The 57,164-nt window shown below is 67.5% G+C and carries 50 protein-coding genes and 1 pseudogene (2 of these 51 only partly in view); 18 read left to right on the top strand and 33 right to left on the bottom strand.

The window, feature by feature from the left end; genetic code table 11:
* Positions 1–593, top strand: the 3' portion of a protein-coding gene (locus ACVWZ7_RS15490; protein ID WP_456508391.1) for a DUF2461 domain-containing protein. It extends 43 nt beyond the left edge of the window; 593 of the gene's 636 nt are visible here — the last part of the coding sequence; its start codon lies beyond the left edge, outside the window; it ends in the stop codon at positions 591–593.
* Positions 594–614: 21 nt separating this feature from the next.
* On the opposite strand, the gene ACVWZ7_RS15485 is transcribed toward ACVWZ7_RS15490, so the two are convergent.
* From ACVWZ7_RS15485 to ACVWZ7_RS15445, 9 genes are all read right to left on the bottom strand, one after another.
* Positions 615–1,220, bottom strand: coding sequence for a TetR/AcrR family transcriptional regulator (locus tag ACVWZ7_RS15485; protein ID WP_091251315.1), 606 nt, complete (start codon positions 1,218–1,220; stop codon positions 615–617).
* A gap of 164 nt (positions 1,221–1,384) precedes the next feature.
* Complete coding sequence (locus ACVWZ7_RS15480; RefSeq protein WP_456508390.1) at positions 1,385–2,947, bottom strand: amino acid permease; 1,563 nt, start codon at positions 2,945–2,947, stop codon at positions 1,385–1,387.
* Between the two features lie 172 nt (positions 2,948–3,119).
* On the bottom strand, positions 3,120–3,530 hold the full coding sequence (locus ACVWZ7_RS15475) for a DUF779 domain-containing protein (RefSeq protein WP_091251311.1): 411 nt from the start codon (positions 3,528–3,530) through the stop codon (positions 3,120–3,122).
* 16 nt (positions 3,531–3,546) lie between these two features.
* Positions 3,547–4,569: an alcohol dehydrogenase AdhP gene (adhP, locus tag ACVWZ7_RS15470; RefSeq protein ID WP_175460442.1), complete on the bottom strand. Its 1,023-nt coding sequence runs from the start codon at positions 4,567–4,569 to the stop codon at positions 3,547–3,549.
* 173 nt (positions 4,570–4,742) lie between these two features.
* Positions 4,743–6,266, bottom strand: coding sequence for an acetaldehyde dehydrogenase ExaC (gene exaC / locus ACVWZ7_RS15465; protein ID WP_116765187.1), 1,524 nt, complete (start codon positions 6,264–6,266; stop codon positions 4,743–4,745).
* A gap of 142 nt (positions 6,267–6,408) precedes the next feature.
* Positions 6,409–7,791 carry a GAF domain-containing protein gene (locus tag ACVWZ7_RS15460; protein WP_456508389.1) on the bottom strand — a complete coding sequence of 461 codons (1,383 nt, stop codon included), beginning with the start codon at positions 7,789–7,791 and terminating at the stop codon, positions 6,409–6,411.
* 119 nt (positions 7,792–7,910) lie between these two features.
* On the bottom strand, positions 7,911–8,213 hold the full coding sequence (locus ACVWZ7_RS15455) for a hypothetical protein (protein WP_116765189.1): 303 nt from the start codon (positions 8,211–8,213) through the stop codon (positions 7,911–7,913).
* Positions 8,214–8,225: 12 nt separating this feature from the next.
* Positions 8,226–9,674: an amidase gene (locus ACVWZ7_RS15450; RefSeq protein WP_456508388.1), complete on the bottom strand. Its 1,449-nt coding sequence runs from the start codon at positions 9,672–9,674 to the stop codon at positions 8,226–8,228.
* 172 nt (positions 9,675–9,846) lie between these two features.
* Complete coding sequence (locus ACVWZ7_RS15445) at positions 9,847–11,283, bottom strand: FAD-dependent oxidoreductase (protein WP_456508387.1); 1,437 nt, start codon at positions 11,281–11,283, stop codon at positions 9,847–9,849.
* Between the two features lie 130 nt (positions 11,284–11,413).
* Between ACVWZ7_RS15445 and rarD the strand changes: the two genes are divergently transcribed.
* The 4 genes from rarD (at position 11,414) to ACVWZ7_RS15425 (ending at position 15,331) form a co-directional block, all read left to right on the top strand.
* Positions 11,414–12,439: an EamA family transporter RarD gene (gene rarD, locus ACVWZ7_RS15440; RefSeq protein ID WP_425547116.1), complete on the top strand. Its 1,026-nt coding sequence runs from the start codon at positions 11,414–11,416 to the stop codon at positions 12,437–12,439.
* Between the two features lie 90 nt (positions 12,440–12,529).
* The gene (locus tag ACVWZ7_RS15435) at positions 12,530–12,934 is read left to right on the top strand and encodes a DUF7793 family protein (RefSeq protein ID WP_425547115.1); all 405 of its coding nucleotides are present in this window, start codon (positions 12,530–12,532) and stop codon (positions 12,932–12,934) included.
* Positions 12,921–14,453 (top strand): putative bifunctional diguanylate cyclase/phosphodiesterase, encoded by a 1,533-nt coding sequence (locus tag ACVWZ7_RS15430; protein ID WP_344361917.1) that lies wholly within the window; start codon positions 12,921–12,923, stop codon positions 14,451–14,453. The genes ACVWZ7_RS15435 and ACVWZ7_RS15430 overlap by 14 nt, the downstream gene beginning before the upstream one ends.
* A gap of 92 nt (positions 14,454–14,545) precedes the next feature.
* Entirely contained in the window at positions 14,546–15,331 is a 786-nt protein-coding gene (locus ACVWZ7_RS15425; RefSeq protein ID WP_456508386.1) for a methyltransferase, read from the top strand.
* Here the strand turns inward: ACVWZ7_RS15425 and ACVWZ7_RS15420 are convergent.
* Positions 15,328–16,200 (bottom strand): universal stress protein, encoded by an 873-nt coding sequence (locus tag ACVWZ7_RS15420; RefSeq protein WP_344361911.1) that lies wholly within the window; start codon positions 16,198–16,200, stop codon positions 15,328–15,330. The genes ACVWZ7_RS15425 and ACVWZ7_RS15420 overlap by 4 nt on opposite strands.
* A gap of 190 nt (positions 16,201–16,390) precedes the next feature.
* On the opposite strand from ACVWZ7_RS15420, the gene ACVWZ7_RS15415 reads away from it, so the two are divergent.
* The gene (locus ACVWZ7_RS15415; protein ID WP_456508385.1) at positions 16,391–17,155 is read left to right on the top strand and encodes an AMIN-like domain-containing (lipo)protein; all 765 of its coding nucleotides are present in this window, start codon (positions 16,391–16,393) and stop codon (positions 17,153–17,155) included.
* 126 nt (positions 17,156–17,281) lie between these two features.
* Here the strand turns inward: ACVWZ7_RS15415 and gabT are convergent, their stop codons facing one another.
* Positions 17,282–18,637 carry a 4-aminobutyrate--2-oxoglutarate transaminase gene (gene gabT, locus ACVWZ7_RS15410; RefSeq protein WP_091251295.1) on the bottom strand — a complete coding sequence of 452 codons (1,356 nt, stop codon included), beginning with the start codon at positions 18,635–18,637 and terminating at the stop codon, positions 17,282–17,284.
* 119 nt (positions 18,638–18,756) lie between these two features.
* Positions 18,757–20,187, bottom strand: a complete 1,431-nt coding sequence (locus tag ACVWZ7_RS15405; RefSeq protein ID WP_456508384.1) for a gamma-aminobutyraldehyde dehydrogenase — start codon at positions 20,185–20,187, stop codon at positions 18,757–18,759.
* A gap of 146 nt (positions 20,188–20,333) precedes the next feature.
* Here ACVWZ7_RS15405 and ACVWZ7_RS15400 point away from each other — a divergent pair, with 146 nt between their 5' ends.
* The 5 genes from ACVWZ7_RS15400 to ACVWZ7_RS15380 all read left to right on the top strand — a co-directional run bounded on the left by ACVWZ7_RS15400 (position 20,334) and on the right by ACVWZ7_RS15380 (position 27,876).
* Entirely contained in the window at positions 20,334–21,776 is a 1,443-nt protein-coding gene (locus ACVWZ7_RS15400; RefSeq protein WP_456508383.1) for a PucR family transcriptional regulator, read from the top strand.
* 111 nt (positions 21,777–21,887) lie between these two features.
* Positions 21,888–23,177: an MFS transporter gene (locus tag ACVWZ7_RS15395; RefSeq protein ID WP_116765198.1), complete on the top strand. Its 1,290-nt coding sequence runs from the start codon at positions 21,888–21,890 to the stop codon at positions 23,175–23,177.
* Positions 23,174–23,854: a FadR/GntR family transcriptional regulator gene (locus ACVWZ7_RS15390; protein WP_456508382.1), complete on the top strand. Its 681-nt coding sequence runs from the start codon at positions 23,174–23,176 to the stop codon at positions 23,852–23,854. Before ACVWZ7_RS15395 ends, ACVWZ7_RS15390 begins: the two co-directional genes overlap by 4 nt.
* A gap of 385 nt (positions 23,855–24,239) precedes the next feature.
* A complete protein-coding gene (gene ppk2 / locus ACVWZ7_RS15385; RefSeq protein WP_456508381.1) occupies positions 24,240–25,079 on the top strand; it encodes a polyphosphate kinase 2 in 840 nt (279 codons plus the stop codon).
* A 28-nt stretch (positions 25,080–25,107) separates the two neighbouring features.
* Positions 25,108–27,876, top strand: a complete 2,769-nt coding sequence (locus tag ACVWZ7_RS15380; RefSeq protein ID WP_456508380.1) for a cation-translocating P-type ATPase — start codon at positions 25,108–25,110, stop codon at positions 27,874–27,876.
* Between the two features lie 114 nt (positions 27,877–27,990).
* Here the strand turns inward: ACVWZ7_RS15380 and ACVWZ7_RS15375 are convergent, their stop codons facing one another.
* Positions 27,991–28,527, bottom strand: a complete 537-nt coding sequence (locus ACVWZ7_RS15375; protein WP_344361896.1) for a hypothetical protein — start codon at positions 28,525–28,527, stop codon at positions 27,991–27,993.
* A gap of 231 nt (positions 28,528–28,758) precedes the next feature.
* Between ACVWZ7_RS15375 and ACVWZ7_RS15370 the strand changes: the two genes are divergently transcribed.
* Entirely contained in the window at positions 28,759–29,340 is a 582-nt protein-coding gene (locus ACVWZ7_RS15370) for a hypothetical protein (RefSeq protein ID WP_456508379.1), read from the top strand.
* A gap of 6 nt (positions 29,341–29,346) precedes the next feature.
* Here the strand turns inward: ACVWZ7_RS15370 and ACVWZ7_RS15365 are convergent, their stop codons facing one another.
* The 12 genes from ACVWZ7_RS15365 to ACVWZ7_RS15310 all read right to left on the bottom strand — a co-directional run bounded on the left by ACVWZ7_RS15365 (position 29,347) and on the right by ACVWZ7_RS15310 (position 43,104).
* Positions 29,347–30,348, bottom strand: coding sequence for a DNA topoisomerase IB (locus ACVWZ7_RS15365; protein ID WP_456508378.1), 1,002 nt, complete (start codon positions 30,346–30,348; stop codon positions 29,347–29,349).
* Positions 30,349–30,519: 171 nt separating this feature from the next.
* On the bottom strand, positions 30,520–31,983 hold the full coding sequence (locus ACVWZ7_RS15360) for an FAD-dependent oxidoreductase (protein WP_456508377.1): 1,464 nt from the start codon (positions 31,981–31,983) through the stop codon (positions 30,520–30,522).
* Between the two features lie 88 nt (positions 31,984–32,071).
* The gene (cobA, locus tag ACVWZ7_RS15355) at positions 32,072–33,364 is read right to left on the bottom strand and encodes a uroporphyrinogen-III C-methyltransferase (RefSeq protein ID WP_344361886.1); all 1,293 of its coding nucleotides are present in this window, start codon (positions 33,362–33,364) and stop codon (positions 32,072–32,074) included.
* A gap of 122 nt (positions 33,365–33,486) precedes the next feature.
* Positions 33,487–33,783, bottom strand: coding sequence for a putative quinol monooxygenase (locus ACVWZ7_RS15350; RefSeq protein WP_116765206.1), 297 nt, complete (start codon positions 33,781–33,783; stop codon positions 33,487–33,489).
* A 233-nt stretch (positions 33,784–34,016) separates the two neighbouring features.
* Positions 34,017–34,967, bottom strand: coding sequence for an ABC transporter permease (locus ACVWZ7_RS15345; RefSeq protein WP_456508376.1), 951 nt, complete (start codon positions 34,965–34,967; stop codon positions 34,017–34,019).
* The gene (locus tag ACVWZ7_RS15340) at positions 34,957–35,682 is read right to left on the bottom strand and encodes an ABC transporter ATP-binding protein (protein WP_091251276.1); all 726 of its coding nucleotides are present in this window, start codon (positions 35,680–35,682) and stop codon (positions 34,957–34,959) included. Before ACVWZ7_RS15340 ends, ACVWZ7_RS15345 begins: the two co-directional genes overlap by 11 nt.
* 44 nt (positions 35,683–35,726) lie before the next feature.
* Positions 35,727–36,884, bottom strand: coding sequence for an ABC transporter substrate-binding protein (locus tag ACVWZ7_RS15335; protein WP_456508375.1), 1,158 nt, complete (start codon positions 36,882–36,884; stop codon positions 35,727–35,729).
* 284 nt (positions 36,885–37,168) lie between these two features.
* The gene (locus ACVWZ7_RS15330) at positions 37,169–38,581 is read right to left on the bottom strand and encodes a sulfate adenylyltransferase subunit 1 (protein WP_344361877.1); all 1,413 of its coding nucleotides are present in this window, start codon (positions 38,579–38,581) and stop codon (positions 37,169–37,171) included.
* A complete protein-coding gene (cysD, locus tag ACVWZ7_RS15325) occupies positions 38,581–39,648 on the bottom strand; it encodes a sulfate adenylyltransferase subunit CysD (RefSeq protein ID WP_456508374.1) in 1,068 nt (355 codons plus the stop codon). The genes ACVWZ7_RS15330 and cysD overlap by 1 nt, the downstream gene beginning before the upstream one ends.
* A complete protein-coding gene (locus tag ACVWZ7_RS15320) occupies positions 39,645–40,484 on the bottom strand; it encodes a phosphoadenylyl-sulfate reductase (protein WP_456508373.1) in 840 nt (279 codons plus the stop codon). Before ACVWZ7_RS15320 ends, cysD begins: the two co-directional genes overlap by 4 nt.
* Positions 40,481–42,226, bottom strand: a complete 1,746-nt coding sequence (locus tag ACVWZ7_RS15315) for a nitrite/sulfite reductase (protein ID WP_116765210.1) — start codon at positions 42,224–42,226, stop codon at positions 40,481–40,483. The genes ACVWZ7_RS15320 and ACVWZ7_RS15315 overlap by 4 nt, the downstream gene beginning before the upstream one ends.
* 131 nt (positions 42,227–42,357) lie before the next feature.
* Complete coding sequence (locus ACVWZ7_RS15310) at positions 42,358–43,104, bottom strand: sirohydrochlorin chelatase (protein ID WP_456508372.1); 747 nt, start codon at positions 43,102–43,104, stop codon at positions 42,358–42,360.
* A gap of 61 nt (positions 43,105–43,165) precedes the next feature.
* Here ACVWZ7_RS15310 and ACVWZ7_RS15305 point away from each other — a divergent pair, with 61 nt between their 5' ends.
* Together ACVWZ7_RS15305 and ACVWZ7_RS15300 are read left to right on the top strand one after the other, a co-directional pair.
* On the top strand, positions 43,166–43,831 hold the full coding sequence (locus tag ACVWZ7_RS15305; RefSeq protein WP_456508371.1) for a trimeric intracellular cation channel family protein: 666 nt from the start codon (positions 43,166–43,168) through the stop codon (positions 43,829–43,831).
* 20 nt (positions 43,832–43,851) lie between these two features.
* Entirely contained in the window at positions 43,852–44,280 is a 429-nt protein-coding gene (locus tag ACVWZ7_RS15300; RefSeq protein ID WP_116765213.1) for a hypothetical protein, read from the top strand.
* A gap of 155 nt (positions 44,281–44,435) precedes the next feature.
* Here ACVWZ7_RS15300 and ACVWZ7_RS15295 read toward each other — a convergent pair whose 3' ends face one another.
* The 5 genes and pseudogenes from ACVWZ7_RS15295 to ACVWZ7_RS15275 all read right to left on the bottom strand — a co-directional run bounded on the left by ACVWZ7_RS15295 (position 44,436) and on the right by ACVWZ7_RS15275 (position 49,070).
* Complete coding sequence (locus tag ACVWZ7_RS15295; RefSeq protein ID WP_456509121.1) at positions 44,436–44,867, bottom strand: endonuclease domain-containing protein; 432 nt, start codon at positions 44,865–44,867, stop codon at positions 44,436–44,438.
* Positions 44,868–45,137: 270 nt separating this feature from the next.
* Positions 45,138–45,272, bottom strand: a pseudogene (locus ACVWZ7_RS15290) (type IV toxin-antitoxin system AbiEi family antitoxin domain-containing protein); the annotation flags it as partial.
* 520 nt (positions 45,273–45,792) lie between these two features.
* Positions 45,793–46,893, bottom strand: a complete 1,101-nt coding sequence (locus tag ACVWZ7_RS15285) for a polyprenyl synthetase family protein (RefSeq protein ID WP_091251256.1) — start codon at positions 46,891–46,893, stop codon at positions 45,793–45,795.
* Positions 46,890–48,266 (bottom strand): geranylgeranyl reductase family protein, encoded by a 1,377-nt coding sequence (locus ACVWZ7_RS15280; RefSeq protein WP_116765216.1) that lies wholly within the window; start codon positions 48,264–48,266, stop codon positions 46,890–46,892. The genes ACVWZ7_RS15285 and ACVWZ7_RS15280 overlap by 4 nt, the downstream gene beginning before the upstream one ends.
* 12 nt (positions 48,267–48,278) lie before the next feature.
* A complete protein-coding gene (locus tag ACVWZ7_RS15275) occupies positions 48,279–49,070 on the bottom strand; it encodes a demethylmenaquinone methyltransferase (protein WP_456509120.1) in 792 nt (263 codons plus the stop codon).
* Positions 49,071–49,223: 153 nt separating this feature from the next.
* On the opposite strand from ACVWZ7_RS15275, the gene ACVWZ7_RS15270 reads away from it, so the two are divergent.
* The 4 genes from ACVWZ7_RS15270 to ACVWZ7_RS15255 all read left to right on the top strand — a co-directional run bounded on the left by ACVWZ7_RS15270 (position 49,224) and on the right by ACVWZ7_RS15255 (position 53,562).
* On the top strand, positions 49,224–50,621 hold the full coding sequence (locus ACVWZ7_RS15270; protein ID WP_456508370.1) for an isochorismate synthase: 1,398 nt from the start codon (positions 49,224–49,226) through the stop codon (positions 50,619–50,621).
* A 207-nt stretch (positions 50,622–50,828) separates the two neighbouring features.
* Positions 50,829–51,779: an ABC transporter substrate-binding protein gene (locus tag ACVWZ7_RS15265; RefSeq protein WP_344361858.1), complete on the top strand. Its 951-nt coding sequence runs from the start codon at positions 50,829–50,831 to the stop codon at positions 51,777–51,779.
* Between the two features lie 38 nt (positions 51,780–51,817).
* On the top strand, positions 51,818–52,789 hold the full coding sequence (locus ACVWZ7_RS15260) for an amino acid ABC transporter permease (RefSeq protein WP_344361856.1): 972 nt from the start codon (positions 51,818–51,820) through the stop codon (positions 52,787–52,789).
* Entirely contained in the window at positions 52,786–53,562 is a 777-nt protein-coding gene (locus ACVWZ7_RS15255) for an amino acid ABC transporter ATP-binding protein (protein WP_344361854.1), read from the top strand. Before ACVWZ7_RS15260 ends, ACVWZ7_RS15255 begins: the two co-directional genes overlap by 4 nt.
* Positions 53,563–53,659: 97 nt before the next feature.
* Here the strand turns inward: ACVWZ7_RS15255 and ACVWZ7_RS15250 are convergent, their stop codons facing one another.
* The 3 genes from ACVWZ7_RS15250 to argS form a co-directional block, all read right to left on the bottom strand.
* Positions 53,660–54,619 (bottom strand): hypothetical protein, encoded by a 960-nt coding sequence (locus tag ACVWZ7_RS15250; protein WP_456508369.1) that lies wholly within the window; start codon positions 54,617–54,619, stop codon positions 53,660–53,662.
* 150 nt (positions 54,620–54,769) lie between these two features.
* Entirely contained in the window at positions 54,770–56,491 is a 1,722-nt protein-coding gene (gene menD / locus ACVWZ7_RS15245; RefSeq protein WP_456508368.1) for a 2-succinyl-5-enolpyruvyl-6-hydroxy-3-cyclohexene-1-carboxylic-acid synthase, read from the bottom strand.
* On the bottom strand, positions 56,488–57,164 hold the final stretch of the coding sequence (gene argS, locus ACVWZ7_RS15240; protein WP_456508367.1) for an arginine--tRNA ligase. It continues 1,144 nt past the right edge of the window; the window shows 677 of its 1,821 coding nt (coding positions 1,145–1,821); the start codon falls outside the window, past its right edge — the gene reads right to left on this strand; it ends in the stop codon at positions 56,488–56,490. Before argS ends, menD begins: the two co-directional genes overlap by 4 nt.

Raw genomic sequence — 57,164 nt, 5'->3', positions numbered from 1 at the left:
ATTCCGAGCTTGAACAGAACAACAACCGGGACTGGTGGCTGGAGCACAAGCCGGTCTACGATGCCGCGGTGAAGGGGCCGTTGACCGAGCTGCTCGCCGAGCTGGAACCCCGGTTCGGCCCGGCGAAACTCTTCCGACCCAACCGGGATGTCCGCTTCTCGCCGGACAAGTCGCCCTACAAGACGGCGCAGGGAGCGTTCGCAGCGCTGGCGGAAGGCGTGGGTTTCTACGTCCAGCTCAGTGCCGACGGCCTCCTCATCGGCGGCGGCTGCCACACCCACACCCCGGCCCAGCTGGCACGCTATCGCGGTGCCGTGGACGACCCCGCCAGCGGAGAGACTCTGCAGGAAATCGTGCGCCACGTCGAGGCCGCAGGGTTCGCCGTGGAAGGCGAAAGCCTGAAGACCGTGCCGCGGGGCTTCGACAAGGACCACCCCAGGGCCGAGCTGCTCAAACACAAGTCCCTCACGGCCGGCGAGAACGTGGGGCAGCCCGCTTGGCTTGCCGGGCCCGGGGCCGCGGCGGAAGTGGCCCGGCGCTGGGAGGAGCTCCGTCCCCTGGTGGAGTGGGTCGGCCGTTACGCGGCTCCCTGACCTGGACCCCGGTCTTCAGCGTCAGATGTGCTGGCCGTCGGTGGCGAGCCGCCGGTCGAGGTTGTTGAAGAAGACCAGCATCATCAGCTCGAAGGCCTCGGTGGCTTCCTCGGGCTGGTTGTTGACGACAAAGTCGAACTGCAGCCCATAGAACGCGGCGGTGAAGAGACGTGCGTCGGTGTCGGCGAACTCTGGCCGGATCCCCTGGATGACGAGCCAGTCCCGGGACTTCTCGTGCAGCATGCGGAAGTGCTCCTGGGCTGTGCCGCGCGGCACAGCCGCCACCACGTCCTGCGCCGTCGCCTCAAATTCCAGCCGGGCCAGGTGCCGGTTGCGCTGCGCCATGGTCCACTGCCAGGACTCCAGGAGGAAGGCCCGCCAGGCATCCCTGTCGATGTCCCGGACGTCGGTGGCACGGATGCTGTCCAGCCGGGATTCGATGCCGCGGATGATCTCGTTGATCAGCTGTTCACGGTGGCCGAAGTGGTACACCAGAACGTAGCTGCTGACACCCAGCCCGTCGGCGAGGCTTCGAAACGTCAGCTCCGCCAGCGTCTTGTCCATGAGGTAGTCGAGAATCGCCGACAACAGTTCTGATTTGCGTTCCGGTCTTGCTGGGCGGGCCATGTCTCCATCTTAGGGAGGCGGGGTCCTCCGCGCCCGCCGGCTGTACCCTCCCGAACCGGACGGTCCAACGCCGAAGTCGCCGGAGCCTTGCCAATTCGCCGGAAGTTGTCGGCGAATTCGCAGGTCTCCGGCGACTTCGATTTGTCGGGACCGGCATTTCCCGATCAGGAGCGGGTGAGCGCGTCTTCCTCGTTTGCCGGGGCGGCGGTGACGGCGTCGTCCTTGGCAGGGCCATTCACGGAGGCCCGGGCCGCCGCGAACTTTTCGTTTAGGCGGGAGTGGCGCTGGCCGTAGGCGAAGTAGATCGCGATGCCAATCACGAGCCAGATCGCGAAGAAGATCCAGGTTTCCACGGCGAGGTTCGTCATGAGGTAGAGGCACAGCACGGCCGAGACAACCGGGAGCACCTTACCGAACGGGACGCGGAAGCTCGGCTTCAGGTCCGGGCGCTTCTTGCGCAGGACCAGGATGCCCAGGCTCACCATCACGAAGGCGGAGAGCGTGCCGATGTTGATCATTTCCTCGAGCAGGTCCACGTTGGTCAAGCCGGCGACGATAGCCACGGCGGCGCCGCAGATGATCTGGAGGCGGGCCGGCGTCGCCCGGATGGTGCTGGTTTTGGACAGGGATCGCGGCAGCAGGCCGTCGCGGCTCATGGCCAGGACCACGCGGGACAGGCCCATGAGGAGCACCATGATGACGGTGGTGAGGCCCACGAGGGAGCCGAAGGCGATGACTTTGGCGGCGTCGGTGTTGCCGACGGCCTCGAAAGCGGTGGTAAGGGTCGGGTTCTTGGCCTCGGCGAGCTTGGTGTAGGACACCATGCCGGTCAGGGCCAGGGACACCAGGATGTAGAGCACTGTGACGATCGCAAGGCCGCCGAAGATGCCGCGCGGCAGCGTTTTCTGCGGGTTCTTGACCTCTTCGGCGGAGGTGGCGACGACGTCGAAGCCGATGAAGGCGAAGAAGACCAGGGCGGCGCCGGCGAAGATGCCGAGTGTGCCGTACTGGGCAGGGGCCGCACCGGTGAGGAAGCCGAAGAAGGACTGTTTGAGGACGTCGGCGGTTCCGGTGCCGCCGGTCGGCTCGGAGGCCGGCACGAACGGAGCGTAGTTCTCGAACTTCACGTAGGTGAAGCCGACCACGATCACGAAGAGCACCACCGCGATCTTGATGAGCGTGAAGATGTTGCCGACGCGGGCGGAGAGCTTGGTCCCGAGGACCAGCAGCACAGTGAAGATGGCAACGATCAGGAAGGCACCCCAGTAGAGGTCAACGCCGCCCAGGGAGATCGACGGCGGAACGTCGACTCCCATGAGCGCAAAGACCTTGCTGAGGTAGATGCCCCAGTACTTCGCGATCACGGCACCGGCTGTGAAGAGTTCCAGGATCAGGTTCCAGCCGATAATCCACGCGAGGATTTCCCCCATGGTCGCGTAGGTGAAGACGTAGGCGGAGCCCGCCACCGGGATGGCCGTGGCAAACTCGGCGTAGCACATGATGGCGAGCGCGCACGTGACCGCGGCGATCGCGAAGGAAATAGTCACGGCCGGGCCGGCGAAATTCGCGGCAGCCTTGGCGCCAACCGAGAAGATCCCGGCGCCGACGGCGACCGCGACCCCCATGATCATGAGGTCCCACGTGCTGAGCGAGCGCTTCAACTTGCGTCCGGGCTCATCGGCGTCGGACATGGACTGCTCGATGGATTTGGTCCGGAAAAGGTTCATAGGAAAGTCCGCAATCTCGATAACTGGTTTGGAAACAGACCTATCTAGTGTAGTGTCCATCCACTGGACGGCCCGATTTGTCCCATATAGTGAGACGCAGATGTGGGCCGTGCCGGTGTTGCCGGCACGGCCCACATCTCTCGCGGTGAGCTCTACGCTCCGCCGTTCCGGCTCAGACCGGCCAGTTTTCCATCAGCGCCGAGCGGATCAGGAACCGTTTGCCTTCCGGGGCCTCCACCGAGAAACCGCTCCCCCGGCCGGGGACGACGTCGACCGTCAGGTGCGTGTGGCTCCAGTAGTTGAACTGCTCCCGCGACATCCAGAATTCCACCGGCTGGGGCTGGATTCCGTCCGAAATATCGAACAGGCCAAGCAACACGTCCGAGTCCCCTGTGATGAATTCCCCGGCCGGGTAGCACATGGGCGAGGAACCGTCGCAGCAGCCGCCGGACTGATGGAACATCAGCGGGCCGTGCTGCACCCACAGCTTGCGCAACAGGCCCACAGCCTCCGGGGTGAGCGCCACGCGGGAGAAGTCCTCCCCCGGGCGGGTCACGGCGGCGTCGAGCTTGGTCTCCGGCATCAGCGTCCTTCTTTCATCAGAACCTCAGCACCACACGGCCGTCGATCTTGGCGTGCTTCATCTCATCAAGAACGGCGTTCACTTCGGAAAGCGCCCTCGTGGACACCGTGGGGTGGATCTTGCCCTGGGCGTAGAAGTCGAGGGCCTCCTCAAGGTCCTGCCGCGTGCCCACGATGGAGCCCCGGACCGTCAGCCCCTTGAGCACAATCTCAAAGATCGGCGCCGGGAAGTCGCCCGGCGGCAGCCCGTTGAACACGATCGTTCCGCCGCGCCGGGCCATCCCAATGGCCTGCCCGAAGGCTGACGGGTGCACTGCCGTGACCAGGACTCCATGGCATCCTCCGGTTTCGCGCTGGATAACTTCGGCGGGATCCTCGTGCAGGGCATTGACCGTCAGCTCTGCACCGTGCTTCTTGGCCAGGGCGAGCTTGTCGTCGGCGATGTCCACCGCCGCGACCCGCAGCCCCATGGCCACAGCGTATTGGACAGCGATGTGGCCGAGTCCGCCGATCCCGGAGATGGTGACCCACTGGCCGGGCTTGGCCTCGGTCATCTTCAGGCCCTTGTAGACGGTGACGCCCGCGCAGAGCACCGGAGCCACTTCCACCGGATCTGAGCCGGCGGGGATTCGGGCAGCGAAGCGGCTGTCCACCAGCATGTACTCGCCGAAGGAGCCGTCCACGCTGTAGCCGGCGTTCTTCTGGGCCTCGCAGAGCGTTTCCCAGCCCGTCCGGCAGAACTGGCAGTCGCCGCAGGCGGACCAGAGCCATGCGTTGCCCACCAGGTCTCCGACGGCCAGGTCAGTGACGCCTTCGCCGAGGGCCACGACTTCGCCCACGCCTTCGTGGCCGGGAATGAACGGCGGGGTCGGCTTCACCGGCCAGTCGCCTTCGGCCGCATGAAGGTCCGTGTGGCAGACGCCGGTGGTGATGACCTTGACCAGCGCCTCACCGCGGCCCGGGGAGGGAATAGGGAGGTCCTGGATCTGGAGGTCTTTGCCGAATTCAGTTACTACAGCTGCTTGCATTGTCGTCGTCATTGGCGAAATCCTTGCGTAGTTTTGGGGCCTAGATATGGGGCGTAGCTTTAGGGCGTATTCAGGGTTTGGTGTACTCCGGGGGGTGGTGGGTGGTATGTCCCGTCCGGGGGTGGCCAGACATGGTGCGGGCGGGGCGGATCACGTCCGATCCGCCCCGCCCGGGTCAGTGCGGCTTAGAAGAAGCCGAGCTTGTTCTCGTTGTAGCTGACCAGGAGGTTCTTGGTCTGCTGGTAGTGGTCCAGCATCATGGAGTGGTTCTCGCGTCCGATGCCGGAGGACTTGTACCCGCCGAACGCGGCACCGGCCGGGTAGGCGTGGTAGTTGTTGACCCACACGCGGCCGGCCTGGATCTCGCGGCCTGCACGGTAGGCAACGTTGCCGTTGCGGGACCAGACGCCGGCACCGAGGCCGTAGAGGGTGTCGTTGGCGATCCCCATGGCGTCGTTGTAATCGCTGAAGCGCGTCACGGACACCACCGGGCCGAAGATCTCCTCCTGGAAGATCCGCATCTTGTTGTGGCCCTCGAAGATGGTCGGCTGGACGTAGTAGCCGCCGGCCAGGTCCCCGGTGAGCTCGGCGCGGGCGCCGCCGGTGAGGGCCTTGGCGCCTTCCTGCTTTCCGATGTCGATGTAGGACAGGATTTTCTCGAGCTGGTCATTGGAGGCCTGGGCGCCGAGCTGCGTCTCGGTATCCAGCGGGTTGCCCTGGATGATCTTCTGCGTGCGGGCCAGCGCGTCGGCCATGAACGAATCGTAGATGCCTTCCTGGACCAGTGCGCGGGACGGGCAGGTGCAGACCTCGCCCTGGTTGAAGGCGAAGAGCGTGAAGCCTTCAAGGGCCTTGTCGTAGAAGGCGTCGTTGGTGTCGGCGACGTCGTTGAAGAAGATGTTGGGGCTCTTGCCGCCGAGTTCCAGCGTGACCGGGATCAGGTTCTGGGAGGCGTACTGGCTGATCAGCCGGCCGGTGGTGGTTTCGCCGGTGAAGGCGATCTTGCGGATCCGCGGGCTGGAGGCCAGGGGCTTGCCGGCTTCGACGCCGAAGCCGTTGACCACGTTGATGACGCCGGCCGGCAGGAGGTCGCTGATCAGTTCCATCAGCACCAGGATGGAGGACGGGGTCTGCTCGGCCGGCTTCAGGACGACGGCGTTGCCGGCGGCGAGGGCCGGGGCGAGCTTCCAGACGGCCATGAGGATCGGGAAGTTCCAGGGAATGATCTGGCCGACGACGCCGAGGGGCTCGTGATAGTGGTAGGCGGTGGTGTCGTCGTCGAGCTGGGACAGCCGGCCCTCCTGGGCGCGGACGGCCGAGGCGAAGTAGCGGAAGTGGTCGGCGGCGAGCGGAATGTCCGCGTTGAGGGTTTCGCGGATCGGCTTGCCGTTGTCCCAGGATTCGGCGACGGCGAGCATCTCGGTGTTCGCGTCGATCCGGTCCGCGATCTTGTTCAGGATCGCGGCGCGCTCGGCCACGGAGGTCTTGCCCCAGGACGGCGCAACCTTGTGCGCGGCGTCCAGCGCCAGCTCAATGTCCTCGGCGGTGCCGCGGGCCACCTCACAGAAAGCCTTGCCTGTCACGGGGGTAATGTTCTCGAAGTACTGGCCCTTGACCGGGGCAACCCACTCGCCGCCGATCCAGTTCTCGTAGCGGTCCTTGAAGGTGACCTTCGAGCCCTCGGTACCGGGCTGGGCGTAAACAGTCATTGCTAGCTCCTTTGCTGTGCAAGAGAGGGGGCAGCAAGGCGCTGCCGGCCCCCGTTGACCTCAGCCTAGGGGCTCGAAGGTTGCAGTCAGGTTGCAACGATGTGAGCCCGGTCACGGTCCGGATGCCCCGCGCCGTGGCGGTTCAGGCGCTCAGTTCCCGGTCCAGCCGTTCCAGATCGGCGACGACGGCGGCACGCTTGGGCGAGCGCGGTGCCAGCAGCTTCAGCGCGGCGGTCCGGACGTCGACGTCGTCCTTTGCCTCGGGCAGTTCGGCGTACTTCAGCAGTGACTCGGCACTGCCGTCCGTCAGCAGGGCCTCGCGCATCAGCGCGGAAACCCTGGCCCGCAGCTCCACGATGCCGGGCGCCTCCGAGCGCGGCAGTACGGCGCCGCGGTAGATTTCCAGCGCTATCCGGTGAGCACCGCGTTGCAGGCAGCTCAGCACCTGTCCGGAGTCCGGCACGAGGTCGACCGGCAAGCGGTACGGGCGTGACGCCGGGACGGCCTCGGGATTGAGCTGCTGCAAGACTTTGCGCAGCCGTACCATCTCCGCGCGCAGCGTCATGGTGGAGGCCTCCCCGGGGTACAGGAGGGCGCACAGCTCCTCGGCGTTCAGCCCTTCGGGGTGGGTGCTGAGCAGGGCCAGGATCTCACTGTGCCGGGCGGACAGGGACACGGTGCGGCCGTCAATGCTGAGCAGGGCCTGATCGCGGCCAAGCAGCTGGAGGCTGTTCCGGTACAGGCTGCCGGCGGCCGATGCCCCGGCCGTTTTCGGCGCGCCCGGGCTTCTCCGCCGGGAGGGCGAGGACTGGCGTGCGGCGGCCAGCTGGAGCCGTTCCACCCGCAGATGCGCCTGGGCAGCGGCGACCGTCGCCTCGACGAGGGACAGGGTATGCGGGGCCACGGCCGACTCCGTGCCGGTGATGTCCACAACCCCCAGCAGTGCGCCGGAATCCGGGTCGTGGAACGGCACGGCCGTGCAGCTCCAGGGATGCACCGAACGCTTATAGTGCTCCGCGCCGGAGATCTGGATGCCCCGGCCCAGGGCCAGCGCGGTGCCCGGGGCGCTGGTGCCCACCGTCGCCTCGGACCAGTCAGCCCCGGGGACGAACATCATGCCTTCGGCCCGGCGCTGCAGGGCGGCGTCGCCTTCGACCCACAGCAGCCGGCCGACCTCGTCCCCCACGGCCACCAGCATCCCGCTGTCGTGGCTTGGCAGGACCAAAAGCTTATGGATCACAGGCATGATGGCGGCCAAGGGGTGCTGGCGGCGGTATTCCTCAAGTTCTTCGCGGTCCATGGCCAGAGGGGCCTCGGGGTTGTCCGGGTTGGCGTGCAGTTCCGCCGAACGCCGCCACGACTCCTGGATCAGGCTACTGAGCCCGGGCAGGTGCAGGTCCTCCGGAAAGACGAGACCCCGGGAATCCAGTTCCTCGTGCCCGGCACTGGCATGCTTCTGCCGCAGCGCTGCGGTGACCCCGCCTGCTGGCGGTAGCAGCGCTGCCGGATGGACCAGATTCCTCATTGAACTCCCACCGGACGGGCTCGACGGCGTGCCGGAGGCCGCCTCGTCCGCCCCAGTCTAGTTCCGTGCGGGGAGTTTGGAAATGCACCGTTTTGTTCCACCGGTGGGCCCGGGCGGGCTCAGGCGCCGGCTCCCGGCGGCAGGACGTAGCTCTTGATCTCGCCCACGTGCTGGATCTCGGGGCGTGGCAGCCCGGCGGCCGCTATCAGCTCCTGGAATTCCCTGCCGCCGCTGAAACGGTCAAAGACCTCCCGGCTCGGGCACGTGTCCAGAACGGCGATACCGTCCTCCGTCTGCACGCACAGATGCAGCTCCAACTGGCCGGCGGGCAGGAGGGCCAGCAAGCGGTCGTGGCCTGCGAGAAGCTCCGCCGGGTCGCCGCGGAAGCTGTACATTCCCAGATACATGGTGCCCAGATACATGGCGGGTCTCCTTCACGTGGATTGCTTGAGTGCAGGCCGTCGCCCGGCCCAGGGGCTGGCCTGCTCCAGCTGGGCGGCCAGCCGGAAGAGGGTCGCTTCGGCGCCGAAGCCGGCGAGGAAGGACATCCCGACGGGAAGCCCGGCGGAATCGGTGCCCAGCGGCACGGACATGGCCGGGTTGCCTGTGATGTTGGCGTATTCGCCGTCGAACATCAGGAAGCGGCCGGCCTCCCGTTCCCCGCGGACGGGGTCCTCCGCCGTCGCCGTCAGCGTGCCGAGCGGCAGCGGCGGCCAGCCGACTGTCGGCGTCAGCCACAGATCGTAGGTCTGGAAGAAGCCTGCAACCCGGCGGCTGAAGCGTTGCAACTCCTCAACGCCCTGCAGGTAATCCCCGGCGCTGACCTTCCGGCCGCGCCCGAACAGGACCTCGGTATACGGTTCCACCTCCCCCGGTTCGGGCCCCCGGCCCAGCCGCCGAGTCCAGTAGCCCTCGATCCAGGCGGCTGCGGCGGCGTATACGGCCCGGATGGCGTGGTGCCCCGCCCGGTCCAGGGGTTCGGGGTGCGCTTCCTGGACGTCGTGGCCCAGGTCGCTCAGCAAGCGCACGGCGGCGTCGAAGGCCCGCAGGTAGTCAGGATGGACAGTCTGGCCGCGATTGGGAGTGGCCGTGGCCGCGATCCTGAGCTGTCCCGGCGGTGTCACGGCCTCGGCTGCATAGGGGCGTGGCCGTGGCGGCGCCAGGTAGGGGTCCCCGGGCGCCGGACCGGCCACGGCGTCCAGCAGCGCTGCGGCGTCGCGGACTGTGCGGGTCAGGGCGAATTCGGCGGCGAGGCCGCCGACGACATCACCGTATTCCGGGCCCAGCGGCACCCGTCCCCGGGTCGGTTTCAGGCCGACCAGCCCGCACCACGCCGCGGGATACCGGAGCGACCCGCCGAGGTCGTTGCCATGGGCCATCGGGACGATCCCGGCGGCAACGGCGGCCGCCGACCCGCCGCTGGATCCGCTCGTGGAGCGGGACAGGTCCCAGGGGTTGCGGGTTGCCCCGTACAGGACCGGTTCGCAGTGCGGACTCAGTCCGAACTCGCACGTATTGGTCTTGCCGATGATGGCCAGTCCCGCGTGGCGGAAGCGCCGCGCGAGTTCCTGGCTGTGGCCGGAGACGTTTCCGGCGAGCCAGCGTGAGCCTTCGGAGAACGGCGTACCGGCGATTTCCAGCGCGAGGTCCTTGACCAGGAACGGCACCCCGGCAAACGGAACGTCGTCCGTGGGGGTGCTGCCGTTTGCCGGGGTGGCGTCGGGGGTGTCGGTGTCCAGCCCGGCGATCACGGCATTCACCACCGGATTGAGTTCCCTGATGCGGTCCCGGGCCTCGGCGAGGAGTTCGGCGGCACTGACCTGGCCGGAGCGGACCAGGTCGGCCTGCTCCGTGGCATCCATCCACCGGAGTTGTTCGTCCACGGCACCTCCCGAAGGGGAATCGCAGCAGGGAAACACAGCACGGGGGTCACGTCACACGTCACACGTCACACCACGACGGTTACAGCACGGGGTTTGCAGCACGGCGGTACAGCGTCCGCCGCGCAGTCCTTGTGCGTGAAATTCTACGTCCGGGCGCCGCTGACGGGACAGGCTAGTCGCGGGAAATCTCAATCATCTCCTCGCGCGGGACTACCTTGATGCGCTCCCGCTCAATCCCGTTGGCGTTCTCCGCAGCCGACCACTCCGCACCGAGGGCGAGCTCGTGGGCATCGAGCTTGATCCACCCTTCCCAGGTCGTGTACTGGATGCCGCGTTCCTGCAGCAGATCGATGATGGCCTGCGGGTCCGGGTTCTGCGCCGGCGGCAAGGTGAGCCGGTCCTCCAGCAGGTAGCCGATGGTCTCCAGCGCGTCACCCTTGGTGTGGCCGATCAGCCCGACGGGTCCGCGCTTGATCCAGCCGGTGGCGTAGATCCCGGGGACCGGCTTCCCCTCGGCGTCGAGGACACGGCCGCCCTCGTTGGGGACAACGCCGCGGCGGGCATCGTACTCCAGCTCATCCAGCGGCGAACCGTGGTAGCCGATTGCCCGGTAGACGGCCTGGACCGGGTAGTCGAGGAATTCTCCGGTGCCCTTGACGTTCCCGGTGCCGTCGAGCTGCATGCGTTCGAACTTGATGCCGGCGACTTTGCCGGGATTCGCGGCGTCGTCATGGATCTCGACCGGGCTGTGCAGGAAGTGCAGGTGCAGCCGTCGCGAGGACGGTTCCTCGGCTTCGGCGTGGTCCTCGACGAGCCAGTTGGTCAGGGTGTTGACCATGGTCCGGATCTGGTTGTTGTTGCGGATGGCCTCATCCGAGGCTTCGTCGAACTCGAAGTCCTCCGGATACAGCACAATGTCCACGTCCTTGGCGTGGCTGAGTTCGCGCAGCTCCAGCGGGGTGAACTTCACTTGGGCCGGCCCGCGGCGGCCGAAGACATGGACGTCGGTGACCGGCGAGTCCTTGAGGGCCCGGTAGACGTTGTCCGGGATTTCGGTGACCAGGAGTTCATCGGCGTGCTTGACCAGCATGCGGGCCACGTCCAGGGCCACGTTGCCGTTGCCGATCACGGCGATCTCCTTCGCCTCCAGCGGCCAGTCCCGCGGCACGTCCGGGTGGCCGTCGTACCAGGAGACGAAGTCGGCCCCGCCAAAGGAACCCTCGAGCCCGATCCCGGGAATGTCCAGCTCGGCGTCTTTGATGGCTCCCGTGGAGAAGATGACGGCATCGTAGAAGGCGCGGAAGTCATGCAGCGTCAGGTCCCGGCCGTAGGTGACGTTGCCAAGGAACCGGATGTCGCCGCGGTCCAGGACTTTGTGCAGGGCGTTGACGATGCCTTTGATCCGGGGATGGTCAGGAGCCACCCCGTAGCGGATCAGGCCGTACGGCGCCGGGTATGCCTCGAAGAGATCGATGCTGACCTCGACGCCGCCGTCTTTGACCTCATTGGACTTCGTCAGGATGTCCGCGGCGTAGACGCCGGCCGGACCCGCGCCGACAATGGCGACGCGGAGGGGACGAGTGGATGTGGATTCGGCCGAGTTGGACACCGGGAGCCCTTCTGAGTCTTAGGGACAGCGCCAGTACATGCAGCGCACAGGCCCCTATTCTAAATGTCGCCGGGCGGCCTGTGGCCCGGTTGGTAGGAATAGGCGCCGTGCAGGTGGTGTTATTGGTCTTGTGCCTAAGCCCGAACGATCCTTCTCCCCCGCCCCGCCGACCGACCCGCGCGTCCCAGCCCCTGCAGGGCGCCCGGCGCCGCTGCCGCCGGCCGGACTCGCGCCGGTAGATAAGGAAACGACGCCGGGGATCCTGTTCGGGATCGGCGCGTACGGGCTGTGGGGACTGCTGCCCCTGTACTTCTATGCGCTCCAGCCTGCCGGCGCGATCGAAATCGTCGCCAACCGGGTGGTCTGGTCCCTCGTGTTCTGCGTCCTGCTGATCACCGTCACGCGCTCCTGGCGGGTGCTGGCTGCTGCGTTCCGGAACCGCGCGGTGATCGGCCCGCTGTCCATCGCCGCGGCTCTGATCGCGGTGAACTGGCTGACCTACACCTACGGCGTGACCACCGGCCAGGCCGTAGAGGCCTCCCTGGGCTACTTCATCAACCCGCTGGTCTCGGTGCTGCTGGGGGTCTTTGTACTGAAGGAAAAGCTGAGGCCGCTGCAGTGGGCCGCCGTCGGCATCGGTTTTATCGCGGTGGGCGTGCTGACAGTCTCCTACGGCAAGCTCCCCTGGATCGCCCTGACGCTCGCGCTGAGCTTTGGCCTGTACGGCTTCGTCAAGAAGCGTGTCGGCCCGCGGGCGGACGCGATCACCAGTCTCACCGTGGAGACGATCGTGCTGGCCCCGCCGGCTGCGGCCACCATGATTGTGCTCGCGGTCAGCGGTGCGGCCACGCTGGCGTCCAACGGCGCCGGGCACTTCTGGCTGCTGGTCGCATCGGGTGTCATCACCGCCGTGCCGCTGCTGTTCTTCGGGGCCTCTGCCCGCCGGCTGCCCATGACCACCATCGGCTTGTTGCAGTACTTCGCACCCGTGCTGCAGTTCATTGTGGCGCTTGTGGTGTTCAAGGAACCCATGACTTTGGACCGCTGGATTGGCTTCGGCGTCGTGTGGCTGGCACTGCTCGTGCTGACGGTGGACATGCTGCTGGCGGCCGGGAAGAACTCCATGATCCGGAAACGGGCCCGCGCCGCCGCCTAGCAGGACTGCTCCGGCGGGTTAGCCGTCTGCGAACCAGGGCCGCCGTGCGTTAGTGTCATCATGAAGGACACGTTGGGGCGGAATTAAGGATTGCTGGTGCCAGAAAACGATCTTGAGACTCCGGGCGGCCGGGATATCTCGTCCCTGGGCTTCGACAGCAGCGGTATCCTGCGCCTCGAGTGGGCCCGGGGCATCGTCATTGACGCCCCGAATGCCCAACTCGCCATGGATCGGGTCAATGCCATGTGCGACGGCCGGCCCACGCCGCTGCTGATCGACATGGCCACCACGGAATCCGTCAGCCGGGCCGCGCGGGCCGTGTTCGCCAAACGCTGTGACGCGTCGGCCATCGCGCTGCTGGGCGCGTCCGCCGTTGACCGGGTTCTCGCCAACTTCTTCCTGGGCGTCAATTCGGCACCGGTCCCCACGCGCTTTTTCACCGACCGCGATGAGGCGGTCCGCTGGCTGATATCGCAGGGCCATGACGGGGCGTGATGACGACCGCCGCCTCGAGGAACTCGTAGACGGCATCGTCGTGCTGTCCTCGGGCGATCTTTCAAACCGTCTGGAGGTCTCACCGGCACGGGACGGCATCGACGCTGTCACGACCGGCATCAACCTGCTCGCTGAAGAGCTTCAAAGCATGTACGAAGACATGGAAGTCCGGGTCGCCGAGCGGACCGCGCTCCTGGAAGCGGCCAAAGCCGAACTCCGGCGCGTGATCAACACTGACGAGTTGACGGGGCTGGCCAGCCGCTCGCTGCTGCAGGAAAAAGTGGCCGAGGCCGTCACCGGAGCCGGCCGGGGCCCCCAGCCCGCGCTCATCCTGCTGGACCTCGACTCCTTCCGGCTCATCAATGACAGCCTTGGCCACGCGGCCGGGGACGCCGTCCTGCGGGAGGCAGCCCTGCGGCTGGGCGCCGCGGCCGGGGCCCGTCACTTGATCGCACGCCTCAGCGGCGATGAGTTCGCCGTGCTCGTGGTGGACCAGGAACCGGACGCCGTGCTGGAGATCGCGTCCCGCCTTAGCGAATCGCTGAAGGACAGAATCGTTGCCGGCGGCGTCGCGGTCGCCCTGACGGCCGGAACCGGGGTGCGGCTGGGCGAACCCGGGCTGAGCAGCGAGGAGCTCATCCGCGATGCCAACATCGCCATGCATGAGGCCAAGAAGCGCGGCCGGGACACCCTCCTGGTGTTTTCCGCGGCCATGCACGAGGCCGCCAAGCAGCGGGTTCACCTGGTGGCCGAGCTCCGGACGGCGCTGGCAACGGACGAGCTCGAGCTGGAATACCAGCCCATCATGGATCTGCGCACGGGGACGATTGCCGGGACGGAGGCCCTGATCCGGTGGCGCCACCCGGACCTGGGGCTGCTGGCGCCGGATACGTTCCTCGACGCCGCTGACGAGGCCGGGCTCACGGTGGAAATCGGCCACTGGGTGCTCCGGAACGCCATCGCGCAAACCGGGCGCTGGAAGTCCGATCCGGGGCTTCCGGCGGACTTCAGCACCCATATCAATCTCTCACCGGCGGACCTGCACCATGTCGATCTGGCGCCGTATGTCGAAGACCTGCTGGTCCGGCACGGCGTCGAACCGCGCCATATCTCGATTGAAATCACCGAGACCGCGATCATGCGCGGCGGTCCGGAAGTGGCAGCCACCATGCAGTCGCTCAATGACCTTGGCGTCCGGATCGAGATCGACGACTTCGGTACGGGCTATTCCTCCATCAGCTACCTGCGCACCCTCCCTGCCTCGCAGGCGAAGATCGACAAGTCCCTCCTGGACGGGCTGACCACGGACCGGCAGCAGGAGACCTTCGTCGCGGCCATCTTGCAGCTGATCCATTCCGCCGGCCTGGGTGCCGTGGCCGAGGGTATCGAGGACCGGGAGCAGGCGGACCGGCTGCGGCACCTGGACTGTGAATTCGGCCAGGGATATTTCTTCAGCCGGCCCCTGCCCGTTGCGGACATGACGGACCTGCTGGCGCACAGGGACGGTGCAGCCGCATGAGCGGAGCCGGTACGGGGGGCACGAGAAACACAAGTACGCCGAAGACAGCCACGAAAAACACAGGCACGCACAAGGCGGCGGATACGCTCTGGATGGTGGCCCGGGTGGTGGCCCTGTCCCTGCACCGGCCCCGGCGCCCGGACCGGCGCTGGGATGAGTTCTGGCGCGGAGTGTCGCAGGGAGTGCTTACGGAACCGATCATCTGGGATACTTCGACCGCCGGCGACGACGAAGTGAGGCAGCATCTGCGGGCCATGGCGGCCCTGATGGACACCAGCCTTCCGGTGGTCGATCTGGGCTGCGGGAACGGAGCCCTCTCGTGCCGGCTCGTCGAGGTCTTCCCCTCGGTGCTGGGCGTCGATGTCTCGCCTGCGGCCGTGGCCGCGGCGCAGTCCGCCCATGCGCACGTCCCGGGCCTCAGCTTCCGGAGCCTGGATGCCACCCGGCCGGCTGCCGCGGCCGCGCTCGCGCACGAACTCGGCGACGTCAATGTCTTTGTCCGCGGCGTCTTCCACGTCCTTAGCCGGCGGCGCAAGGCACGCCTTGCGGACTCCATCAAAGCGCTCCTCGGAGCCCAGGGACGGATTTACCTGGTGGAGACAAATGTCCCGGGCGGGGCGCTGAGCTATCTTCGGGGCCTGGGCGCCACGGGCGAGCGGATCCCGGGACCGCTCCGCCAGGCAATTTCTGCCTTGCCGAAACCGGGCCATTTCGGCCCCAGGCAACGCTCGCGGGCGTTCCCCGAACGGCACTGGACCCTCATCGCGGAAGGTCCCGGTGTCCTGGCAACGGTGCCGATGGAGACCGGCGGACCGCCCGGCAGCATTCCGGCCTACTGGGCGGTCCTGGCCCCGCGGCCCCAAACCTCCGGAACTTAGACCTCCGGGAAGGTATCCACCCGCTGGTAGTCGCGCGGCACAACCACCATCGGCACCGGGAGGGCGCGCAGCACCTTGTTGGCGGTACTGCCGATGAAGAGTTTGTATTTCTCCGCCAGACGGGAGGATCCCACGATCATGACCTCGCCGTCGTCCCATTCCAGGTCGTCGATCGCTTCCTCGATCGTGCGCCCGTGGGCGACCTCCACACTGACGTGGTGGCCCTCAGGCAGGCGGTGCGCGGCGGCGGCGAGCACGGTATTGGCATGGATGTGGGCCGCGTTGACGTTTTCCCCGCCCTCCTCGTCGACGTCCAGTTCCACAAGGGAGACCAGCCGGAGCGGGACGCCGCGGCGCTCGGCGGATTCTATTGCAACGTCGATCGCCGCTTCTGCCCCGGGGCGCTGGCCCACGGCGAGGGTCAGGCGCGTGATGGGTTCGGTCCGGCGGTAACCGCGCGGCGCAAGTGCCACCGGAACCGGGGCGGCGTGCAGGAGCGCGTTGGCCACGCTGCCTATGGTGTGCCGCTTGAAGAGGCCGTTGCTGGCGGCGCCGACCACGATCAGGCCGGCCCGGTACTCGAGAGCCGCGTCAATGAGGCCGGCCGCGAACGAGTCCGCCTGGCGGACGTGAAAGTGCGCCTCCAGCCCTTCCGGAACCAGGGCCATACCCTCTCGTTCCGCCGAGTGGATATGCTGTTCCGCGGTCTGGGCGCGGCTTCCTTCCGGTTTCACGGCCGGATAGGGCGTGTGCCGGTCCACCACATAGACAAGGTCAAGATGCGCTCCCTGGGCCCGGGCCATGGCCGCAGCCAGGGCAACGGCGTCCGCGCCGCGTTCAGTGGGCGTATAACCGACTACGTATCGCATGTATGAACCCCTTATGGGTCTGTGGCAGACACCAGCAGCGCCCCGGGGGTTCCGGGCGTCGTCGGCCGGTCTGCGTTCCTGCAGTGGTAGGAATGACTCTAGTCCAGGGACCGCAGAAACGGTGGTGACTTATGGCCCTGAGCTGCACAATCTTCTGTGTCTACGCTGGGATGGTCGAGGGGAGACCATCATGAACGCCATCAGCAACCGCAGGTGCCGGCCGCGGACTGCCGGGCTGGGAGCTTTGACGCTCCTGCTGGTCCTCACCGCCTGCACCCCGCCCGCGCCGCAGCCGTCGGCCAGCAGCCAGCCGCCGTCGCCTTCGCCGACCGCGACGGCGAGCCCTTCGGCGACCGGTGATGCTGATGAAACGGCACCCCCGCAACCCGGCGACAAGGTGATCTCGTCCACGATCACCCACGACTGGTCGGTGCCAAAGTCCGGCACCCCGTTCCACACGGACCACGAGAACCCCGTGCCAATCGCGCCTCCGCCGGCGGCCCCGCTGCCCACGCTGTACGCCATCGGCGCGGGCCAGCACCCCGCCGACACCCCGCCCTATGACCAGCTGAGCTTCCGGTTCAACGGCGGCTTCCCCAGCTACGACGTCGAGGTGGTCCCCGAGCTCGTCGCCGACGGCAGCGGTCAGCCGATCGACATGCCGGGAACGGGAACCATCCTTGAGGTGACGTTCCACGGCGCCCAGGCGCACACCGCGGACGGCAAGGCCAGCACGGTGACGAGCGCCCCGGCGCCGTCGATCGGTTACAGGGCACTCACGAGCTACGCGCCGGCAGGGGACTTCGAGGGCGTGCTGACATACGGGATCGGCGTCGGCCGGCCCATGTCCACGGTCCCGGAGACGAAGGTGCGCGTTTACGAGGTGGAGAAAATCGAGCAGGGCCAGCACCTGTATGTCGTGGCGATCCAGCTGGACGCGACCGCCTGGAAGTAGCGAACGGGAAGTCAGGGCTAAAACAGCGGAAGAGCCGCGGATGATGTGTCCGCGGCTCTTCCGTTTTTCCGGCTAGACCGGTCTCCGGGAAGGGATTGCCTTCCCGGCAGTTTGTTGGCTAGTGGCTCAGGCGTTGGCCTTGATGGCCGCGGCCAGGACCTCGAGTCCGTCCAGCAGCAACTCGTCGCTGATCACCAGCGGAGGCAGCAGCCGGATGACGTTGCCGTAGGTGCCGCAGGTGAGGATGATGACACCCTCCTTGAGGCAGGCCGCGGCGACGGCCTTGGTCAGCTCCGGGTTCGGTTCCTTGGAACCGGCCTGGACGAGCTCGATCGCCAGCATGGCGCCGCGGCCGCGGACATCGCCGATGACGGGCTGCTCGCTCGCCAGTTCACGCAGCTTGCCGAGGGCGATCTCCTCGATGTGCTTGGCGCGGGCGTTGAGGTTGTACTGCTCCATCGAGCCGATGGATGCCAGAGCGGCGGCGCACGCGACCGGGTTGCCGCCGTAGGTGCCGCCGAGGCCGCCGGGGTGGACTGCGTCGAGGAGGTCGGCACGGCCGGTGATGGCGGAGAGCGGCATGCCGCCGGCGATGCCCTTGGCCATGGTCAGGATGTCCGGGACAACACCTTCGTGGTTCACGGCGAACCATTCGCCGGTGCGGCAGAAGCCGGACTGGACCTCGTCGGCGATGAAGACGATGCCCTTGTCCTTGGCCCACGCGGCCAGCGCCGGCAGGAAACCCTCGGCCGGGACAATGAAGCCGCCCTCGCCCTGGATGGGTTCGATGATGATGGCGGCAACCTGGTCGCCGCCGATCTGCTTCTCGATCATGGTGATGGCGCGCTTGGCGGCCTCGGCACCGGTGATCTCCGGGTTTTCCTCGCGGAACGGGTAGCTCATCGGCATGCGGTAGACCTCGGGCGCAAACGGGCCGAAGTTGGTCTTGTACGGCATGGCCTTGGCGGTCAGCGCCATGGTCAGGTTGGTGCGGCCGTGGTAGGCGTGGTCAAAGGCGACGACGGCGTCCCGGCCGGTTGCCAGGCGGGCCACCTTGATGGCGTTCTCGACAGCCTCGGCACCGGAATTGAAGAGCACGGTGCGCTTCTCGTGGTCGCCCGGGGTGAGGCGGTTCAGCTGCTCGGCAACGGCCACGTAGCCTTCGTAGGGCGTGACCATGAAGCACGTGTGGGTGAAGTGCTCCACGGCTTCCTTCACGGCGCCGACGACGGCGGGGTCCGAGGCGCCGACGCTCGTCACGGCAATGCCGGAGCCGAGGTCGATGAAGGAGTTGCCGTCGACGTCATGGATGATGCCGCCGTCGGCGTCGGCCACGAACACCGGAACGCTGGACGCGACGCCGGCGGCGACGACCGCCTTGCGGCGCTCGGTCAGGGCAACGGACTTGGGACCCGGGAAGTCGGCCTGGACGCGGCGCTTCTGCTCAAGCCGGTAGGTGATGTCATGTGCGGTGGTGGTCATGGGAAAGCCTTTCTAAGCGTGCGGTGAAGCGCGCGAGTTATGCGTCAGGTTGAGTTATGCCACTGCGTTATGCGACAGGGTTATGCATCTGCGTTATGCGACAGCGTTATGCATCTGCGTTATGCGTCGAGCGCACTCATGACGTGCTTGATGCGGGTGTAGTCCTCGACGCCGTACATGGACAGGTCCTTGCCGTAGCCGGACTGCTTGAAGCCGCCGTGCGGCATTTCGGCGGTGAGGAGGATGTGGGTGTTGATCCAGACGGCGCCGAAATCGAGGTCGCGGCTCAGGCGCATGGCCGTGCCGTGGTTCGAGGTCCAGACGCTGGAGGCCAAGGCGTAGTCGACGTCGTTCGCCAGTTCCACGGCCTCGCCCTCGGTGCTGAACTTCTGCACCGTGATGACGGGACCAAAGGCTTCCTTCTGCACGATGTCGTCGCTCTGCTTGGCGCCGGTGACGATGGTGGGCTCGAAGAAGAAGCCCTTGTCCCCCGCCTGATGGCCGCCGGTCTCGATTTTGCAGTTTTCCGGCAGGGACTCCACCAGGGCCTTGACCGTGTTGAAGTGGTTGACGTTGTTCAGCGGGCCGAAGTAGTTGTCTTCGTCGTTCTGCGAGCCGGTGCGCAGGGTCTTGGTGTGTTCCACGAGGGCTGCCACGAGGTCGTCGTAGGCGGAGTCCTGGACCAGGACGCGGGCGATGGCGGTGCAGTCCTGGCCGGCGTTGAAGAAGGCGAACTCGGCGATGGCGGCGGCGCTCTTCTTGATGTCGGCGTCGGCGAAAACGACCGCAGGGGCCTTCCCGCCGAGTTCCAGGTGGGCCCGCTTAAGTCCCTTGGCGGCGCCCGACGCGACGGCGATGCCGGCGCGGACGGAGCCGGTGATGGAGACCAGGCCGGGGACCTTGTGCTCCACCATCAGGGCGCCGGTCTCGCCGGTGCCCAAGACCACGTTCAGCACGCCGGCCGGGAAGATCTCGCCGGCAAGCCGGGCCAGGACCAGGGTGGATTCCGGGGTGGTGTCCGAGGGCTTGAGAACCACGGTGTTGCCGGCGGCCAGGGCGGGGCCGATCTTCCAGATGCCCATGAGGAACGGGTAGTTCCACGGGGCGACCTGGGCCACGACGCCGATCGGTTCCCGCCGTACGTAGGAGGTGTGGCCTTCGAAGTACTCGCCGGCGGACTTGCCTTCCATGATGCGGGCCGCACCGGCGAAGAAGCGCAGCTGGTCGGCACCGGCGGCGACTTCCTCCGAGGCGATCAGGGAGCGGACCTGGCCGGTGTTGCGGTGCTGGGCCTCAACGATTTCGTCGCTGTTAGCCTCGACGGCATCCGCGAGCTTGAGCAGCATAAGCTGGCGCTGCCCGGGCGTGGTGTGCTTCCAGGTCTTGAAGGCGTTCTTGGCAGCCGTCATGGCGGCGTCGACGTCGGCCTGCACCGAGATCGGCGACTGTGCCACGACGTCTCCGTTGGTGGGGTTCACGATGGGCATCATCCCTGTGCCGGCGGGGGTGACAAACTCGCCGTTGATGAAGTTCTGCAAGGTTTGAACCACGGTGTACAACCTCTTTCTTACTGCCAATGACGGATGTGGGGCTGGTCACGAGCCTATGCCAGCGGGGCAAGCCAGGGAATAGGCACCTGCACACCATCCCCGCAATGCTTTAGTGCGCTTGACCAGCACCCGGCTATCCTGAATCCATGGCCATTTCACTCGCCGCACTACTGGGTGTGCCGTCCCTCAAACTCACCAAGGCCGGCCTCGCCGAAACCACCTGGCACCAGGACATTCTCTGGGTGGCCGTCACCGAACAGGAGGACCCGCAGCGGTTCCTCAACGGCGGCGAACTGATCCTGACCACGGGCATGCGGCTCAAGAGCGCCGCGGAGCAGCGCCGCTTCGTGCGCCAGGTCCAGCGGGCCGGGGCCGTCGGGATCGGCTTCGGGGTCGGCCTGACGCACGACGCCGTGCCGCCGGCCCTGATCGCCGAGGCCAACCGCTGGGGGCTGCCGGTGGTGGAAGTACCGTACGAGACCCCCTTCATTGCCATCGGCAAGATCGTGGCCGACGCCCAGTCGGCGGACCACCTGGTCAAGCTCGAGCGACTCATTGCCGGGCACCAGATCCTGGCCCGGGCCTTGCTGACCGGCGGCGGGCTCGCCGAACTCCTGAAACATCTGGGGTCGATGCTGCGCACCGAGATCGTCCTGACCCAGTTCACGGCGCAGCTGTACAACAGCGTGCCCGGCCACCCCGCCCCCACGGCCGAGGGCTGGGCGTCGTACCCCATCCCGACCGGCCGCCGCGATGCCTGCACACTGTGGGTGAAGCAGCCGTTCGAGGACTCGGGCATTGTGGGCTACGCCCAGAACCTGATCAGCGTCGAACTCAATAACATGGTCAAGCAGCGCCAGGCCCAGCGGGCGCTGGCCGGCCAGGTCCTCGAAGACGTCATCCACGGGACGTTGGAGACCTCCGAAGCCACCCGGCGCCTCGCCGGCATCGGCATCAACAGCACCCGCAAGAACGTGGTCCTACTCGCCGAATCGGCGGCCCACAACAAGCAGCTCGGAAGTTCATCCCTGCCCCAGCCGCTCGAAGCGGCGGTCAGCGCCGTTGTCGGGAAGGACCTCGTGGTGGTGATGCCCGATGACGGCAGCGGCGCCAGCGCGCTGGCCCGCCGCCTGAGCGACCACCTCGCGGAGGCCGGGATCCATGCCACGATCGGCATCGGCGGTGCCTACACCAAGCCGAACGGCCTGCGGTGGAGCTATTTTGAAGCCCGCGATGCGGCCACCCACGGCCTGCCGGTCAACGAGCCCGAGCGGCTGAGCCTGACCTCGCTGCTGCTGGCCAGTGAGGACGTTCCACTGGCGGACATGGCCAACGAGTCACTGAACCCCCTGCGGGCCTTTGACGCAGCACACGGCGCCGAGCTCATGACCACACTGGAAAGCTACCTCAACAACAACGGCTCGGTGGCGGCCGTCGCCGAGGAACTCACCCTGCACCGCAACACGGTCCGCTACCGGCTGGCACAGATCACCGAGCTCACCGGCTACGACCCCGCCCAGACACCGGACCGGGTGCAGCTCTGGCTCGCCCTGGCGGTCCAGCGGCTCAGCGCCCGGCACCCGCGCTGACCCTCGCCCTCCGCCCCAGCCCGTCCCCCCAAGCAACGCGGGGGTTGTCTCTTACGGAGATATTCGCCACTAAAGGGTGAGACTCAAACATCAAACGTCTAACCTTTAGTTATGGCTAGCAGCACGGCGGTTTCCGCTCTCCCCCAAACAGCTCCACCCGGCACCCGGCGCCCCCGCGGCGTGATCGTGGCCGGCGTCGTGGCGCTCGTACTGATCGGCCTGAACCTCCGCGCCGGCATTACCGGCTCCGCCGCACTGTTCCACGACCTGCAGGCCGTCCTGGGGTACGGCCCGCTGATCGCGGCCCTGCTCCCCTCGATCCCCACCCTGTGTTTCGCGGTGGCCGGGGCTGCCACCTCCTGGCTCACCCGGCAGCTGGGGCTGGAAAAGGCCATCCTGCTGTCCCTCGTGATGCTGGCCGCGGGACTGTTGCTCCGGGGCATCCCCTCCACCGGAATGCTGCTCGCCGGGACCGTGGCGGGAATGTCCGGGCTGGCCGTCTGCAATGTGGCGATGCCCGCCTTCATCAGAGTGCATTTCGCGGACCGCACGTCGCTCATGACCGCCCTGTATACCTTGACCATGACCACCGGCGCCACTGTCACCGCCGTGCTGATCGTGCCGGTGGCGCAGGCCCTTGGCTCGCCATCCGCGGGCGTCGGGTCCATCGGGATCCTGGCCCTGTGCGCCTGCCTCGGCTTCCTCCCGATCGCGGTGCACGCCCACCGCAACGCGTCGCCTGTCAAGGCCGCCCGGGTTTCCCCGTGGCCTCTGCTGCGGACCCGCACCGGCGCGCTGATCACCCTCGGCTTCACGGTGCAGGCGCTCCTGGCCTATGCCGTCCTCAGCTGGTTCCCGTACATGCTGGCCACGACCGGGCTCTCCGCGTCCGACAGCGGGCTGATGTTCGGGCTCATGCAGCTCGTCTCCGTCCCTGCCGGCATGGTGCTGGTCGCCATCGGCTCGCGCCCCCGGATGCTGCGGACCTCGTTCTACCTGGCCACGGTGACAATGGCGTTCGGCGTCCTGGCCATGCTGGTCCTCCCCGCTTCCTGGGCTCCGCTGACCGCGGTGCTGCTGGGCTTCGGGCTCGGGATCTTCCCGCTGGTCATGGTGATGATCAGCCGCAGCGGCCGCACCACGGCCGAGACCACCGCGCTGTCCACCGTGGCCCAGTCCGCCGGGTACCTGCTGGCGACCCTCGGACCGTTCGGCATGGGCCTGCTGCACAGTGCCACCAACTCCTGGACTCTGCCGTTGGCGCTCCTGCTGGCAGTGGCCCTGGGCCAGATCGCCGTGGGCCACCTGCTGACGGGCCGGCCCACAGAGCAACGGCCGGCGAAACTCCCGCCTGCTGCCCCGCACACCGCTTCGCACCCGCTGGAAGGAATCCGGCGATGACACTCACTTCTTCGCACCGGCCTCCGTTGGCGGAGGAAATCACTGCCAAGCTGCGGGCGCTGATCCACTCGGGCGAGTGGCCGCTGCAGCAGCGCATTCCGGCCGAACCGGAACTGATGGCCGCGTTCGGCGTCTCCCGCGGCACCCTGCGCGAGGCCATCAAGGCGCTCGCCCACAGCGGCATGCTTGAAGTCCGCCGCGGGGACGGCACTTACGTGCGCGCCACCAGTGAGATCGCGGGGGCCACGCAGCGGATGTATGCGGACCACTCCCAGGGGCACATCCTGGAGGTCCGCGTCGGGCTGGACACCCAGGCCGCCCGGCTTGCCGCACGCCACGCCACGGCCGACGACGTCGCCGCCCTGCGCGCATTTCTCGACAAACGCCGCGCAGCCTGGCTGGCCGAAGATTATCCGGCGTGGGCCCGCGCCGATTGGGACTTCCATGTGCGGGTGGCCCAGGCCTCCGCCAACCCGCTCCTGCACGAGCTATATGTCAGTTTCGGTGTCGTCTTCCACAATGATCTGCTCCGGCAGCAGCGGCGGGTCGGTTTCAATGGACTGCCGCATGAGGGCCACGACGAACTGGTGGACGCTATTGCCGCACGTGATGAGGCGGCCGCCGTCGAGAGCGTCACCCGGAACCTGAACTCCTGCGCGGAGTGGCTGCAGGAATAGTTCCCGAGGGTTTTCCGAAGGTGCCGGGACAATGCTCTGTCTCAGCCTGTGCCCCCGCGCCCAGCAGCGGGGGCCCGGCAGGCCAAGGGCCTCCGGGCAGGAACTTCCGTTCCCCCCCCGGGGGCCTTTGTGCTGCTCCGAGTGCATCGCCGCCCACGCCGGGCCGTCCCGTCATGCCGTGTTCAGGTGCAGCTCAATAGGGTCTTAGTGCCGTAGACCCTGCCCTGGCCAGGGTCAACACTGAAAGTTGCAGGACGCTGCGCGAGCGTTCACGCGATTGGTGCACGTGCTCTTCCGCACACTACCCGGACTACTATGCCGGACTCACCGGATCTCGCAGTGCGGCACCTTGATTCGCCCCAGCAAGGACTCGGCGAGGAGGTCGATGGTGGGCAAGAAGAAGAAAAAGAAGAGCGCCGGCGGAAAATCGGGGCAGGACGAGCAAACCACAACAAAAATGCGCCGCAAGGAATATGAGGCGGAGATGGCCGTCCTGCAAGGCGAGTTGGTGGCCCTGCAGGAGTGGGTGAAGTCCACCGGCGCCAAGATCTGCATCGTGTTTGAGGGCCGCGATACGGCCGGCAAGGGCGGCACCATCAAACGTATCGTCGAGCGGGTGAGCCCCCGGGTGTTCCGGGTGGTGGCGCTCCCCACCCCGACAGAGCGGGAAAAGTCCCAGATGTACCTGCAGCGGTATATGTCGCACTTTCCCGCGGCCGGCGAGGTGGTCATCTTCGACCGCAGCTGGTACAACCGGGCGGGCGTGGAGCGTGTGATGGGCTTTTGCACCCCGGAGCAGACCGAGAGGTTCCTGAACATGACCCCGCTGGTGGAAAAGGCGATGGTCGACTCCGGAATGATCCTGCTCAAGTACTGGCTCGAGGTCAGTGCGGACGAGCAGACCCGGCGGCTTGAGAGCCGCATGGACGATCCCCGCAAGACATGGAAGCTGTCCCCCATGGATATGTTGTCCTACAGCCGCTGGTACGACTACTCCCGGGCCAGGGACGCCATGTTCGAGGCAACAGACACCGCCTGGGCACCGTGGTACGTCGTGAATAACGAGGTCAAGAAGCGCGGGCGGCTCAACATCATCAGCCACCTGCTCAGCCAGGTGCCCTATGAGCCGTTCCCCGGGCTCGACGTCGAGCTCCCGAAGCGTCAGAAGGCCGGCGACTACCGGGAGCCGACCCTGGCGGTGCGGCACATCCCGACCCCGTTCTGAGCAGCGCCCCGGCGATGAGGAGAAAGTCATGAATGACAATTCCGGAGCCGCAGCGGGCTTGGCCCCCGCCGAGGCGGAGGCGACGTGGTACGCGCTGGCGCCCGCGGACGTTGCAACCGAGCTGCGGGTGGACCCGGCCCGCGGCCTGAGCACGGCCGAGGCGCAGGAGAGGCTGGAGGAGTACGGACCGAACGCCCTGGCCGCCGCGAAGCCGGAGCCGGTGTGGAAACGGTTCTTCAAGCACTACCGGGACTACATGCAAATTGTGCTGGTGGTCGCCGCGCTGGTCAGCCTGCTGATCGCGGAATACGGAACAGCAATTGGGCTCGCCCTGCTGACGTTGTTCAACGCCTGGCTGGGATACCACCAGGAAGGCAAAGCCGAGGAAGCGGCCGCCTCCCTTGGCCAGATGATGAAGGCGATGGCCAAGGTGCGCCGCGACGGTGATGTTGTGGAGCTCCCCGCCGAGGAGATCGTGCCCGGGGACATCGTGGTGGTCGATGCCGGGGACCGCGTCCCCGCCGACGGCCGGATCATCCTGGCGGCGACCTTGCAGATCGAGGAAGGCGCCCTGACCGGCGAGAGCGTCGCAGTCGAGAAGGACACGGGGGCCATCACCCGGCACGATGTCGGCATCGGTGACCGCCTCAACATGGCGTTCATGAACACGAACGTGACCCGGGGCCACGGCGAGATCCTCGTTACCACCACGGGGATGGGCTCAGAGGTTGGCCACATCGCCAACATGCTGTCCGGGCAGAAAGTGGAAAAGACCCCCCTCACCAAGCAGGTGGACCGGCTCACCATCTTCATCATCATCGCGGCCCTCTTCGCCTTCGTCGCAATCGTCATCATGGGCCTGGCCGCGGGCGAATCCTTTGCGGTGCTCTTCGGGATCGGCGTGGCGCTGGCCGTCGGCTCGATCCCGGATGCGCTGCCCGCAGTCGTCACGACGATCCTGTCTGTCGGTTCGGTCAACATGGCCAAGAAGAACGCCATCATGAAGGTCCTGCCCGCGGTTGAGACGCTGGGCTCGACGTCGGCGATCAATTCGGACAAGACGGGCACCCTGACCCTGAACCAGATGACGGTGCGGGAGATCACCACAGTGCAGCACCACTACACCGTGAGTGGCGAGGGCTACAGCTTCGACGGCCAGGTCCAGCGGACCACCGGCGACGCCGAACGGAACCTCGACTACGTGATGTTCTCGTGCGCCCTGTGCAACGATTCCGACATCAATGACGGCGAGGTTGTCGGGGATCCCACCGAGGCGGCGCTGTACGTGCTCGCGCAGAAGGGCGGCGTGGACGTCAGGGAGTTCCGCCGCAACAACCCGCGCGTCGCGTCGGTCCCCTTCGACTCCGACTACAAGTTCATGGCCACCTTCCACCGGATGACCGGCGCCGACGGCAGGGCCGTGATCCGGGCCTACGTGAAGGGGGCACCCGATGTCCTGCTCAACAGGTCATCGTTCGCGCGGATGCCCGGCGAGCGGTCCGAGTCGCTCACCGAGGAGATGCGCGGGAAAGTGCTCGCCGAGAACGAGCGCATCGCCAGCCAGGGCCGTCGGGTGCTCGCCCTGGCGCAGCGGGAGTTCGATCCGGCGGCGTTCGACCCCTCGGGCGACCTCATGGCGCTCATGCAGGACTTGGAGATTACGGCGCTGATCGGCGAGGTCGACCCGCCGCGCGCCGAGGCGGTGGCCGCCATCGCGAAGGCCAAGCACGCCGGCATCCGGGTCCGGATGATCACCGGCGACCACGCCATAACGGCGGCGGCGATCGCCGATGAACTCGGCATCAGGGGCCGTGCGGTGACAGGTGCCGAGTTCGCCGCTATGAGTGATGCGGAGGCCGACAACCAGGTGGACGGGATCGGCGTGATCGCCCGGGTAGCTCCCGAACACAAAGTCCGGCTGGTCGAGGTGCTCAAGCGCAAGGGCCACGTCGTTGCCATGACCGGCGACGGCGTCAACGATGCCCCGGCGATCGCGGCGGCCGACATCGGGATCGCGATGGGCATCACGGGCACCGACGTCGCCAAGGGCGCGGCCAAGATGATCCTGGCCGACGACAATTTTGCCACCATCGTGGCGGCGGTCGAAGAGGGCCGGCTGGTGTACGACAACCTGCAGAAGTTCATCCGGATCCAGGTCGCCAACCTGTTTATGTTTATTCTGGCGTTCATCGGATCCTCCGCCTTCGCGATTGCCGGTACAGCGCTGCTCAGCCCGGCCCAGGTGTTGTGGATCCACATGGCAATCGTCGCCCCGATTGGCGCGGTGATGGGACTGGACCTCGCGACGCCGGGCATCATGAACCGCAAGCCGCGGCCCTTCAATCAGCCGATCATCGTCCGGTCGATGATGGTGCGGCTGTTCGTCGTCGGGCTGTTCATGGCGGCCGCGACGCTGATCCTCGTGCAGATCGGCAAGATCTCCTACGGCTCGCTCGAGATCGGCCAGAGCATGGCCATTGTGGGTCTCGGGTTGATGAATATCGCCGTCGCTCTCAACCTGCGCTACCCCACGGAGAGTGCCTTCGGGCCGTCCACCATATCCAACCCGAAACTGCTTTGGGCCTTCGCGTGGGCCTTCATCGGATCGATGCTGATTACCCAGATGCGGGTGCTGCAGGACCTGTTCGGCACCGTCCCGCTCACCGGCCAGCAGTGGGTGGCCTGCCTGGTTCCGGCGGCAGTGCTGTTGCTGCTCGGTGAACTCTTCAAACTGGTCCTGCGGGTCAGGCATGCAGGCGCGCACGCCAAGGGCGCGGCCCCGGCCGTTCCTGCGTAGACGGCCTATTCCTGGGTAGGCGTGCGACTGCTGAGGGCGACTGATACGGCAACTGCTGAGGGCCGGAACGCGACGTTCCGGCCCTCAGCGCGTGCGGTGGTCTTGGACGTGCCGCTAGCGGGCGAGGCCCTTGAACACGTTCTTCGGGCGCTGCATTTCGCCGTGCTTGGCGCCGAGGACAATCACCCAGCCGGCGAACACCGGGATGGCCCACTGCAGGATCTTCAGCTGCTGCTGCGCGGAACGGAGTTCCTCCGAGGCTTCCGGCTTCGGCTCGGTGGCACCCTTGGCGCCTTCCGAGGCCAGTTTCTCCACCTTGGCGCCCTGCAGCCCGGCGTACAGCGTCACGGCTGCGCCTGCGAGGGTGACGATGGACTTGTAGACCGTCAGCCGCGTGACGCCGTCCTGCTTGGCCATCCGGCCCTTGTTCTCCCACATGATGGCGAGGCCGGAAAGGAAGTGCGCGCCAAATGCGGCTGCCTGGAACGGGGCCCACTTCTTCCAGCCCAGGCTCGACAGCCGGGTACGTTCCGCGGGGTCCTTGGCTTCCGCCGTGGCACCATTTAGCCCAATGGCGCCCATGAGCGAACCGCCGAACCAGGCGCCTGCCGTGAGGTCGTGAATGGATCGGGCAACAAGATTACCTGCCATGGTGAGCTTCCTATCGTCTGTATTTCGAACCCGGAATCGCGGCGGCCAACCAAGGCCACATCTCGGCTATGGTAAGCATACTTAGCAAAAACTTGATAGTCCCCCTCCTCAACCCCGGCGCTGATGCCGCCTCCCGTCCTTGTTGCCGGACGAGCATTGGGGATATCGTGTGAGCTATCCCCGGAACCGTTCGTCATGCTCGTCCGGGGGTCGGGTTCTCCGAGGTGAGCCATGAGCTATGTCCCAGTCAGCAGACGCACCATCAGAAGGCACCGCGAATCCGAGCGGTCCACGAGGCGCCTCGTCGTCGTCCTGTGCGCAGCGGCCGCCGCGGCGTGGCTACTGTCCGTCACGCTGTCCACGGCAGTCCACGTGGACACCTTTGCCCACAACGTCGCCGTCGTGCTGCACGTGCTGTCCCTCGTGGTGGCCTTTGGCGCCATCATCCTGGTGGACTGGCACGGCTTCCTGTGGCTCATCGGCCGACGCAAGCTGGCCGAGATCATTCGGCTCGACGGGGCGGCCACACCGCTGATCTGGGGTGGCCTCGCCGGCATGCTGGCCACCGGGGTGTTCCTGAACCCGCACTTGACCAACCCGATGACAGACGTCAAGCTCGCAGCCGTCCTTGTGCTCAGCCTGAACGGGATCATGCTCATCCCGCTCATGCGGCGACTGGCGCGGATGCCCACCGATGCGTCGTTCGCGGACCTGACCGTCGGGCAGCGGATCCACATGATGTTGTGCCTGGTCATCTCGCAGGCCTGCTGGTGGACGGCGATCATCATCGGGTTCATCAACGGGATGTTCTGACAGCTATCAGGCATCCCGGCCGGACAAGGCGACCACGTCACCTTCCTGGTACAGCAGTGCCCGGAGCTCGGATTCGGCGGATTCCAGCCGTCTGGGGTCGATGGTCTCCCCGGAGGCGAAATGGTCCAGCAGCCGGGGGTCCACGTAGCTTTTGCGGGCGATCGACGGCGTGTTGCCCAGGACCTCGGAGGCATCGACCATGGCCCGGCTCACCGCACGTTTGCGGGCGGAGGCCTGCGCCTGAGGACCGCTCCGCGCGAGGCTGACGGCCGCCGCCACAGTTCCCCGCAGGGTGCGGAAGTCCTTGGCCGTGAAATCCTCCCCCGTGCGCTCCTTGACGTACTCGTTGATGTCCGGGCTGGACACCGGGTGCCAGCGGCTGCCGACCTTGTAGGCCAGCAGCCGGGCGTTGCCGCCGCGCCGCTTGAGCTGGCGCACGACGGCGGCGAGGTCGGCGTCGTCGATTCGCGATTCCCACGTCTTGCCGCTCTTGGCTGGGAAACTGAGCCTCAGCTCGTCCTGGTGCACGCGGACGTGGGCGCACAGCAGGGTGGCCAGACCGTGGCTGCCGTTCTCGTTGGTGTACCGCTCCGAGCCCACCCGGAGCGAGCCGCTGTCCAGCATCCGGAACGCGGCCGCCAGCACGCGTTCCCGGGTGAGCCCCTCCGAGCGCAGGTCCATCGTGACCCGGCGGCGTGCTGTCGGGAGCGTTTCGGCGAGCTGGAGGGCGCGGTCGAATTTGAGCCGGTCCTTTTTCTCCCGCCAGCTTGGATGGTAGATGTACTGCCGGCGTCCGACGGCGTCGAGTCCCGTCGCCTGGATGTGCCCGTTGTCGTACGGGGCAATCCAGACGTCGGTCCAAGCCGGCGGAATGCCGATGTGTTCCAGCCGGTCCCGCACCGGGCCGGCCGGAAGCGTGGAGCCGTCCAGGTCCTTGTAGCTGAAACCTGTCCCGGCGGGGACCCGGCGGTATCCGCGGCCGGACGCGTTGCTGTGACGGAGCCTCATCGGCCGGATCCTGGGTGCCTGGCGGTGTCCATGACGGTAAGCCTACTGACTACCGCCCCGGATCTCCCACACATCAAACAACGCGGGGTCACTTCGCGCCCATAATTCCCTACGGGATGGGCGAGAAGTGACCCTGCGTTGGTCTGCGCGTTTGTGTCATGCGGGTGGAGGCTAGACCTCGACGGCGGCGCCGCGGGAAATTTCCACCATGTCCTCGCGCGGGACCACCTTGATGCGTTCGCGGGCGACCTCTACGCCGTGCGATGCGCCGGCCGCCGTCGCCGCGTCGCCCAGGCCACGCTCGTGGGCGTCGAGCGCCAGCCAGCCTTCCCAGCTGGTGTACTCCACGCCGCGGCGCTCCAGGAGTTCGACGACGGCTTCCGGGGCCGGTGCTGCGGCCAGCGGCAGGTTTTCGCGGTCTTCGAGCAGGTAGGTGACGGTTTCCAGCGCGTCGCCCTTGGTGTGGCCGATGAGGCCCACCGGCCCGCGCTTGATCCAGCCGGTCGCGTAAATCCCCGGCACGTGGGTGCCGGCGGCATCCAGGACGCGGCCGCCGTCGTTCGGCACGACGCCCTTGCTGTGGTCGAACTCGACGTCGGGCAGCGCGGAGCCGAAGTAGCCGATGGCGCGGTACACGGCCTGGACCGGGTAGTCGACAAACTCGCCGGTGCCGCGGGCGTTGCCCGTGCCGTCCAGTTCGGTGCGCTCAAACTTGATGCCGGCGACCCGGCCGGGTGCCTCGGCGTCGTCGTAGACCTCCACCGGACTGTGCAGGAAGTGCAGGTGCAGGCGGCGGGACGCCTTGAGCTCGGAAAGGTCCTCGGGCTGTTCGGCGATCCAGTTGGTGAGCGTGCCCACCATGGTCTTGGTCTGGTTGTTGCTCTGGATCTGCCGGTCGGACTCGGCGTCGAACTCGAAGTCCTCGGCGTAGAGGATGATGTCGACGTCCTTGGAGTGCGAGAGCTCGCGCAGCTCCAGCGGGGTGAACTTCACCTGGGCCGGGCCGCGGCGGCCGAAGACGTGCACGTCGGTGACGGGCGAGGACTTCAGCCCGGCGTAGACGTTGTCCGGGATTTCGGAGACCAGGAGGTCGTCGGCGTGCTTGGAGAGCATGCGGGCCACGTCCAGGGCCACGTTGCCGTTGCCGATCACGGCGACTTCCTTGGCCTCGAGCGGCCATTCGCGGGACACGTCCGGGTGGCCGTCGTACCAGGAGACGAAATCGGCGCCGCCGTACGAGCCCTCGAGCTCGATGCCGGGGATGTTCAGGTCTGCGTCCTTGATGGCGCCGGTGGCGAAGATGACGGCGTCGTAGTGGGTGCGGAGGTCCTCGAGGGAGAGGTCGGTGCCGTAGTCGACGTTGCCGAAGAAGCGGATGTCGCCGCGGTCCAGGACTTTGTGCAGGGCGTTGACGATGCCCTTGATCCGCGGGTGGTCCGGGGCGACGCCGTAGCGGATGAGTCCGTACGGCGCCGGGTAGCGGTCGAAGAGGTCGATGCTCACCGTGAGCTCGCCGCTCTTGACGGCCTCGCTCTTGGTCAGGATGTCCGCGGCGTACACCCCGGCGGGTCCGGAGCCGACGACGGCGATGCGCAGCGGGCGGGCGGCAGTTCCTACAGGGGTGCTTGTTGACACGGCTGTGTTCCTTTTTCTTCTGCATCCGTTGCTCCATAGCTGCCCTTTTGAGGCTTGATAACGGCGGTTATGGAGCAATCGACGGGGTTTAGGGGGTCAGTACTCGGGTCTTGACGGTGCGGGCGGTGCGTGGGGTGTTCGGGGTGGTGGTGCTGTAGTCCGCGGTCTTGAAGTGCGACGGCGCGAACGGGCTGACGCGGACGACGTCGCCGATCACGATCACGGCGGGGTTCGCGACGCCGGCCGCCTCGGCCTGGTCCGCGATGGTCCCGAGCGTCCCGATGGTCACCCGCTGGTCGGGCAGGTAGCCATTCTCTACGATGCCAACCGGCGTGCCTGCTGGCAAACCGGCACGGGCAAGGGAATCCGCGGAATCGCGGAGCTGGCCCACGCCCATGAGCAGGATCACGGTGTGGTCGGCGCGGGCCGGGACCTCGGAGAGCTCCTCGTGGCCGGTGACCACGCTGAAGCCCTTGGCCAGCCCGCGGTGCGTGACGGGGATGCCGGCGGCGGCCGGGACGGATATGGCGGAGGTGACGCCCGGGACCACTTCAACGTCCACGCCGTGCTGCCGGCAGAACTCGGCTTCCTCGCCGCCGCGGCCCAGGACGTACGGGTCGCCGCCTTTGAGCCGGACCACGCGGTGGCCCTGCCGGGCCTCGTCAACCAGGATCCGGTTGATTTCGGCCTGCGGGACCGGGTGGTGGCCCGGAGTCTTGCCGACCTCGATCACGCGGACGTCGGGGGCGAGTTCGGCCAGGAGCTCGCGGGGGCCGAGGCGGTCCGCGACCACGACATCGGCCTGGCCCAGGAGCCGGCGGCCGCGGACGGTGATGAGTCCGGTGTCGCCAGGCCCGCCACCCACGAGGGCCACGGCGCCGTCTGTTGAACCGGCCCGCGCCCGCTGGCGGCGCAGCGGGAGGTCTCCAGTTTCCAGGGCGGTGGCGACGGCGTCGCGCAGGGCCATGGCGCGGCGCGGGTCTCCCCCGGCATTGACGGCGATCTTGACGTCGTCCACGACGGCGACGGCGGGCGTCCAGGCTGCGGAGGATTCGTGGTCGGAGGCATTGACGCACCAGATGCGCTGCGCCTCGGCGTCGGCGGAGACCTGCGCGTCCACGGCAGCGTCACCGGTGGCGGTCTGGACGAACCAGACGCCGTCGACGTCGGCCGAGCGGTACGCCCGGGGCTCCCAGCTCAGGAGGCCGGCGCCGACAAGATCCTGGAGCGGCGCGGAGGCAACGGGGGCCACCACCGTGACGCGGGCTCCGGCGTCGAGCAGTCCCTTGGCGCGCCGCGCGGCTACGGGTCCGCCGCCAACCACCAGCACGGGACGGCCAAGAAGGCGCAGCGCCGTGGGGTAAATGTCCTGAATTGCCATGCATCGACGATAGGGCGGCGTCACATTGCGGAACAACGGTACGGAAACACCAGTTCACGCAAGGTAACGCCGCGTCACATAGTGGCACTCCCCGACGAAGGACGGCGGAGCCCGGTGGAGCCCTATTTCACGGCGATGAGTTCGATCAGCTTGATGTCCGGGTCCTTGGCGAGCAGCGACGGGCCGTGTTCACCGAGGGCGGCCGGAATGGCTCCGTTGAGGTGGGCCTGGCGGTCCTCCTCGGAATCGAAGGTGTCGAAGATGCCGAAGGTGTTCTCGTTGACCCGGAAGGCGTACCAAGTCCGGGTTCCGGGTTCGTTGAGCACGATCTCGCGGCCCCCGTTGAGGAAGTCCCAGACATCCTGTTCCTTCCCCGGCTTGGCTTCGACCAGGGCCAGCACGCCAAATTTTGCTGCCACAGCGACCTCCTAGGATTCAGACTTGGAATCAGTCTTGGAATCAGTCTCGGAATGGGCCGGAACCCGGCCTCTAGGCGTGAGTGTAGGCCTGTGCCCGTGCCCCTGCAAGGAGTCGCGGCAAAAGCAACGCGGGGTCACTCGCGGCCCATAATTCCTGGAATATGGGCCGCAAGTGACCCCGCGTTGCTGTGCAAGGGGTGACGTCGAGGCAGGCGTGCTGCCGGGTGCTGCGCCTAGCGGGTGCTGCCGGCGAGTAGGCCCCGGCGGCGGAGCAGCCGCTTTTCGATCGGGGCGAAGACAAGCAGTTCGATCAGGATGCCGACGGCGAGGATCAGCAGGATGGCGGACATCACGATGGTCATGTCGGACAGGACGCGGCCCTGATCCAGCATGGAGCCCAACCCGAAGCCGATGGTGCCGCCGACGGCGATGATTTCCGCCGCCATGAGCGAGCGCCAGGAAAACGCCCAGCCCTGTTTGAGGCCGCTGAGGTATCCGGGCAGGGCGGCGGGCAGGATGATCTGCAGGGCAAGTTGGAGCCGCGACGCACCCAGGACCTTTCCGACGCTGCGGTACTGCGGCGGAATCTGGTCCACGCCGGAGATCAGGCCATTGATGATCGAAGGGATGGCACCCATGAACACCACGAAATACACCGTGGCGTCGGTGAGGCCGAACCAGAGGATGGCCGCGGGCACCCAGGCCACGGACGGCAGCACCTGCAGCCCGGAGATCAGTGGCCCGAATGCGCGCCGCAACGGTGCCACCTGCGCCAGTAGGAGCCCCACCGGCGTCGCGATGACCACGCTGATCAGGAAGCCCACGACGCCGCGCTGCAGCGACGTCCAGACGGCCTCCTGCAGCTTGCCCTCGCTCCACAGGGTTCCAATCTGGCTGATGACGTCCATCGGGCCGGGCACGATGTCCCGACGCCTGAAGCCCAGCGACACATACAGCTGCCAGAGGATGACGAGCACCGCGAGGGCAGCGACCGGCAGCAGAATCCTGCTCCAGTCGATGCGGGCCTTACGGATGGAGTCGGACTGGAGGGAATCCAGGCCCGCTTCGAGCTCGCGCAGGTCTTCCTTGCCGCTGGAGGAGCGGGTCAGGGCCGCGTGCACTTTGCGGGTCTCGGCCGGGGCTTCCGCTATGGCTTCGACTACGGGGAGTTGGTTACTTGGCATGGCGGCGGATCTCCTCGCGTAGCCGGGCGGTGATGACGCCGGTGAGCTGGCCGGCCAGACCGGCGTCGGTTCGGTGTTCTTCGGTGACGTGCCATTCCTCCACCACGCGGCCGGGCCGGGAGGAGAGCAGCAGCACGCGCTGGCCCAGCCGGACGGCCTCGCGGACGTTGTGCGTGACGAAGACGATGGTGCGGCCGGTTTCCTTCCAGATGCGTTCCAGCTCGTCGTGGAGCAGGTCGCGCGTAATCGCATCCAGCGCCGCGAACGGCTCGTCCATGAGCAGCAGCTGCCGGTCCTGGGCCAGGGAACGGGCCAGGGCCACGCGCTGGCGCATCCCGCCGGAGAGTTCGTGCGGACGCTTGTCCCCCGCGCCGCCCAGGTGCACCAGGTCCAGCAGCTCCCCGGCGCGGACGCGGCGGTCGGCCTTCCCGACGCCGCGCAGTTTCAGGGCCAGCTCGATGTTTTCCCGGGCCGTCAGCCAGGGAAACAGCGCCGCGTCCTGGAACATGAAGGCGGCGCCGTCGCTGGGCACCTCCAGGGCGCCCGACGTCGGGGCCTCCAGTCCCGCCATGATGTTGAGCAGGGTGGACTTGCCGCAGCCGGAGGCACCGAGCAGGGCGACGAACTCGCCCTGCGCGATGGTGGCGTTGACGTCGTCCAGCACCGGGGCGCCGTCGCCGAAGCGCTTGCCCAGGTTTTCCAGTACGACTGGCATGGTCAGGTCCTTACTGTTGTGGCGGATTGCTGGAGGCCAAGGAGCTAGTCTTTGCCGAGGCCTTGGGCGGGGATCTTCTTGCCGGCGACGGCGTTGAGGGCGGTGAGGTCGAAGATGCCGTTGATGTCGGCCTGCTTGGTGGTGCCGGCGTCGACACCGTCCTGGAGCAGCTTCTTGTACGTCCCGGCCAGCGGGTCGACGGTGAAGACAATGTTCTTCAGGGACCGGTCGATCACATCCGCCGGCAGCGCCGAGCCGGCCGCGGCCTTGAGAGCGGCATTGAGGACCGTGGCCTTCTCGCCCGCCGGGGCCGCGTTGAGCCAGTCCACGGATTCCACATGGCCCTTCAGCAGCGCCTGCACCGTGGCCGGGTGCTCCGCGGCGAACTTCTTGTTCACGATCAGCACCGTGGTGACGAACTCACCTTTGTCCCACAGATCCTTCTCATCGACCAGGACCTTCGCACCGGCCTGCAGCACCAGGCGCGAGGCCCAGGGCTCCGGCAGCCACGCACCGTCAAGCTTGCCGTCCTGGAACAACTTCAGGGTCTGGGCATTCTCGGTCGGGTTGATCGCGACGTCCCCGCCGTCCGTGGAGATCTTGAACCCCTGCTTGCCCAGCCACGCCCGCAGCGCCACATCCTGGGTCCCGCCCAGCTGCGGAGACGCCAGCGTCTTGCCCCTCAGATCCGCCGCCGAGTTGATCCCGGGCTTCACCACCAGCTGCGCCCCGCCGGACGCGGCACCGGCGATGATGCTGACCGACGCGCCGCCGCTCTTGACATAGGAGTTGATCGCCGGGTTCGGGCCGATGTAGGTCGCGTCGATCGCACCGGCGTTCAGGGCCTCGATCGCGGCCGGGCCCGCGTTGAAGACCTGCGTGGTCAGCTTCGTCTGGCCGAGCTCCTTGGCGATGAACCCCTTATTCACCCCGACCAGGGCCGGGGCATGGGTGATGTTGCCGAAATAGCCCAACCGCAGCTCCGCAGCCGGGCTCGCGTCCGCCACGGCCGCCGAGGCGGTTTCCGGGCCGCGGGACAGCGTGGAGGCCACGGCCGCACCGGCGCCGATCAGAAGCACAAGTCCTGCGGCCAGCGCGATCTCAAGAGTCCGCTTGCGTTTGGGTTTGCCGGTTTCGCCGGCGACGATCCGGGTGGTGCCGGGCTGCGTGCCGGGCGCGGGTTTTTCGGGGGTGCGTGACATGGGTGAAGTCCTGTTCTGGGGTGAGTGCGGAATTGCCGGGCGTGGTGGTCAGCGCCGGCGACATCGCCCCTGGAGGTTCCTGCGGGGGGAGCCGTGGATCCGTTCCGTTGTCTTCATTCATTCACCATAGGGAGTGTCATAAACGCGGTTCAACGGTCCGGAAACCGGGGGTCACGCGGGTTCATGCGGCGTCATATTCGGCCTCAAAAGACGGCAGCCTGTTTCCGGGCCCGCGGCACATGGCGGCGGGCCGGGAAACAGGCTGCGCCCGTGTAACAGATGACCTAGATCGAGTAGCGCTCGTCTTCGTGGTCGCCGGGGTGGTCGTTGACCAGGCCGGCGGCAAGGGTGTTGCCGTCGAGCGGGTCAATCACGAGGAACGCCCCGGTGCGGCGGTGGTGCAGGTAGTTCTCCAGGGGAAGCGGAGCGGCGAGCCGAAGCTGCGCGTGCCCGATGTCGTTCAGCTCCAGCGTGGTGGTCGGTTCCAGCTGGAAGCTGGCGAGGTCCAGCTTGCCCGTCACGTTCCGGACCAGGGCCTGGACCGTGCGGGTGCCGTGCTTGACCAGCACCTTGGCGCCTTCCCGGAGCGGTTTGGGCGAGAGCCAGCAGAGGGCGGCATACAGGTCTGCCGAGGATTCGCGAACCGTCCCTGCTGCCGCGATCGTGTCACCGCGGGCGACGTCGAACTCATCCGCCAGGCGCAGTGCCACGGACTGCGGGGCAGCCGCCTCGGCGAGCTCGCGGCCGGCGAAGTCGATCCCGGTGACCGTGGTGGTGCGCGGTGCCTGGCCCGGCGTCAGGACGCTGACCTGGTCCCCGAGCTTCACGGAGCCTTCGGTGATCTGGCCGGCGTAGGCGCGGTAGTCGCGGTACGCCTCCGGATCCAGGCCGCCGGCGACGGCGTCGGGGGCCAGCGCACCCTGTGGCCGGACCACCAGCTGGACCGGGAAGCGGAAGCTCTCCAGGTGGCTTTCGAGTTCGTCGGCGGCCGGCAGGGTCTCCAGGACTTCCAGCAGGGCGGGCCCGTCGTACCAGGGGGTCCGGTCCGAGGGGTCGACGACGTTGTCGCCGTCGAGCGCGGACACGGGGATGACCAGGAGGTCGGCAACCCCGTCGGAACCAAGCCCGAGTTCGCGGCCGACCTGCTGGACGTCCGCCTCGATCGCGCGGAACACGTCCTCGCTGAACTCCACGAGGTCGATCTTGTTCACGGCCACAATGACATGGGCAACGCGCAGCAGCTGCAGCACGGACAGGTGCCGGCGGGTCTGCTCCAGGACCCCCTTGCGGGCGTCGATGAGCACGACGACGGCGTCCGCCGTGGACGCGCCGGTCACCGTGTTCTTGGTGTACTGCACGTGCCCGGGGCAGTCCGCGAGGATGAAGCTGCGGCGGTCAGTGGCGAAGTAGCGGTAGGCGACGTCGATGGTGATGCCCTGCTCGCGCTCGGCGCGCAGGCCGTCGGTCAGCAGGGCGAGGTCGATCCCGCCAGCCGAACCCCCAAAGCCGCGGTCCGCGGAGGTGCGGGCGACGGCGTCGAGCTGGTCGGCGAGGATCGCCTTGGAGTCGTGCAGGAGCCGGCCCACGAGCGTGGACTTGCCGTCATCGACGGAGCCAGCGGTGGCGAAACGGAACAGCGTGGTGGGCAGCGCCGCGGACGCCAGGTCCGGGCCCGCGAGGAAAGTTTCCGTGCTCATTAGAAATAGCCGTCCTTCTTGCGGTCTTCCATGGCGGCCTCGGAGATGCGGTCATCGGCCCGGGTGGCGCCACGTTCGGTGATGGTGGAGGCGGCAACTTCAATGACGACGTCGCGCACGGTGGCGGCGGCCGATTCCACGGCGCCGGTGCAGGACATGTCACCGACGGTCCTGTACCGGACTGTCTTGGTGATGACTTCCTCGTGGTCGCGCGGCTGGGAGACCTCGCCGACCGCGCGCCACATGCCGTCGCGGGCGAAGACCTCGCGCTCGTGGGCGTAGTAGAGGCCCGGCAGCTCGATGTTTTCGCGCTCGATGTAGCGCCACACGTCCAGTTCGGTCCAGTTGCTGATCGGGAAGGCCCGGACGTGCTGGCCCACGGTGTGCCGGCCGTTGTACAGGTTCCACAATTCGGGGCGCTGGTTGCGGGGGTCCCACTGGCCGAACTCGTCGCGCAGGCTCAGGATGCGCTCCTTGGCGCGGGCCTTGTCCTCGTCGCGGCGGCCGCCGCCGAAGACGGCGTCGAACTTGTTGCGCTGGATCGCATCCAGCAGCGGGACGGTCTGCAGCGGGTTGCGGGTGCCGTCGGCGCGTTCGGCCAGCTCGCCGGAGTCGATGAACTCCTGGACGGAGCCGACGACGAGCTTGAGGCCCAGACGCTCCACCGTGCGGTCGCGGAACTCGATGACCTCGGGGAAGTTGTGCCCGGTGTCCACATGCAGGACCGGGAAGGGCACCTTGCCGGGCCAGAACGCCTTGGTGGCCAGGTGGAGCATGACCACGGAGTCCTTGCCGCCGGAAAACAGCAGCGCCGGCTTCTCGAACTCGGCAACGACCTCGCGGATGATGTGGATGGCCTCGGACTCGAGGGTGTCGAGGCTGGAGAGGCGGCCGGGTGCGACGCCGATTGCCGCCCCCGCCCCTGCGCCGCTGGGCTGATCTCCGATCAGCCCAGCGCGCGGCTCCGACAGGCCCGATACCACTCCCCGGGCGGCAATCGGCGTCTCAGCAGCGTCGTTGTCCAGCACAGACAGCTCCAGGTCCTCGTTGGTGATTTGAGTTCTCATACGTGTAGTCCGCATTCTGTCTTGTCGGTTCCTGCCCAGCGGCCGGCGCGGGGGTCGTCGCCGGGCGCTACCTTGCGGGTGCAGGGCTGGCAGCCAATGGACGGGTAGCCCTGTGAAAGCAGCGGGTTGACGGGAAGGAGGTTGTCGTCGGAGTACTGCACCAGCTGGTCGAACGTCCAGGCCGCCACCGGGTTGACCTTGACCAGGCCGTTGGCCTCGTCCCAGGTGATCAGCGGCGTGTTGGTGCGGGTGGGGGCCTCGTCACGGCGGACTCCGGTGAACCAGAGCTCGTAGCCGGCGAGGGTGCGGCGCAGGGGCGCCACCTTGCGCAGGGCACAGCACTGGGCGGCGTCGCGGGCGAAGAGGTCCTTGCCCAGGAGCCGGTCCTGCTGCTCCACGGTGTTCTCCGGCAGGACGTCCACGACGTTGACGCGGAGGTTGGCTGCCACCTCGTCGCGGGTCGCGTAGGTCTCCGGGAAGTGGTAGCCGGTTTCGAGGAAGAGGACGTCGACGCCGGGGAGCTGGTCCGCGACGAGCGCCGGCAGGACGGCGTCGGCCATGGAGCAGGCGACGGCTACCGCGGGCAGCTCGAAATTGCGGGCCACCCAGGCGATGACGTCACGGGCCGGGGCGTCCCAGCCGAGCTCGGCGGCGCCGGCCTCGGCGAGGGCCTTGAGCTCCTCGTGAGTGCGGAGTGCAACGGGGCCGTTGGCAGGCGATGCCGCCCCCGCCCCTTCGCCGCGCTGCTGATCTTCGATCAGCTCAGCGCGCGGCTCCGACAGGCCCGATGCCACGCCCTGGGCGGCACCGCCTGCCAGCGGCTGAGCCTTCGTCACTGGAGATCCCCCTCTTCGGCGGCGTGGGCCCATTCTGCGAAGGTCTGGCCCTCGGCACGGTCGGCGACGAACTTCCGGACCACGCGCTCCACATAATCGGGGAGATCCTCAACGTAGACCTTGAGGCCACGGACGGTGCGGCCGAGGCCGGCCTCCTCGCGGCTGTTGGACGCCAGCCCGCCGCCGAGGTGGACCTGGAAGCCGGGCGTCGGGTCGCCGTCGGGCGTTGGCAGCATCATGCCCTTGAGGCCGATGTCCGCCGTCTGGATCCGGGCGCAGGAGTTGGGGCAGCCGTTGATGTGCAGGGACAGCGCCTGGGGCAGCTGCTTGCTCTCGGCGAGGTCGGCCAGGCGGCGTTCCAGCTCGGCGACGGCGGTGGCGGCCGTGACCTTGGTTTCCACGATGGCGAGCTTGCAGAACTCGATGCCCGTGCAGGCGATGGTGCCGCGGCGGAACACGGACGGCCGGGCGGACAGGCCCAGGGCGTCGAGCTCGGCCACGAGGGGCTCGACCTCGTCCTTGGGCACGTCAAGGACCACGAGCTTCTGGTGCGGGGTGGTGCGCAAACGCTGCGAGCCGCGGGCTTCCAGGGTGTCCGCGAGCTTGACGAGCTGGCTGCCGGAGAGCCGGCCGGCCAGCGGGGTGGCGCCGATGAAGAACTTGCCGTCCTTCTGTTCGTGCACGCCGATGTGGTCGCCGGGTGTGGACGGCTTGGGCGCTGCGGGGCCGTCGGAGAGCTTGAAGCCAAGGTATTCGTCTTCGAGGATCTGCCGGAACTTCTCCGGGCCCCAGTCGGCCATCAGGAACTTCAGGCGCGCCTTGGTGCGCATGCGGCGGTAGCCGTAGTCGCGGAAGATGCTGGTGACGCCGAGCCAGACCTCTGCGGCCTCCTCGGGCTTGACGAACGCGCCGAGCCGCTTGGCCAGCATGGGGTTGGTGGAGAGGGCCCCGCCGACCCAGAGGTCGTAGCCGGCGCCGAGCTCGGGGTGGACCATGCCCACCAGGCCGAAGTCGTTGATTTCGTGGACCACGTCCTGGCTGGGGTGGCCGGTGATGGCGGTCTTGTATTTCCGCGGCAGGTTAGCGAGCTCGGGGTCGCCGATGAAGCGTTCCGCGAGCTCCTGGATCAGCGGCGTGGGGTCGATGATCTCGTCCTTGGCGATCCCCGCAACCGGGGAGCCGAGGATGACGCGGGGGACGTCGCCGCAGGCTTCCGTGGTGGACAGCCCCACGGCCTCGAGCCGGCGCCAGATCTCGGGCACGTCTTCGACCCGGATCCAGTGCAGCTGGATGTTCTGGCGGTCCGTGAGGTCGGCCGAGTCGCGGGCGAAGTCCACGGAGATCTGGCCGATGACGCGCAGCTGCTCGGTGGTGAGCGCACCGCCGTCGATCCGTACGCGGAGCATGAAGTACTTGTCTTCGAGCTCATGCGGCTCAAGCGTGGCGGTCTTGCCGCCGTCGATCCCGGGTTTGCGCTGGGTGTAGAGGCCCCACCAGCGGAAGCGGCCGTGCAGGTCGGTGCCGTCGATGGAATCGAAGCCGTGCTTGGAGTAGACGGACTCGATACGCTCGCGGACGTTGAGGCCGCTGTCTTCCTGTTTCCAGGTCTCGTTGGCGTTCAGCGGCGTGGTGCCGTCCACTTTCCACTGCCCGTGCGGCTTTGCGGCGGGGCGGGAGGGTCGCTTGGTGCGGCCGGCGGCAGCCTCGTCCGTGGACGCTCCGGCTAGAGCTGTATCAGTCATGCATCGACTGTAGGGGTGGCCGTAATGCCGTCACAAAGGGTCAGAAACGGGAGGTCACCTAGGGAAACATTTCGTCACGAACCGCCGAAAAGCCTTGATCCAGCCGCCCGCCTGTGCATCTGGCGGAACAGTCAGGCCAAGGGTTGGCCGGCCGCGGCCAGCGCGGCGTCGTAGCGTTCCAAGGCGATGCTGGCGAGGACCGGCGAGGGCAGGAGCGGCGCTGTCACAAGGTCCGCTCCGGCCTTGGCCAGCTGGTCATGGAAGAAGCCGGGCGCTAGGAGATAGGCGGCGATGACAACCCGGCCACCCAGGTCCACTCCCCCGGCCGAGTCCCCCGCGCCAGCACCCCCGGCGGCCTCCTCGCGGAGCATGGCCACGGCTTCGGGCACCGAGGGCTTGGCGGACGCGCCGTACGCGGCCACGATCCGGTTGGACCGCAGGGAGCGCAGCTGTCCGGCAAGTTCCTCGACGTTGCCGGAGGCACTGGGGTCGGAGGACCCGGCAGCGGCGAGGATTACGGCGTCGTTGTCCGTTACACCTGCCTCGCGCAGTCGCTGGTCCAACAGCGCCGCCAGCCGCGGGTCCGGCCCCAGCGGCGCGGCGGCAAGAGTGTCCGGCCGGCTCTTCACAGCCCGGGCGATGTCCACCTTGACGTGGTAACCGACGCTCAGCAGCAGCGGAACCACGACGGCGGTCTCCCCCGCCGGGAGCCCCGCCACGACGGCCGGCAGGTCCGGGTCCTGCACGTCGACGTAGGCCTCGCGGACGTCCAGTCCGGGCCGGAGCGCGGCGATGCCGTCCCGGAGCGCGTTGACCTCCGCGGCTCCGAGCTTGCTGGACGTGCCGTGGGCGCAGGCGATCAGGATGGGGCTATTCATAGCCGTTAGCGTAACCTTGGAGCCGCCCCATCCGCCGCCTAATTATCGACCGGGACGCTTCATGACCTTCTCCTTCAGCCTTGTCCTGGTCTGGCTTGACCTCGCCGGCGTCTTCTTCTTTGCGGTCTCCGGATCGCTGCTTGCGGCCCGGAAGCAGTTCGACATCATCGGCTCGCTGCTCCTGGCCTCGGTGGTGAGCCTGGGCGGGGGCGTCATCCGCGACATCATCATCAACGCCGGGCCGCCGGTCGCGTTCACCAACCCGGCCTACCTCGCACCTCCCCTGCTCGCCACGGTCCTGGTGTACTTCCTGTTCTCCAGCGTCCAGCGCTTCACCTCGCTGCTGATCCTGTTCGATGCCGGTGGGCTGGCACTGTTTTGCATCACCGGCACCCTCAAGGCCCTGGCCGCCGGGATGAATCCCGTGGCTGCCGTCCTGCTGGGAGTCACGACGGCGGTGGGCGGCGGCCTGCTGCGCGACATCACTGCCAACGAGGTTCCGCAGCTTTTTGACCCCAAGGACATCTATGCCTTGCCGGCGTTTGCCGGGGCGGCCTCCACCGCGGTCCTGTCCCTCACCGGAACCTTCACCGCGGTCTCCGCCACCGCCGTCACCGCCGTCGTCTTCGCCTTCCGGGTCACGGCATGGCGCCGCCACTGGCACGCCCCGCTGGCCGTGCGCGGCTGGCACCGGCTCGGCCTGGGCACGGCGGAAAACGGCCGCTAGGGATTAGCTAGGATAAGACCATGACTGACATGTTCCTCGAGAAATTCCGCGCGCTTGTACCGAAGTATCTCGAAGACGAATGGCAGGAAGAGGATGGCCTCGCGGCCGACGAACTCGACGCCGCCCTGGCCGAACACCAGTTCCAGATCCCGCTGGTCCTGCGCGAGTTCTACCTGGCCGTCGGGGGCTGCGAGGACCTCATGGAGGCCTACCACTATTTCTGGGACCCGGAAGAGCTCGAAGTCGATGACGAGGGCTTCCTCATGTTCCTCGAGGACGAGGAAGAGCAGTTCACGTGGGGTTTCCGCGTCGGGGACCTCAGCGTCCCGGATCCGATCGTGTACCGCCGCAACAACGCCCGCGGCCAGTGGAAGAGCGAGGAAGGGACCTTCTCCGAATTCGTCTTCGACATGTTCGAGTGGGCCTTCAACGACGAGGACGAAGACTAGGCGGAGCCTCTCATTGGCTTAGGGGCTGAGGGCCTCGCCGGTCCTGGGCACAGCAGCCCGGGGGCACTTTGGCACGGACACGCCGCCGCCCGCCACAGAAATCCCCACCCGGGGCCTCAAAGTAGCCCCCGACGGCGCCCCGCGACTGTTGCCCCTCACGGCTGGTATCCACCCCGACGCCACAACTCCAGCACCGCGAGGACCTGCGCAATCATCCGCTCCGGGTGGTGGACGACGACGTCGTAGCCGAACCTGAGCACCAAGTAGCCTCCGACGAGGCTTGCGTTGTTCCGCCGTCGGTCCTTCTTCACCTGCAGCGGCTCCAAATGCGATTCGCCGTCCGTCTCCACCACGAGAATGTCCTCAACGAGGAAGTCCACCTCGCCCACCCCGGGAATCTCCACATGCCGTCGGACCTGCAGCCCGGCACGGTGGAAGGCGGTGTTGGCCAGAACTTCCAGCAGCGAATCGGCCCGGGGAATGACCAGGTCCAGCACCGATCTGGCCCGGCCGTTGCGATTGCCCTCGAGTTTGGCGCGGAGGAAGGCCAGACTGATGTCGCCCCGGCCGACAGCACACTGGACCATGACAAGAGCTTCCAACTCCGGCAGACAGTGGAGTGCATGGATCAGGACGTCAGCGAGTCCGGCCATGGGCAGCCACGGGTGCCGGGGATGCTGGCAGCGACCATGCGCCACGACGCCGGGTGGCGCGGCCCGATGCCCAAGACACAAGTGCATGGACTGGGCCGACGTCAAGGTCCACAATCCGTAGCCCGGAGCGGCCGACAGGCATGTGAGCAACCCCCTCAGTTCTCGCGCCGTCCGGTAGACGCCGGAATCCTGTGGCAGTCCATAGTATCCGCGACGGATCCTCACCAGGGTGCCGTGGGCCAAGGCCGTGGTTATTCGCTGGCGGCTGAATCCAGCCCGGCGAAGGTCAGCCGCGGTGGCCGTTCCGCCCCGTGAAGCAAGGAAAGTGGCAACGTTCATTCCGCCAATGTGCCCTGCCTGGGATCCGTCGAGCCCGCCCCGGTTGCGCCATGTGGAAAACTTCGGGCCACCCAACCAGTGCCGCGGGGGCACTTTGACGTCGACACGCCAGGGAAGCAGCGTGGGAGCAGTATGCAGCGCGGCAAAGTGTCCCCGCACGGCCGCGTCCACGTCCCGGCGTGCCCCCCGGAGGGCGTCAACCCAAGTGGCGAAAAACTGTGACAACTTATTTACAGATACCCCTAGACAGCATTACAAACTTGTCATAGTCTCTTTCTTGGGTTCACCAAATGCCTCCGGTGGATCTGATGCGAACGGAGAAATGGCCCCGGTTCGGCACAACGGAAGACTCGAACGTTGTGAGGAACCGGGGCCATTCCGTTGATGAAGCGGCAAGCCTGAAGCGCCCCGGCGGCAGTGCAAGTCGGCGGCGGGACAGCGCCCAAGCGGAATTGCCGGCAGCGCCCAAACGGCAGAACGGCAGAACGGGCGACTCCGGCCAGCCGACGTCGCGGGGTGGCTAGCTGCTGCGGTCCACGACCGCGTGGGCGAAGCTCGTCAGCGAGGCCTTGACGACGCCTTCAGGCAGCGGCGCAAGGGCGGCAATGGCCTCCTCGGCCCAGGCGCGCGCGACCACCCACGATTCTGCGGTGACGGGGTGCTCCCGGAGTCCGGCCACGGCGGCCGCCAGGGCCTCGTCAGAGCTGAGGTCGCCGTCGATCAGCTTCAAGAGTTCGACGGCGGACTGGTCACCGTCGCGGGCGGCGTTGCGCAGCAGCAGCACGGGCAGCGTGGGGACGCCTTCGCGCAGGTCGGTTCCCGGCGACTTGCCGGACTTGACCTTGATCCCGGTGACGTCAATGACGTCGTCGGCGAGCTGGAAGGCCACGCCCACTTTCTCGCCGTATTCGACCAGCAGGGCCTCGTAGGCCTCGTCTGCACCGGAGAAGATTGCGCCGAGCTGGCCGGAGGCTGCCACCAGCGAGCCCGTCTTGTCCGCGATGACGGAGAGGTAGTGCGCCACGGGGTCCTCGTCCGGACGCGGCCCCACGGTCTCGTGCAACTGGCCCAGGCAGAGCCGCTCGAAGGTCCGCGCCTGGATGCCCAGCGCACGCGAGCCGAGCTCAGAGACCAGGATGGAGGCGCGCGCGAAGATGAGGTCGCCGGTCAGGACGGCGACGGAGTTGCCCCAGACCTCGTGGGCCGTGGGTGCGCCGCGGCGGAACGGCGCGGAGTCCATGACGTCGTCGTGGTACAGGGTGGCGAGGTGCGTCAGTTCAACGACGACGGCGGCCTGCACCACGGCGGGCCGGGAGGCGTCGCCCAGGTGGGCGCACAGCAGGGTCAGGAGCGGGCGGATGCGCTTGCCGCCGGCTTCCACGAGGTGACGCGACGTTGCGTCAGCCAGCGGATCGGAGTTGGCAATGGCTTCGCGCAGCTTCTTCTCGACCCGCGCCAGGTTGGTGGTGATCGCGGGGCCGAGTTCGGGGTCGCCAGCGATGGCCGCGAAGCCTGCCGGCAGTTGGAGGCCGGTGGCGATCGCCGTGGTGTTGAGGCTGGGTTCAGAGCTCGGCAGGCCGTGTCCGGCGTGCGTCCAGCTTTGGTCTGCAGAGTTGGTCACGGGTTAACCCTAACTTCAGTTGCGGAAACCGCGGAGTTGGTGCCGGAGTGCGGATCGCTGTCCGTGGTGGGCATGGCCTGGTTGGACGTGGCGGGGACCAGGGATTCCAGGACCCGGATGACCCTGTCCTCGAAGCCCTTGGCGGCCGGATCGGTCAGATTCGCCAGCATCCGGACCACGAACCGCATGAGCACAGGAATGGGCATGCCCGTGCGGAGGGCCAGTTTCATGACCGCCGGCTTGCCGATCAGGGCGGCGAAGGCCCGCCCCAGCGTGAAGTGCGAGCCCCACTGCTGCTGCACATAGTCGGCGTACCGCGCCAGGTGCGCATCGGCGGCTCTGGAAGCCTCCGCCCCGGACCCCCAGCCGGCTGACGCGGAGCGGGCGGCGGCGTCGATGATGAACTCCGCGGCGAAGCGGGCGGACTCCATGGCGTAGGAGATGCCCTCTCCATTGAACGGGGACACCATGCCGCCGGCGTCGCCGAGCAGGAGCAGGCCCGGCGAATAGTGCGGGGTGCGGTTGAATCCCATCGGCAGGGCTGCGCCGCGAATCTCCCCCACCTGGTTCTCGGGGGTGAAGCCCCAGTCCGCGGGCATGCCGGCGGTCCACTCGCGCAGGACCTGCTTGTAGTCCAGCTTGCCGAATTCCTTGGACGAGTTCAGGATGCCGAGGCCCACGTTGGAAGTGCCGTCGCCGACGCCGAACACCCAACCGTAACCGGGCAGCAGCTTCCCGTCGCGGCCGGGAAGCTCAAGCCAGCCTTCCATCCAGTCGTCCTCGTGCCGGGGCGAGGTGAAGTAGGTCCGCACGGCCACGCCAAGCGGCCGGTCGTCGCGCTTCCGGATGCCCAGCGAGACGGCGGTGCGCGTCGAGTTGCCATCCGCGGCAAGGACGACGTCGGCCGTGAAGTCGCGCGTTTCGCCCGTCTTGCGCCCGGCGTCGTCCAGCAGTGCGGCCCGGACGCCCGTGACACGGCCGTCCTCGGAGCGCAGAGCCTCGGTGACGCTGTGGCGCTCCAGCACGACGGCGCCCGCGGACCGGGCGTGCCGGGCCAGCTGCTCGTCGAAGCCGAGGCGGGTCCGGATCAGCCCGTACTGCGGGAAGTCGGAGACCTCCGGCCAGGGCAGTTCGATCGTGCGGCCGCCGGCGATCAGGCGCAGGCCCTTGTTCCGGCGCCAGCCCTCGGTTTCCGGATGCGGGAGTCCCAGCTTCTGGATCTCGCGGACGGCACGCGGAGTCAGGCCGTCACCGCAGACCTTTTCGCGGGGAAAGCTGGTTTTCTCCAGCACCGTGACATCAATGCCGGCTTTGGCAAGGTAGTAGGCGGCGGTGGAACCAGCCGGTCCTGCTCCGACAATCAGTACATTCACAGCAGGTATCGGCTAACGTCCGGGCCGGGTGATGTTGCGGCGCAGTTTGGCCACCGGTCCGGTGTGGGCGGCAAGCGCCGTTGCACCCGCGGCGTGGCCGGCTTCGGGGCCGGCCGGCTTCTGGGCGCGGTGCACGGCGACAATGCCGCCGCTGAGGTTGCGGTAGGTGACGGATTCCCAGCCGGCCTCCTGCAGCCACGCGGCCAGGTGGTCCTGGTCCGGCCAGGCACGGATGGACTCGGCCAGGTAGACGTAGGCGTCCGGGTTGGACGAAACCTTGACGGCGATGGCCGGCAGAGCCCGCATGAGGTATTCGGTGTACATGGTGCGCCAGAGCGGCACCACGGGCTGGGAGAACTCCGCGATGACCAGCCGGCCGCCCGGCTTGGTGACCCGCAGCATCTCGGCCAGGGCCTTCTTGGGCTCATTGACGTTGCGCAGACCGAAGGAGATCGTGCTGGCGTCAAAGGTGTTGTCCGCGAACGGCAGGCGGGTGGCGTCCCCGGCGATGAAGTCGATGTCCGGGCGGCGGCGCTTGCCGACCTTGAGCATGCCAAGGGAGAAATCGCAGGCGATGACGTTGATGCCGGCGTCAGCGTAGGGCTCGCTGGACGTGCCCGTGCCGGCGGCGAGGTCCAGCACGCGCTGGCCGCCCGAGACACCCACTGCCTCCACCACTACCTTGCGCCAGCGGCGCGTCTGCCCCATCGACAGGACATCGTTGACGACGTCGTATTTGGGGGCGACGTCGTCAAACATCGTGGCTACTTCGTCCGGACGCTTATCCAAGGATGCTCGGTTCACCATGACATTGTCTCAAATGATCGGCTCCCCCACGAACGGGCCGCCAACCATCGCCGCTTTCACCTGCGGCAACGGCCGCGGCCGCCGCGTCGAGGGCCCGCCAAACCCCGTATATCCACGGTCGGGACGATCACGGGCTAGTGTTATGCCATCATGACGAGCACGTTCCGCACCTTGACAGTCCCCCTCGATGCCGAAACTTTCCCCGGGGGCCTGCCGTCGTTTCTGGTCCGGGACGACGTCCTCTGCTGGACCCGCCGCGAGGCCGGGCTCGTGGGCTTCGGCGAGATCGCCCGGTTCACCGCCACCGGCCCCGAGCGGTTCCTGGAAGCGGACATCTGGTGGCGGCACCTGGTCCTGGAGGCGGACATCGAGGACGCCGTCGACTGCCCCGGCACCGGACCGGTCGCCTTCGGCTCGTTCGCCTTCTCCAAGGCTTCCGCCCACGAGTCCCGCCTATTAGTCCCCGAAATCGTTGTGGGGCTCCGCGACGGCCAGGCCTGGCTCACCCAGCTCACGTTCGACGACGGCGAACTCACCGAAGCCGGCGCCCGCGCCGCCCTGGACCGCTGGCTTCGCAGCGGCCGGGCGGCAGAGGACAATGGCAGCGCCGACGGCGCTGTGGTGGACGGCGCTGTGGACGACCCGGCGCCGGGAGCCGCGCAGGCCGGCGCCGCCGTCGTACGCCCTTTGCCCCTGGCCGCCGGCGCAACGCTGCACACCGGCTCGCTCAGCGAGGAAGACTGGATGGCCGCCGTCGCCGCCGGGGTCAAAGAGATCCGGACCGGCGCCCTGGAGAAACTGGTACTGGCCCGGGACATCGTGGCAACCGTCCCCACCGGCGTCAACGCCGCGCAAGTCCTGCGCGAACTCTCCGCGCGGTACCGCGAATGCTGGACGTACGGGGTGGACGGTCTCGTGGGGGCCACACCAGAGATGCTGATCCAGGTGGAGGGCCGCACCGCACAGGCCCGCGTCCTGGCCGGCACCCTGGACCGCCGCGACGCCGACGGCATGGCAGGCTCCCCGCTGGAGTTCGCCGAACGCGTGCTGGCCGGCTCCGAGAAGCAGCGGCACGAACACGACATCGCGATCCAGTCCCTGACCACACAGCTGGCCCCGTTTTCCGAGGCCATGAACGCGCACAGCGAGCCGTTCATCCTGGAACTGCCCAATGTGTGGCACCTGGCCTCTGATGTGAAGGCGGAGCTCACCGAGGTGGAAGGCCACGTCCCCACGTGCCTGGCCCTGATCAACGCACTGCACCCCACGGCGGCGGTCTGCGGCACTCCCACCACCGTCGCCGGCGCACTGATCCGCAAGCTGGAGCACCTGGACCGCGGCCCGTACGCCGGGCCGGTCGGCTGGCTCGACGCCGCCGGCAACGGCGAATGGGGCATCGCGCTGCGGGGCGCGGTCATCGAATCCCCGCAGACGGTCCGGCTGTACGCGGGCTGCGGCGTGGTGGATGGCTCGGTGCCCGAGACCGAGCTCGCCGAGACCTGGGCGAAGTTCCGCCCGATGCTCGAGTCGCTCGGCATCAGCAGCTAGCCTGGGCCGGGTCTGCGGCGCCGTCGGGCCGTCACATTCGGAAGAAATCCGGGATTCCAGACAGTTCGAGCATTCTGGACGTTGCTTTTGGGTCTGGTTTTGTTATCCAATAGTGAAACTTAGTTTTCTGTGACGCACATCTCATGTTCGGCGCTACACTATAGACCGGCCTCGTAACGCATCCCTTCGGCAACAAAAGGTAATAAAATGCAGATCTCCCGTTCGCTCCTGAGCAACCCCGCGCTGAAGGCCGCCACGGTCCTTGCTGTGAGCGCCTTGGCCTTGACGGCCTGCACGAACGCTTCAGAGACCGGCACCTCCGGGGCGGCTACCGCTTCCGGCAGTGCCGCCGCCAGCTTCGATCCCAGCACGGTCAAGAAGGACGACGCCCTGGCGGCCATGGTGCCTGACGCGATCAAGTCCAAGGGCACCCTGACCGTGGGCTCGGATACCTCCTACGCCCCGGCCGAATTCCTCGGCACCGACGGCCAGACCCCGGTGGGGTACGACGTCGACATCGCCAAGGCGATCGGCGCGGCACTGGGTCTGAAGGTCCAGGTCCAGACGTCCGAATTCACCGGCATCCTTCCGGCCCTCGGCCCGAAGTACGACCTCGGCATCTCCTCGTTCACGATCAACCCGGAGCGGCTCGCCGCGGTGAACATGGTCAGCTACTTCAACGCGGGCACCGCCTGGGCCGTGCAGAAGGGCAACCCGAAGAAGGTTTCCCTGGATGACCTGTGCGGCAAGTCCATCGGCGTCCAGACCGGTACCGTCCAGGAAGATCCGGACCTCTCGGGCCGCAACAAGAAGTGCGTCGACGCGGGCAAGCAGCCCATCAACATCGTCACGCTGAAGACCCAGACGGATATCACCACCCGCCTGGTCAACGGCAGCATCGATGCGATGGCAGCCGACTCCCCCATCATCGGCTACGCGCTGACCCAGACCAACGGCCAGCTCGAGAAGCTGGGCGATGTCTACGACTCCGCTCCCCAGGGCATCGCCGTCGCCAAGTCCGATACTGCTCTGGCCGACGTCGTCCAGAAGACTCTCACCAAGCTGATGCAGGACGGTTCCTACAAGAAGATCCTTGAGGGCTGGGGCAACGGCGACGGCGCCATCACCAAGTCCGAGGTCAACCCGGCGGTCGGCTAATGAGCATCCCCACAACCAATCACAAATCAGGTGTACAGATGGACAGCCATCAGGACAGCCACACAGCACCAGTACTAAATAAGGCGGTGCCGGTGCGGCACCCCGGCCGCTGGATCAGCGCCGTCATCATTATCGGCGCGTTGGCTCTCTTCCTGCAGAGCCTGTTCACGAACCCCAATTTCCGCTGGGACGTCGTGGGCGCCTACATCCTGGACACCAAAGTGGTCCAGGGTGTCGTCTGGACCTTGGTCCTAACGGTTGCCTCCATGATCCTGGCCATCATTCTGGCCATCCTCCTGGCCTTCATGCGGCAGTCGGAGAACCCTGTATTCCGCTGGTCCAGCTGGACCTGGGTCTGGTTCTTCCGCGGCACCCCGGTCTACACCCAGTTGATTTTCTGGGGCCTGATCGCCGTTCTCTACCCCAAGATCAGCGCCGGTGTGCCGTTCGGGCCGGAGATGTTCAGCGTGGACACCAGCACGGTGGTCACCGCAACGGTGGCGGCGATCCTGGGCCTTGGCCTCAATGAATCCGCCTACCTCGCGGAAATCTTCCGGGCCGGGCTCAAGTCCGTGGACCAGGGCCAGATGGAAGCCGCCGAGGCTCTGGGCATGGGCAAGACCAAGATCATGTGGCGGATCATCCTGCCGCAGGCGATGCGGGTAATCGTGCCGCCGACCGGGAACGAAACCATCGGCATGCTCAAGACCACCTCGCTGGTCCTGGCCGTGCCCTTCACCCTGGACCTCACCTTTGCCACCAACGCCCTGGCGAACCGGACGTACCTGCCGGTTCCCCTGCTGATCGTGGCGGCTATCTGGTACCTCGTCATCACCAGCCTCCTGATGGTGGGCCAGCACTTCATCGAGGCCTACTACGGCAAGGGCGTGGACAACCGGGCCCCCGCCACTGTGAACCCCGCAGCGGCCAAGGCTGCCGCGGCCGTGGCCCCAAGCGCCGACGCCGAGCCGGCACTCAAGATGGACTTCCCCGAGGAGGAGGCGAAATGACGATCACCACTGAGAAACCGCTGGTACAGATCGAGGGCCTTCACAAGTACTACGGCCAGCACCACGTGCTGCGCGGGATCGACCTGAACGTCAACCAGGGCGAGGTGTCGGTGGTGATCGGCCCGTCCGGTTCGGGCAAGTCGACCATGCTTCGCTGCGTGAACCTGCTGGAGACCATCAGCGCCGGTCGCATTTCCGTAGGCGGGGAGCTGATCGGCTACCGCGAGGTCAAGGGCAGGCTCCATGACCTGAAGGCCAAGGAGATCGCCGCCCAGCGCCGCGAGATCGGCATGGTGTTCCAGCGCTTCAACCTGTTCCCGCACAAGACCGCGCTGCAGAACATCATGGAAGCTCCGGTCCAGGTCAAAGGCCAGTCCAAGACAGTGGCACGGAAGCGTGCCTTGGAGCTGCTGGACCGGGTGGGTCTCGCGGACCGCTCCGGCCATTACCCGAACCAGCTCTCCGGCGGCCAGCAGCAGCGTGTTGCTATTGCCCGGGCCCTGGCCATGGACCCCGAGCTCATGCTCTTCGACGAGCCCACGTCCGCGCTCGACCCCGAGCTCGTGGGCGACGTCCTGAACGTGATGAAGGACCTCGCCAAGTCCGGCATGACCATGATCGTGGTGACCCACGAGATCGGCTTCGCCCGCGAAGTCGGCGACCGCCTGACGTTCATGGACGGCGGCGTGGTCGTGGAGTCGGGCGACCCACGCGAGGTCCTGGCCAACCCGCAGCACCCCCGCACCAAGGAATTCTTGAGCCGGGTGCTGTAGCCCGACGCGCAAGGCGCCTATCGATGCGCAAATGCCCTGTCGCTACCGTTATTCGGGTAGCGACAGGGCATTTGCGCGTCGTGGGACAGATTGCGCGTCATGGCCACACGGCCGAACGGGCTCGACGGCGGGGCACACCGAACGCGGCCAGCTTCTGTTCCAGCCGGCCGGGCTCCGTGAGGTCCGCCCAGACCCACCGCACCACCCGGAGCCCCATCGCCCGGATCCGGTTTTCGCGCTCTTTCTCGTCCACGACGGCCTGCGATGCGGTCCTGCCCCGAAGGTATTCGGGTTTCAGATATTTCTCGACGCCGTCGAACTCGCCCGCCAGCCGTGCAGTTTCCCAGTAGTAGTCGGTGTAGCCCGCGAGGCCGGCGCTGTCCCGGACTTCGTGCTGAAGTTCCGGCGGTTGGAAGCCGGCCACCCACATGAGCCCGCGGCTGTACGACTCGCCAGGGGACCCGGACCGCGGATCCGCGAACTCCACGGCAGTCCTGATCCGCAGCGCAGCCGCCGCTGTGTAATTGCCGTCGACACCCGCCAGCAGCATTTCCTTAGAGAGCGCGGGCAACCCTTGGGCTGCGTCCGGCCGGAGTACATGGTCCAAGGGAACAATAGCTTGGGCAAACGGTGTAAAGGCAGCGAGATCCAACACCGTGCGGACCCGCCCCGTGACCAGAAGGCCTTCGCGCCGGAACACCTTGAGACCGTCCGGGGCCGCGTAGTGCCGCTGGACTCCTGCACGCGAGCGTCCGCCAGCGTTCTGAAGCGTCAGGGCATGGACCGGATGGCGCTGTCCAATGGTTGGAACTCGCCACACGGACGCGGCTGAGTGCCTGGCAAAGACTGTCGGTGCCGTGAATGCCTCCGCCGCCGCGCTAACCCGGAGCCGGTATTGTTCCCAAGGCTGGAGCGCCCGCCACGCCTCCCCATCGACGTAGACGCCTTGACGCACGCGAACAAGCACCCCTGACCGGCAGCGTTTGGCGAGCTCTTTCGGTGTGAGGCCCTGCTGGACATGCTCACGGGCCAGGATCAGCCTTGGTAGTTCCTTCATGGAACGAAGATCGCAGCACGGGGGCGGCGGCGCCATGACCTACCGCCCGGGTGTGGACAACCCGACGCGCATTCCGTTCTGCGACGCGCAACTTACCCATCGCGGCGGGTATTCCGGCGTCGGTGGGTATTTTGCGCGTCGAAAACCGGGTTAGGCCTGCGGGACGCCTTCCACGGCGGCCTCGACGGCGGCCCGGATGGCGCGGTGCAGTTTCCCGAGGCTGTGCCGGTCCGTGCGCACTTCGATGATGCTGCGGCCTTCCACCGGGCGGGACAGCGCGTCGGCGAGTTCCGCCGTCGTGCCCACCAGACGGTGCGCGACGCCGTAGGCGGCCGCCAGCGCGGCGAGATCCACCCGCTGCGGGGTCGCGAAGAGGCGTTCGACGGCGTTGCCGTAGCGCCCGGCCGCGGCCACCGCGCCGTGCTCCAGGAGACCAAAGATGGCACCGCCTGCGTCGTTGAGCACCACGATGCGCAGCAGGGGTTCGGCCTCCCCGGCACCGAGGAGGAGCCCGCCGGCGTCGTGCAGGAACGTGACGTCACCCATGAGCACTGTCGTTTCCTGGCGCCCGCCGAGCGCGATGCCCGTGGCGGTGGACGTGGTGCCGTCGATCCCGGCGAGGCCGCGGTTGGCGAACATGGTGGCCTGCGGTTCAGCGGGCGGTGCCCCCGCGAGGTCGACGTCGCGGATCCCGTTCGACGAGCCCAGCACCAGCTGCCCGCGGCTGTGTTTCCAGACCTCGGCGCCGACGGACGGCCCGGTCGCAGCCGGGGACGCGGCAAGGACCAGGTCCACGGCGCGCTGCGCGGCGGCACCTGCCATCAGCCAGGCATCGAGCCACGCGGCAGACCCGCGCCCGGCGAACTCCGCCAGGTCCGCGAGGCTTTCCAGTGGCAGTTCGGTCCGCCGGCCGGGTTCGTACCAGGCTACGGGGACGGGCTGGTACAGGGCCGACGGCACGTCCGCCCTGGCCAGGAGCGCACTGACCGGCCGGGAGAGCGTCGGCCGGCCGAAGAGGACCACGCGTTCGATCGGCTGGGCGGAGTCCGCGCCGAAGTGGTCAATCAGCAGCCGGTAGGGCCCGACGGCGTTGGGGCCGAACCGGGCATTGGAGGAGGGTTCAGCCAGCAGCGGCAGGCTGTGCGCGCGGGCGAAAGCCTCGGCGACCGGGCCGGCGTCGTGCCCGGCCAGCACGACGGTGCGGCGCTCCGGCAGGGCCGGTGGCGCGGCCGGAAAGTCCAGCACCAGGGGGTTCCGGGCGGCCCGGTAGACACCGCGCCCGGTTTCAACGGGCAGGGCGTCGCCCTCCGCCGGGACCAGCGGGTCGCGGAAGGCCAGGTTGAGCTGGACCGGCCCGGGAGGCGTGTCCTCGAAGGCTCCGGTGGCTGCGCTGAGTGCGGTTTCCACGGCGCGCTGCGGATCGCTGCCCGCAGGGACGTCGACGGCGAAGCGAACGTGCTCGCCGAACAGGTCCAGCTGCACGGTGGTCTGGTTGGCCCCGGTCCCGCGCAGTTCCTCGGGCCGGTCGGCGGAGAGGACCACGAGCGGCACCGCGGCGTGGTTTGCCTCCATCACTGCCGGCAGGAGATTGCCGACGGCGGTCCCGGAGGTGGTGAGGACGGCGACCGGGGCCCCCGTGGAGAGGGCGAGGCCGAGGGCCGTGAAGCCTGCCGAGCGCTCGTCGATCCGGACCAGCAGCTCCAGCCGGCCGGCGCTTTCGGCTTCGGCCAAGGCATAGGCCATGGGCGCCGAGCGGGAACCCGGGGACACCACGACCTGGCGCACCCCGGCGTCGAGCAGGGTGCTGACGGCGATGCGCGCTGCCTCCACCGCGGACAGGCCGGACGTCGAGGACGCGCCGGCGGAGGTCACATGTTCTCCGGCGTCTCGATGCCCAGCAGCTCCAGCCCGCCGGACAAGCGGCGCAGCACCAGGGCGCACAGGGCCAGCCGGGACTCCCGGACGGACTCCTCGGCCTTGAGTACCGGGCACTGGTCGTAGAAGGAGGTGAACAGCTGGGCGAGCTCGAAGAGGTAGCCGCAGAGCCGGTGCGGCTCCAGCGCATCCCGGACCTTGTTCAGCGTCGTGTCGAACTCCAGCAGGTGCAGGGCCAGCGCACGTTCCGCGGGTTCGACGACGGCGATCGCCGTGGCAGGACCGCCGGCCCGGGCGCCGGCTGCGGAAGTGCCGTCGGCGACAGTGCCGCCAGCGCCGCCGTCGGTGAACTGCTCCAGAACCCCGGCCTTGCGCAGGATGGACCGGATCCGTGCGGCCGCATACTGCACGTAGGGTCCGGTGTTACCGCTGAGGGCGAGCATGCGGTCGAAGTCGAAGACGTACTCGGTGTCGTGGCCGGTGGAGAGGTCGGCGTACTTGACGGCACCGATGCCCACCTGGCGGGCGGTCACGGCGCGTTCCTCGTCGCTGAGCTCGGGCCGGCTGGCGTCGATGACGGCGCGGGCGCGGTCCACGGCCTCCTCGAGCAGGGCCATGAGTTTCACCGGGGCGCCGGAGCGGGACTTGAGGATCTTGCCGTCCTCGCCGA

The organism is Arthrobacter sp. TE12232, from assembly GCF_054062615.1.
Note: the sequence above shows the minus strand (reverse complement) of the source record. Positions and strands in the feature narration are given on the sequence as shown.

Coding starts and splice junctions, on each gene's coding strand:
- ACVWZ7_RS15395 (WP_116765198.1), top strand. CDS start 21,888: ATGGCTAGCAGCACGGCGGTTTCCGCTCTCCCCCAAACAGCTCCACCC.
- ACVWZ7_RS15335 (WP_456508375.1), bottom strand. CDS start 36,884: ATGTCACGCACCCCCGAAAAACCCGCGCCCGGCACGCAGCCCGGCACC.
- ACVWZ7_RS15425 (WP_456508386.1), top strand. CDS start 14,546: ATGGTGGCCCGGGTGGTGGCCCTGTCCCTGCACCGGCCCCGGCGCCCG.
- ACVWZ7_RS15420 (WP_344361911.1), bottom strand. CDS start 16,200: ATGCGATACGTAGTCGGTTATACGCCCACTGAACGCGGCGCGGACGCC.
- ACVWZ7_RS15455 (WP_116765189.1), bottom strand. CDS start 8,213: ATGTATCTGGGCACCATGTATCTGGGAATGTACAGCTTCCGCGGCGAC.
- adhP (WP_175460442.1), bottom strand. CDS start 4,569: ATGACGACGACAATGCAAGCAGCTGTAGTAACTGAATTCGGCAAAGAC.
- ACVWZ7_RS15485 (WP_091251315.1), bottom strand. CDS start 1,220: ATGGCCCGCCCAGCAAGACCGGAACGCAAATCAGAACTGTTGTCGGCG.
- ACVWZ7_RS15315 (WP_116765210.1), bottom strand. CDS start 42,226: ATGACTGATACAGCTCTAGCCGGAGCGTCCACGGACGAGGCTGCCGCC.
- exaC (WP_116765187.1), bottom strand. CDS start 6,266: ATGACTGTTTACGCCCAGCCCGGTACCGAGGGCTCGAAGGTCACCTTC.
- ACVWZ7_RS15370 (WP_456508379.1), top strand. CDS start 28,759: ATGAGCTATGTCCCAGTCAGCAGACGCACCATCAGAAGGCACCGCGAA.
- gabT (WP_091251295.1), bottom strand. CDS start 18,637: ATGACCACCACCGCACATGACATCACCTACCGGCTTGAGCAGAAGCGC.
- ACVWZ7_RS15475 (WP_091251311.1), bottom strand. CDS start 3,530: ATGCCGGAGACCAAGCTCGACGCCGCCGTGACCCGCCCGGGGGAGGAC.
- ACVWZ7_RS15300 (WP_116765213.1), top strand. CDS start 43,852: ATGACTGACATGTTCCTCGAGAAATTCCGCGCGCTTGTACCGAAGTAT.
- ACVWZ7_RS15400 (WP_456508383.1), top strand. CDS start 20,334: ATGGCCATTTCACTCGCCGCACTACTGGGTGTGCCGTCCCTCAAACTC.
- ACVWZ7_RS15250 (WP_456508369.1), bottom strand. CDS start 54,619: ATGAAGGAACTACCAAGGCTGATCCTGGCCCGTGAGCATGTCCAGCAG.
- ACVWZ7_RS15310 (WP_456508372.1), bottom strand. CDS start 43,104: ATGAATAGCCCCATCCTGATCGCCTGCGCCCACGGCACGTCCAGCAAG.
- ACVWZ7_RS15375 (WP_344361896.1), bottom strand. CDS start 28,527: ATGGCAGGTAATCTTGTTGCCCGATCCATTCACGACCTCACGGCAGGC.
- cysD (WP_456508374.1), bottom strand. CDS start 39,648: ATGAGAACTCAAATCACCAACGAGGACCTGGAGCTGTCTGTGCTGGAC.
- ACVWZ7_RS15270 (WP_456508370.1), top strand. CDS start 49,224: ATGACGAGCACGTTCCGCACCTTGACAGTCCCCCTCGATGCCGAAACT.
- ACVWZ7_RS15365 (WP_456508378.1), bottom strand. CDS start 30,348: ATGAGGCTCCGTCACAGCAACGCGTCCGGCCGCGGATACCGCCGGGTC.
- ACVWZ7_RS15415 (WP_456508385.1), top strand. CDS start 16,391: ATGAACGCCATCAGCAACCGCAGGTGCCGGCCGCGGACTGCCGGGCTG.
- ACVWZ7_RS15380 (WP_456508380.1), top strand. CDS start 25,108: ATGAATGACAATTCCGGAGCCGCAGCGGGCTTGGCCCCCGCCGAGGCG.
- ACVWZ7_RS15345 (WP_456508376.1), bottom strand. CDS start 34,967: ATGCCAAGTAACCAACTCCCCGTAGTCGAAGCCATAGCGGAAGCCCCG.
- ACVWZ7_RS15390 (WP_456508382.1), top strand. CDS start 23,174: ATGACACTCACTTCTTCGCACCGGCCTCCGTTGGCGGAGGAAATCACT.
- ACVWZ7_RS15305 (WP_456508371.1), top strand. CDS start 43,166: ATGACCTTCTCCTTCAGCCTTGTCCTGGTCTGGCTTGACCTCGCCGGC.
- ACVWZ7_RS15480 (WP_456508390.1), bottom strand. CDS start 2,947: ATGAACCTTTTCCGGACCAAATCCATCGAGCAGTCCATGTCCGACGCC.
- ACVWZ7_RS15340 (WP_091251276.1), bottom strand. CDS start 35,682: ATGCCAGTCGTACTGGAAAACCTGGGCAAGCGCTTCGGCGACGGCGCC.
- ACVWZ7_RS15430 (WP_344361917.1), top strand. CDS start 12,921: ATGACGGGGCGTGATGACGACCGCCGCCTCGAGGAACTCGTAGACGGC.
- ACVWZ7_RS15460 (WP_456508389.1), bottom strand. CDS start 7,791: ATGAGGAATCTGGTCCATCCGGCAGCGCTGCTACCGCCAGCAGGCGGG.
- ppk2 (WP_456508381.1), top strand. CDS start 24,240: ATGGTGGGCAAGAAGAAGAAAAAGAAGAGCGCCGGCGGAAAATCGGGG.
- ACVWZ7_RS15295 (WP_456509121.1), bottom strand. CDS start 44,867: ATGGTCCAGTGTGCTGTCGGCCGGGGCGACATCAGTCTGGCCTTCCTC.
- ACVWZ7_RS15255 (WP_344361854.1), top strand. CDS start 52,786: ATGACGATCACCACTGAGAAACCGCTGGTACAGATCGAGGGCCTTCAC.
- ACVWZ7_RS15330 (WP_344361877.1), bottom strand. CDS start 38,581: ATGAGCACGGAAACTTTCCTCGCGGGCCCGGACCTGGCGTCCGCGGCG.
- ACVWZ7_RS15260 (WP_344361856.1), top strand. CDS start 51,818: ATGGACAGCCATCAGGACAGCCACACAGCACCAGTACTAAATAAGGCG.
- cobA (WP_344361886.1), bottom strand. CDS start 33,364: ATGGCAATTCAGGACATTTACCCCACGGCGCTGCGCCTTCTTGGCCGT.
- ACVWZ7_RS15265 (WP_344361858.1), top strand. CDS start 50,829: ATGCAGATCTCCCGTTCGCTCCTGAGCAACCCCGCGCTGAAGGCCGCC.